This is a genomic window from Halomonas sp. SSL-5, assembly GCF_030708455.1.
Classification (GTDB): domain Bacteria; phylum Pseudomonadota; class Gammaproteobacteria; order Pseudomonadales; family Halomonadaceae; genus Halomonas.
Window position 1 is genome coordinate 56,502 of record NZ_JAUYWF010000013.1, and the last position, 46,117, is coordinate 102,618.

Genomic DNA, 46,117 nt, shown 5'->3' on the forward strand with positions numbered 1-46,117 from the left:
ATCGCGTCGGAGGTGGCAATCATTCCAGCGTCGGATAGCCCTCGACGAACACCCAGTCGGTCTGCTGCGCCGGTGTATGGCAGCCCTTGCAGGTGCCTTCAAAGCTCTCGGACGCATTCACGTCCGGCTCGTCGGCCGTGAAGAGCGCCCAGCCCCAGCCCTCTCCCCAGTGGGGGCCGTCGAAGCGCTCTTGTCCGTCCTTGACCATCACGAACCAGAGCTTCGGCTCACCGGCCCACAGCGCCGGCCCGGTGGTCTTCTCGCCGGCCTCGATGCCGCGGATCTCCTTGACGAGAACGGTGCCATCGGCGAACTCGCCGCTGTCCCGGTAAGCCTGGGCGGCCTCGGGCTGGGTGTAGACATCGTGAAAACCGGCCCCCGGGGCGTCGGCGTCATTGACCGCCCAGCTCCCCAGGTGTACCCAGCTGCGCCGGACATCCGCCGGTCGCGAGATGTTGCCCTCGCTATCCACATGGTCCTGGAAGGTCGTCGTCGCCAGGTCGGCGGCGAACACCGGGGCCATGGTCAATGTCAGCAGTGCCGCCAGGCCGACTGCGTTGGTCGTCGTCATGACCGCGCTCCTCTTTCTGGGTGGGGTACTGATGTAAGTTCGATCACCTCAGCTTGATAGTATAGGAGGCGCTCTAGACAATTGGGCTCCATGAGTCTCCAGGGAAACGCCAGGAGTCTCATCATGGACCGACTCGCCGCGCTGACGGAGGGGACATAAGCGCACGCCCCGGGCAGGCCGGGGCCGGCCGATTCGTAAGAAGGCCGGCACCCCAGGCCCAAGCCCAAGCCCAGGCCAGCAGCGTTTCACGCAATGCCCGCTAGGCGCCGGCCTCGCCCGCAGGCCAGGCGAATATGCCGCGGCGCCGGTGTAGCTCAGGAACGACGCCGTCCTGATCCTTCACGCCAGGCCGCAGCAGGCCTTGAACTTGCGCCCGCTGCCGCAGGGACAGGGCGCGTTGCGGCCGGGCTTGAGCCGGTGCAGGGCGGTTTCACCATCGACATAGAACCACTGCCCTGCCTCACGCACGAAGCGCGACGACTCCTCGAGCACCGCCCAGCGACGCCCCTCGCGGAAGGTGGCACGAAAATGCACCCTCCCCCGCTCACCCTCCTCCCCACTTTCGAGTATCTCGAGACGCTTCCAGACGGTCACAGGGTCCGAGTCGAGACCTTGCGGCCGGGTGCTCGGGTGCCAGGTCGCCATCAGGTAGTCGGTCAACCGCAGCGCGAAGGCGCTGTAGCGCGAGCACATCAGCGCCTCGGGGGTCGGCGCCGGCTCGCCGGCATGATAGCGCCCGCAGCAGTCGGCGAGCGGCCGGCCGCTGCCACAGGGACAGAAGGTGGAGCTCAGCATGCCTTGCCCACCTCCATGGCGGACTCGGGCGAGACGCCCTGGGCCAGGGCCGCCTCTCGCTCCACGGCCAGGGCACGCCGGAAGGCCGGGCGCCGCTGCAAACGCTCCCAGTAGGCGGCCACCGCGGGCCTGAAGCGCTCGCTCAGGCCGATGTGGCCGGCCAGCAGTAGCGCATAGCTCACCGAGACATCGGCGGCGGTGAAGCGCCCGGCACACAGGAAGGGCTCCCGTTCCAGGCGCGGCTCCAGGGTGCGCAGACGCGACAGGCACCAGCGGGCGTAGTCCTCCACCACCTGGGGCTGGCGCCGCTCCGGCGGCTCGAAGTGGCCGTAACGCAGCACCAGGGTCTGGGGGAAGGTCAGGGTCGCCTCGCCGAAGTGCAGGAAGTTGAGATAGTCGCCATAGGCCGGCTCGTCCGGCGCCACCTCCAGCCCCGCCTCGGGAAGCCGGGAGGCGAGGTACTGGCAGATGGCCGCGGACTCGGTCATGGCCACCTCACCGTCGAACAGCGCCGGCACCGTACCCAGCGGATTAATCTCGAGGAAGGCCTCGTCGTGCACCCGCGGCGGGAAGGGGTGCATCACCAGCTCATAGGGCAGTCCCAGTTCCTCCAGCAGCCACAAGGGACGGAAGGAACGCGCGCTGATGCAGTGGTGGAGACGGATCATGGCGGTATCTCGGCAACGGTCTTCCGGTCATGGTGCCCCGCACGCGCCGGTCGCGAAAGCCCTGTATGGCTTCAGCGGCCAGCGTCGGCACTCACTCGAGCCTTGTATTGCCCTCGGCATCGGTGGGAAAGCCCGGGTTGTGGGCCACCTCCCAGAGATGGCCATCGGGGTCGGCGAAATAGGGACCCTTACCCCACGGGATGGGAAACCCATTGCGTCAGCCGTACGTCCAGGGTCACGGTCAGCGACTCCAGCGCCGCCGCCCGCTCCCGGCCCTCGGCCTTGGCGCGATGAAGGTGAGGCGTCATGGCCAGCAGGTCGGCGATCGGCTCGGCGCCATCGAGGTCGATGGTGTCGCGCAGCACCTCCCGGGAGAGGGGCGTAAAGCCTGGCGGCAGCGTCTCGTCATCGGCCCGCGGCGGCTTGAGGGAGGGATAAATGATCTCGCGCAGCTCACGCAGATGATCGGGGCCGGCATCGACCCTCAGCAGCACGCCGCCCGGCTTCAGCACGCGGGCGAATTCGGGGTAAACGGGGAAGCCGAACAGACACAGCACGACGTCCAGGCTGCTGTCCTGTACCGGCAGGTGGGCATTGGTGCCCACCACCCAGGTGGCGGCCTCGTGACGCTTGGCGGCGGCGAGTACCGCCCACTTGGAGATATCCACGCCCAACAGGGTCAACGCCCGCTCGTCGTCGGCCCTAGCTTGCCAGTAGCGGGTCAGCTCACGCAGGTAGTAGCCCTCCCCACAGCCGGCGTCGAGGCAACGCAGGGTGGCACCGGCGGGCGCCTGCGCCAACACGATCCGGGAGACGGCCTCGGTGATCGGCCGGTAGTGGCCGGCCTCGAGAAAGCGGCGCCGCGCCGCCACCATGTCCTTGCTGTCGCCCGGATCACGGGAGCGCTTGTGCTGCACCGGCAGCAGGTTGACGTAGCCCTGGCGGGCAATATCGAAGCCGTGGCCGGCCGCGCAGCGCCAGGCACCGTCGCCCTGCCGCAACGGTTCGCCGTCCAGCGGACAGGCCAATGCCTCGAAGGGGGTGTTGCTCATCTCTCGCCTCGTCGTCCGCGTTGAGTGAGCGCCCCGCTCGAGGGCGCCCGAGCCTCGCAGTATACCCTCCCCGGCAAGGGACGCCCGCTACGACCGCATTCGACGTCGTCGACCACCATCAGCGCCTCTCGACAAGGTGACCGGTCGAGACATGGCGCTGCGGGAAGGTGATGACTCAGGCCAGATACGCGATAGTCATGCCTAATCAGCCACGTTCATGACAGCCAAGCCTGATGCATCTTTGAACCAATATTCGCCCGATCACTATGTTACGGTTGGTAATTACCAAAATATGCCATGATCGCGATGTTCCATCCCCGCTGGCAGAGCCCCGGAGCCACCTCCAAGCAGAAGCCATGACCTTGTTCCATAACGCTTCAACCACAGCCAGCCTTGGCGGCGACCCTCTTCTCGATCGGCTCCAGACCCCGATCTGGATCTTCGATATCGAACAGGAACGGATGCATTATGCCAATGCCGCAGCGGTGAGACTCTGGGAGGCCGACACGGCCCGGGAGCTGTATGCGCGGGATTTCTCCTCGACGATGAGCGAGACGACGCGCCGACGCCTGGCGGATTACCTGCAGCGTCTGGCGAGGGATGAGGTCATCGATGAACACTGGAGCTTCTATCCGGGGGGACAGGCCCTCTCGTTGCACTGTCGCTGCAGCCGTTTCGCCCTGGGCGATGGACGAACCGGCATGCTGGTGGAGGGACTCGAAAGCGCCATCTCCCTGGATGCCTCCAGCCTGCGCGCCCTGGAAGCCGTCAGGCACACGCCCATGATGGTCTCGGTGTTCAGCGGAGAGGGACGCCTGCTGATGCGCAATCCCGCCGCCCTCGAGGCCCGCCGGGGCCTGACCTCCTTCGAGGCCTGCTTCACGGAGCACCGCGTGGCCGAGCGACTCCTTCAGCAACTGGAGGACGAGCCGAGTTGCTCCCTCGAGCTCGTCATGCGGGTCAACGACGGCGAGCGCTGGCACCATGTCGACCTGTGCCGCGCCACGGACCCCAAGACGGGACTGCCGATGATCGTGATGGGCGAGTTCGACATCACAACGCGCAAGATGCTGGAAACCTCTCTGCTCGTCTCCAAGCACCAGCTCGAGGTGATCATCAAGGGCCTCGAGGTCGGGCTGCTTCTCGAGGACGAGAATCGCCGCCTCACCATGGCCAACCAGGCCTTCTGTGATCTCTTTGGCATCGAGGAGCCTCCCGAAAGCCTCGTGGGGATGGACTGCCGTGATGCAGCCCAGGCCAAGAAGGGGGACTTCAAGGAACCGGAAGACTTCGTGGCACGGATCGAGGAGCTCGTCATGGAGAGGCGCAAGCACAGCCGCGACCTGCTGGCCTTGGCAGACGGACGCTTCCTCGAGCGTGCCTACACGCCCCTCTTCATCGGCAACCAGTACCATGGCCATCTCTGGGTGTATCGCGATATCACCCGGCAAAGACGTAAAGAAGACTACTGGACCCACCAGGCCAATACTGACCCCCTGACCGGGCTGGCCAACCGCCGCTCATTCGACGAGGCCGCCAGAGCGGTCGCTTCGGGGGTCGAAAACGACGCGAAGGAAGCGGCCTTGTTGATGATCGATATCGACCATTTCAAGGCCATCAACGATACCCTGGGTCACGCCCAGGGCGACAATGGCCTGCAACTGCTGGCGGACACCCTACGACACCACCTTCGCCCAAGCGACTTGCCCTGTCGCACGGGCGGGGAAGAGTTCATGGTCATCATGCCAGGCATGTCACAGGAAAGAGCCAGTGCCGTCGCCTGGCGACTGCTGCGCCAGATCGCGGAGGCCTCCATCGAAGCAGAGCGGTTGCCCTTCCACTTCACGGTGAGCATCGGCGTCACCAGCTTCCATCCGACCGATGAGAACATCGAGGCCGTCACTCAGCGAGCCGATGCCGCCATGTACCAGGCCAAGAAGGAGGGCAGAAACCGCGTAGCGGTTCGCTGGTAGCCGTGCCCGGCCAGAGCAGTTGCCGGCATCGAGGCAACACCGACGCGCCGCCACCATCCTCTTGCTGTCGCACGAGCCGCAGGAGCGCTTGCGCTGCACCGGCAGCGGGTTCACGAAGCCCCCATGGACGAGGCGCCTTCCAGCCGGCCTAGCGCCCGGCCAGAGTAATTGTCGCTCTATAAACAGCCCACGCGACACGATTGCGGAAAAGCCGAACTCGGCCGCTGGGCAATAGCTGCTCCCTTTCTTCCTCCGCAAGCCGAAACTGATCAGCCAACACCGGGTGAGTTTCCTTCATCGAGCGCTCCTGAGCACCCGCCGCAAATTCGAGCACCGGACGCATCAGCGTCTGAAAATCCGGTATTGCCATACTGTCACCTCCCTGTGTGGACCGGATACACGAAGGGCCCGCCGATGGCGGGCCCTTCACAGACTACCGGACCGCCAATGCGATCACTCCCACTCGATGGTCGCCGGCGGCTTGCTCGAGACGTCATAGGTCACGCGGGAGACGCCGCTGATCTCGTTGATGATGCGGTTGGAGACCTTCTCCAGCAGATCAAAGGGCAGGTGCGCCCAGCGGGCGGTCATGAAGTCGATGGTCTCCACGGCGCGCAGGGCGATCACCCACTCGTAGCGGCGGGCGTCGCCGACCACGCCGACGGAGCGCACCGGCAGGAAGACGGCGAAGGCCTGGCTGGTCTTGTGGTACCAGCCGGCGTTGTGCAGTTCCTCGATGAAGATGGCGTCGGCCTCGCGCAGGATGTCGGCGTACGCCTTCTTCACCTCGCCGAGGATGCGCACGCCCAGGCCCGGCCCCGGGAAGGGGTGGCGGTAGACCATGTCGTAGGGCAGGCCGAGCTCGACGCCGAGCTTGCGCACCTCATCCTTGAACAGCTCACGCAGCGGCTCGACCAGCGTGAGCTTCATGGTCTCGGGCAGGCCCCCCACGTTGTGGTGCGACTTGATCACGTGGGCCTTGCCGGTCTTGGCGGCGGCGGACTCGATCACGTCCGGGTAGATGGTGCCCTGGGCCAGGAAGTCCACGCCCTCGATCTTGCTCGCCTCGTCATCGAAGACGTCGATGAAGGTGTTGCCGATGATCTTGCGCTTGGCCTCCGGGTCGGCCTCGCCCTTCAGCTTGTCGAGGAACAGGTCCTCGGCGTCGACGCGGATCACCTTGACGCCCATGTGACGGGCGAAGGTCTCCATCACCTGGTCGCCCTCGGCCTTGCGCAGCAGGCCGTTGTCGACGAACACGCAGGTCAGCTGGTCGCCGATGGCCTTGTGCAGCAGCGCCGCCACCACCGAGGAGTCGACGCCGCCGGAGAGGCCGAGCAGCACGTGGCGGTCGCCCACCTGCTCGCGCACGCGGGTGATCTGGTCCTCGATGATCTGGGCCGGGGTCCACAGGCGCTCGGCGCCGCAGATCTCCAGCACGAAGTGCTCGAGGATGCGCAGGCCCTGCAGGGTATGGGTCACCTCGGGGTGGAACTGCACGCCGAAGAAGCGCTTCTCCTCCCAGGCCATGGCGGCGATGGGGCAGCTGGGGGTGGAGGCGGTGACGGTGAAGGCGTCGGGCACCCGGGAGACCTTGTCGCCGTGGCTCATCCAGACGTCGAGCAGGTTCTTGCCGGTGTCGTGGTCGATGTGGTCCGAGATGTCGCGGAACAGCGCCGTCTCGGCGTCGAGGCGGATCTGGGCGTAGCCGAACTCGTGGACATGGGAGCCCTCCACGGCGCCGCCGAGCTGCTCGGCCATGGTCTGCATGCCGTAGCAGATGCCCAGCACCGGCAGGCCCATCTCGAACACGCACTGGGGCGCGCGGGGCGAGTCCAACTCGGTGACGGATTCCGGGCCGCCGGCGAGGATGATGCCGTTGGGGGCGTACTCGCGGATCTCGGCCTCGCTGATATCGAAGGCACGAACCTCGGAGTAGACGCCGATCTCGCGCACGCGGCGGGCGATCAGCTGGGTGTACTGGGAACCGAAGTCGAGGATCAGGATCTTGTGGGCGTGAATGTCGGTCATCAGGCCTTTCCTTTGAGAGGCGAACGGCCCGGAAACACGAAAGCTGGAAGCGGCGCGGCCACTTCCAGCTTCAGGCTTCCGGCGTCAAGCATGTATCAACCCGCGCGGTAGTTGGGGGCTTCCTTGGTAATCTGCACGTCGTGCACATGGGATTCGGCGAAGCCGGCGCCGGTGATCTGCACGAACTGTGGCTTGGTGCGCATCTCCTGGACGTCGCGGCAGCCGGTGTAGCCCATGGAGGCGCGCAGGCCGCCCATCAACTGGTGGACGATGGCGCCCATCATGCCCTTGTAGGGCACCCGGCCCTCGATGCCTTCCGGCACCAGCTTCTCGGCGCCGGCGTCCTTGTCCTGAAAGTAGCGGTCGGCGCTGCCCTGGGTCTGGGACATGGCGCCCATGGAGCCCATGCCGCGGTAGGCCTTGTAGGTGCGGCCCTGGTAGAGCTCGATCTCGCCCGGGGCCTCCTCAGTGCCGGCCAGCAGGCCGCCCACCATCACCGCGCTGGCCCCGGCCGCCACGGCCTTGGCCAGGTCACCGGAGAAGCGGATGCCGCCGTCGGCGATCAGCGGGATGTCGTAGGGCTCGAGGGCCGCGGCCACGTTGGAGACGGCGGTGATCTGCGGCACGCCGACACCGGCGACGATGCGCGTGGTGCAGATGGAGCCGGGGCCGATGCCCACCTTGACGGCGTCGGCGCCGGCCTCGGCGAGGTCCTTCGCCGCCTCGGCGGTGGCGATGTTGCCACCGATCACCTGGATCTGCGGGAAGTGCTCCTTGGCCCAGCGCACCCGCTCGATCACCCCCTTGGAGTGGCCGTGGGCGGTGTCGATCACCACCACGTCGACGCCGGCCTCGGCCAGGGCGGCGATGCGGTCCGGTGTCTCGGGGCCGGTGCCCACGGCGGCGCCGACCAGCAGGCGGCCATCGGCATCCTTGGCGGCGCTGGGGAAGGTGCGCGCCTTCTCGATGTCCTGGAAGGTGACCAGGCCCCGCAGGTGGAAGGCGTCGTCCACCACCAGCATCTTCTCGATGCGATGCTCCTGCATCTTGCCCTTGATCACGGAAAGCTCGGTGCCTACCGGCACGGTAACGAGCTTCTCGGCGGGGGTCATGATGTCGGCCACGCTGTCGCCATGGTTGGGCTGGAAGCGCATGTCACGCTCGGTGACGATGCCCACCAGGGTCTCGCCCTCCACCACCGGGAAGCCCGAGAAGCCGTGCTCCTGGGCCATGGCCAGCAGGTCCTCCAGCTTGGCCTTGGGACTCACCGTGACGGGGTCCTTGACGATCACGCTCTCGTGTTTCTTGACCTTGCGCACCTCGGCGGCCTGCTGCGCCATGGTCATGCTCTTGTGGATGATGCCGATGCCGCCTTCCTGGGCCATGGCGATGGCCAGGCGGGCTTCGGTCACGGTATCCATGGCGGCGGAGACCAGCGGGATATTGAGGTAGAGGTCGCGGGTCAGTCGGGTCCGCAGGTTGACGTCCTTGGGCAGGACATCGGAGTAACCGGGCACGAGGAGGACGTCATCGAACGTCAGGGCTTCTTGGGCCATACGTAGCATAGTGGCAACACCCAGTGAGCTGGTGGGAAGAGGCAGCTGAAGTTAATCCACCATTATAGCGGCCGAGGGCGGGTCACGTCACGGTCCAGTGAGACGCCATGCTACCCTGAGCCTCCGATATCCGCCGAGCCGCCGCCATGAATCACCCCGACACCCCGCCCCTCTCGGTCAGCGAGCTCAACCGCAGCGCCCGTCAGCTGCTGGAGGGGCGCTTCGGCGAGGTCTGGGTCGAGGGCGAGCTCTCCGGGGTGTCGCGACCGAGCTCCGGCCACGTCTACTTCACCCTCAAGGATGATCAGGCCCAGCTGCGCGGCGCCCTGTTCCGCAGCCGCGCGCGCTTCGTGGGCACGCCCATGCGCGACGGCGACCGGGTCAAGGTACGCGGGCGACTGTCGATCTTCGAGCCCAGGGGCGACTACCAGCTGATCGCGGAAGCGGTGCAAGCCGCCGGCGTGGGCGAGCTGCTGGCGGCGTTCGAGCGACTCAAGGCCCGTCTCGCCGACGAAGGCGTGTTCGCCAACGCCCGTCCCCTGCCCTGCCCGCCGCGCCACCTGCTGGTGGTCACCTCGCCCAGCGGCGCGGCGATCCGCGACGTGCTGGCGGTGCTCGCCGCACGCTGGCCCATGGTCAACGTGACGCTGATCCCGGTGGCGGTGCAGGGCCGCGAGGCGGTGCCGGCGATGATCTCGGCGCTGGGGCTGCTCAATCGCCAGTCGAGCCTGGAACCGCGCCGCGATGCGATCCTGCTCACCCGTGGTGGCGGCAGCCTGGAGGACCTGTGGGCCTTCAACGACGAGCACCTGGCCCGGGCGATCTTCCATTCACGGCTGCCGGTGATGTCGGCGGTGGGACACGAGGTGGACGTGACCCTCGCCGACTTTGCCGCCGACGCGCGCGCGCCCACCCCTTCCGCGGCCGCGGAGCGCCTGGTGCCGGATCGCCGCGAGCTCGCCCAGCGCCTCGAGACACTGGAGGCTCGCCTGAGGCGAGCGGTTCAGGCGAGCCTCGACGCCGAGGGCCAGCGGCTGGATCACCTGCGTGTGCGGCTGCGCCACCCCGGCGAGGGGCTGGCGCGTCAGCGCCAGGCACTGGCTCAGCTCTCCGGACGGCTGACGCGTGCCATCCAGGCACGCCTGGCCGAGGCGCATCGCGACCAGACCCAGCTGGCGCGCCGCCTGGCGGCACATCCTCCCGGCCGCCAGCTGGCGCTGGCCGACCGCCGGCTCGAGGCGGCCAGTCGGCGCCTGACCACCGCCGCGCCACGGGAGCTGGCGCGCCATCGCGAACGCCTGGCCGGACTGGTGCGGGAGCTGCAGGCGGTCAGCCCGCTGGCGGTCCTCGGCCGCGGCTATGCGATCCTCGAGGACGAGCAGGGACGCGTGGTGCGCCATGCCGACGACACCGCCCCCGGGGACCGCCTGGCCGCCCGCCTGGGCGATGGCCACCTGACCCTCCGGGTGCTGCGCCGCGACACCACACCGCAGGCCGGGGAGCAATCGAGCCGATAGATTATAGAATATAGTTATTCCATAAAATCCTATCTATGCTTAGTCACAAGAAATCTTGACGCGACCGGCCAGATGGCGTTTCGTCGATGATCCTCATCACGTTCCCGCCCCGGGCGGGACTTATCACCACGCAACAGGGAGTACCACCATGTCTCTGCGCATCAATGACGTCGTACCGGACTTCGAAGCCGATACCAGCCAGGGCCCGATCCGCTTCCACGAGTGGCTCGGCGACAGCTGGGCGATCCTGTTCTCCCATCCCAAGGACTTCACCCCGGTGTGCACCACCGAGTTCGGCGCGGTGGCCAAGCTCGGCGAGGAGTGGAAGAAGCGTGGCACCAAGGTGATCGGCATTTCGGTGGATGGTGTCGAGGAGCACAAGGGCTGGATCAAGGACATCGCCAGCTTCGCCAGCTGCGACGTCGGCTTCCCGATCATCGCCGACGAGGACCTCAAGGTCGCCAAGCTGTTCGACATGCTGCCCGCCGACGCCTACCTGCCGGACGGCCGCACCCCGGCTGACAGCGCGACCGTTCGCGCGGTCTTCATCATCGGTCCGGACAAGCAGCTCAAGCTCACCATGACCTACCCGATGAACGTCGGCCGCAACTTCGCCGAGGTGCTGCGCGCCCTGGACGCCCTGCAGACCGCCAACGGCGAGAATGTCGCCACCCCGGCCGACTGGAACCTGGGCCAGGACGTGATCATCCCCACCAGCGTCTCTGATGAAGACGCCAAGGCGAAGTATGGCGAGTTCGAGACCGTCTTCCCCTACCTGCGCCGCGCCAAGCTGCCGCAGAAGTAAGCGACCCGGCACCCGCCATCGCTCCCCGCCCCCGCCCCTCGGCGGGGGCCTTTGTTTGGGTGGGGCTCAGCGTCCCGGCTTGAAGCTTGCGGGCTCCAGGTCATGGCGCGCCAGCAGCTTGTAGAAGTCGGTACGGTTACGCCCGGCGATGCGCGCCGCCTGGGTGACGTTGCCCTCGGTCAGCTTGAGCACCTTGATCAGGTAGCGTCGCTCGAAGGCCGCCCGGGCGTCGTTGAAGGTGGGCAGGGCCTGCTCCTCGGCGGCCAGGGCCTGGGCCACCAGCGCCTCGGGGATGATGGCCGTGCCGGTCAGCGCCACACATTGCTCCACCACGTTGACCAGCTGGCGCACGTTACCCGGCCAGGCGCTGGCGGCGAGCAGCTTCAACGCCTCCGGCGAGAAGCCCTTGACGAAGGGCTTGTGGCGCTCGGCCGCCTGAGCCACCAGGTGCTTGGCCAGCAGCGGCACATCCTCGGCGCGCTCCTTGAGCGGGGGCAGGCGCAGGTTGACCACGTTGAGGCGGTAGTAGAGGTCCTCGCGGAACTCCCCCTCGCTCATGGCGCGGTCCAGATCACGGTGGGTGGCCGAGATGATGCGCACGTCGATGGGAATCGAGGCAGTGGAGCCCAGCGGGCGGATCTGGCGCTCCTGCAGGGCGCGCAGCAACTTGACCTGCAACGACAGCGGCATGTCGCCGATCTCGTCCAGGAACAGGGTGCCCCCGTCGGCGGCCTGAAACAGGCCCTGATGCTCGCTCACCGCCCCGGTGAAGGCGCCCCTGGCGTGCCCGAAGAGCTCGCTCTCGAGCAGCTGTTCCGGCAGCGCGCCGCAGTTGATCGCCACGAAGGGCTTGTCGGCGCGGCGGCTGGCGCGATGGATGGCCTTGGCCATCAGCTCCTTGCCGGAGCCGGAGGGGCCGGTGACCAGCACGCTGACATCGGAGGCCGCCACCATGCGCGCCTGCTCCAGCAACCGCTCCATCTCGGGGCTATGGGTGATGATCCCGGCGCGCCAGGCCTCGTCGCCCTCGGGGGTGGCCCCCGGCGCCTGGGCCAGGGCCTCCTCGATGGCCGCGAACAGCTCATCGCGGTCCACCGGCTTGGTCAGGAAGCTGAACACCCCCTCGCGGGTGGCGGCGACCGCGTCGGGAATCGAACCGTGGGCGGTGAGCAGGATCACCGGCAGCCCCGGCGCCTCGCGCTGCACCTCCCGGAACAACGCCAGGCCGTCCATCTCGTCCATGCGCAGGTCGGTCAGCACCAGGTCGGGGCGATCGACCTCCAGCGAGCGCAGCGCCTCGCGGCCGCTCTCGGCGGTGGTCAGCCGATAGCCACGACTCTCCAGACGCATGCCCAGCAGCTTGAGCAGGCTGACATCGTCATCCACCAGCAGGATATGCGCAGGCTGCCGACGCCCGGCACTCCCGGCGGCCGCCACCCGGGTCGATTCAGCGCGGGCTTGCAGGGGGGGCAGGTTCTTCACGTCGGGGTCTCCATCACTCTTCGGTCTGTTGTCGCAGGTTGATGCTGCGCTCGATGGCGGTCAGCGCCTCGAGCTTCTTCTCCAGTTCGGCCTTTTCCTCGTCCAGCGCGGCGCTGCGGGCCTCGCTCTGCGCCTGGGCCGACTGCGCGGCACTCAAGCGCCCGGCCATGCCACGCCGCCTCTCCAGCTCGTTGAGCCAGTAGCGCAGCAGCGGCTGCAGGGACACCGGCGCGGCGGAGAGGTCGGCCTTGTAGAGCTCCGAGGCCCGGTCCCACTGGCCCTGGCTGCCCCAGGAGAGCGCCACGGCGCGGGCCAGGCGACGCTCGGCGGACGTCCCTTCCAGGCGCGTGAGCATCGCCTCGCGCCAGGCACGATCACCGCGCTGGGACGCCAGCCCGAAGGCCACCCACTCCGGCAGCAGGCAGTCGTCGTCGGCGAAGCTCGGCCGCTCGGCATGGCAGCCACTGGCCGAGGCGGCCGCCCCGGAGGGAGTGCGGCTGGAGGGCAGCTCGAAGGGGGCCTGTGGCAGCAGCTCGCAACCGGCCAGCCAGACGGCCAGCATACCGGCCAGCAGAGGGCGAAGGGTCATGGCATCAATTCCTTGCATCCTGGCCTGCCATCCCGGCAGGCGTGCGGTCAGGGTCAGTCCGGGACGAAGCAGCCCGCGGCAGAGTGAGGCGGAAGCAGACCGCCAGGCGCGGGTCCTCCACCAGCGCCAGCTCTCCCTCCTGGAGGCGCGCGCAGTCCGCCGCCACCGAGAGGCCGATGCCCGAGCCCTTGAGCGGTCCCTTGCGTCGGGTGCGCCCCTGATAGAAGGCCTCGAACAGCCGCGGGCGATCGACCTCGGCGATGGGCTCACCGCTGTTGGCCACCTCCAGCTCCAGGCTGTCGCGGCGCTGGCGGGCACGAATCTCCAGCTCGCCGCCATCGGCACCGTAGGCGATGGCGTTGGACACCAGATTGTCGAGGATATGGCCGGTCGCGGTGCGGTCCAGCACCCACTTCACCGGGCCGTCGAAGCACTCGACCCGCATCCCCTTGTTGGAAAGCGCCAGGCGGTGCTTGGCCAGCACCTCGCGAACCAGGGTGGCAACGTCGAGCCGCTCGACCTCCACGCGCCGACTGTGCTGCAGCAGATTGTAGTCGAGCAGCTGCTCGATCAGCCGCTGCAGCTCGCGGCCGCTGTCATCGATCAGCTTGAGGATCTCCATCTGCTGCGGCGTCAGCTCCCCGACCACCCCGTCGGCGAGCAGCGCCGAACCTTCACGCACGCTGGCCAGCGGGGTCTTGAGTTCGTGGGACATGTGACGCAGGAACTGCTGCTTCTCGGCCTCCAGCTCGGCGAGCCGCGAGGCGAGCCAGTCGAGGCGCTCATCCAGCTTGATCATCTCCGCCGGCCCCTGCACCGGTTGCGGCGGCTCATCGCGGGCGCCGCTGCCGATCCTCAGGATGCGGCGCTCCAGCTGGCGCACCGGGCGGATGATCAGCCACGAGAACAGCAGCATCATCACCAGGCTGGCAGAGACCAGCGCACCGGTCTGCCACCACAGCCGCCCCTGGACGCCCTGGGCCCGCTCGCGGATCGAGTCGATGCGGGTGTCGATGCGCCGGTTGGTGGCCTGGCGGATCGCCTCGGTGCGCTGAGCGAAGGCGGGGAACTCGGCGAGCCTCTCCTCGAACGCCTCCATGGGCAGCCCCGGCAGCGCCGCCAGCTCGTCGAGCTGCCGCGCCAGCGCCGCCACGTCGGGGTCATCGGGGAGCAGCTCGCGCTGCAGCGCGAGCAGTTCGCGGTACTCTGCCAGGCGCTCGCCGTAGATCTCCAGCAGGCTCGACTGCTCGAGCACGGCGTACTGGCGGGCGCTGCGCTCCATCTCCAGCGCCAGGGCGCCCAGGGTCCGGGCGCGCCGAGTCTCTTCCACCGCCTGGCGGGCGCTGACGTCGGCCAGGCGGGAGAGCTCGGAGAGCGCCTGGGCGGCCTGGAACATCAGCACGGCCAGCGGCAGCATCACCACCAGGAAGGCGATCAGCACCAGCTGCAACAGGGAGCGGGGGCGCCAGCGACGGGCGACTCGAGTGGTCATGTCCAGCGTTCTTTGCAGGAGGCCGAGGGGCGGGACGGTGGATGGGGCTGCCATCATGTCGGACCTTCAGGATACCAGAGTTTGCTCGGGAGCCGTGCCCTTCGCCCGAGGCCGGGTGGGCGGCAAAAAAAAGGCCGGCAGGGCCGGCCCAAGTACGCAGGGAACTGAAGGGTCTGAAAGGATCACCGCTGGTGGCCTGATCCATCCAGCGCTCACCCTTCCAAACGGGCCGGGGAAGGCCCTCGAAGCCATGAGTCAGCCATCTGCCACCAGGGGCTGGCCTTCCTCATGCGGCCGATGCGCCAGGCGCATCGCCCTGCTTCGTGTCTGGCAGTGTCGTCGGACCTGACCACATCGGGTCGAGCCGTGACGCCACTGCGCGATTCGATCCCCCGCAAGGGGGAGAGGCATCCATGCCAGGGCATCCTTGCCCTTGGGGTACGCGTCCGTGACCGTGTCGGTACCCGTCTCATCGCAACCTAAGTCACACATCGCTAGGAGCAGACGCTGATCGCCGGGAGGCGAGGCACAGGGCAGTGTGGTTCCGCCCCCTGGACGATCGAAGCGGTTCGAGCCGTAATGAACCGCTTTCGTTGCTCACCAAGAGTATTGCGATCGCCGTGCCATAAAATGAAAAATCGTTTGTTTTTAATAACTTGAAAACATCACCCATCTAGCACGACGGCAGGAGGAAGATAACGGAGGGATTTCGGGCGACAATCCGTCGCCAGGAGGCGACGGCAAGCGAGAGGCTTTCGATAAACACTTTATTTTCAGCAACTTGGAGGGTCGCAATGCGGCGACAGTGGCGCCATGCATGGTGCCACGCGGCGACACCCCGGCTCAGCCCAGCGACTTGACCAGCACCTTGGACTTGCGGGCGTGGTTATAGGTGTCCCGGCGCAGCAGCGGCAGCGCCTCGAGGTCGGCCAGGCGAAAGCCGTGCTCGAAGAACCAATGCGTGGTGTGGGTGGTCAGCGCGAACAGCGCCGACAGCCCCTGGCGCCGGGCCCGGCGCTCGAGCTCGGCGAGCAGTAGCTCGCCCCGGGCGCCACCGCGATAGTCGTCATGAACCGCAACGCAGGCCAGCTCGCCCATCTCGGCATCGTCGAAACGGTGCAGGGCCGCACAGCCGATGATCATGCCATCGCGCTCGATCACCAGGTAATCGTCGATCTCGTGCTCGAGCCGCTCCCGGGAGCGTGGTACCAGCATGCCGCGCCGCTCCAGGGGCTCGAGCAGCTCCAGCAGGCCGCCGATATCCGCCAGCTCCGCCGAGCGCAGCTGTTCGTAGCGGTGCTGGGTGATCATGGTACCGACACCGTCGCGGGTGAAGAGCTCACCGAGCAGGGCATCGTGGTCATGCCAGGAGAGCAGGTGGGTACGCGCCACTCCGTGACGGGCCGCCTGGCAGGCGGCCTCCAGGTGGCGCGAAAGCTCGCTGCCGGGGGCCGCCTGGGCCAGCAGCGGCCCCGCGTCGGCGGGGGTCAGCTGGCGCTGCAGCTGGCCGCTGGCGTCGAACAGGCCGCTGGCCTCGCCGAGCAGGATCAGCTTGTCGGCCGACAGCGCCATGGCGGCATGCTGGGCCACATCGGAGGCGTCGAGGTCGAACACCTCGCCGGTGCTGGAGAAGCCCAGTGGCGGCAGCACCACCAGCGCCCCCTTCCCCAGCAGACCCTCGATGGCCTGGGTGCGCACCCGGCGCACCTCGCCGCTGTGATCGAAATCGACCCCCTCGCGGACCCCCAGCGGCTTGGCCATCACCAGGTTGCCGGAGACCGCGGTGAGCTCGACGCCGTGCATGGGCGTGTTGGGCAGCCCCAGCGAGAAGCGGGCCTCCAACCACAGCCGCTGCTCGGCGGCAACCCGCTCGATGCAGGCCATGACCTCACCGTCGGCGACCCAGCGCCCCTGGTGCTGCCCCGGCGTGATCCCCGCGGCATCCAGCGCCTGGCGTACCTGGGGGCGAATGCCGAACACCACCACCAACCGCACCCCGAGGGTGTGCAGCAGCGCCAGGTCCTGGACCAGCTGCTCGCCGCGACCGCGCGCCATCGCCTCGCCCTCGATCAGGATGACGAAGGTTCGCCCGCGGTGGGCGTTGATATAGGGCGAGGAGTTGCGAAACCAGTCGACGAAGGGGAAGCGTGTATCCAAGAGCCGCTCTCCGGCAGCGGGTGAACGAAAGGCGTTGGGGCTGCCACGCCTATGGTAGAACGACGACAACGGCGGCACCACCGCCGTGGTACCGCCGTTTCAAGCTTCGGGCTGGACGTTGCTCCCCGGCCCGGCTCGCCGCTCGTGGCCTGCGGCCGAAGCCGAACTAGCCGAACATGCCCTTGAAGGTGAAGAAGAACAGGATCGCCAGGCCCGCACCGGCGGGCAGGGTGATCAGCCATGACATGGCGATGGTGCCGATCACGCGCAGGTTCAGCGCCGCCATGCCGCGGGCCAGGCCCACGCCCAGCACGGCCCCCACCAGGGTATGGGTGGTGGAGATCGGCAGGCCCGTGCCCGAGGCCAGCACCACGGTGACAGCGGCGGCCAGGGTGGCGGCGAAGCCACGGCTGGGGGTGAGCTCGGTGATGCCGGTGCCCACGGTGGCGATCACCTTGCGACCGTAGGTGACCAGGCCGACGACGATGCCGCCGCCGCCCAGCACCAGCACCCACCAGGGCACCAGGGCCGCGGCCTCGATCTCGCCGCCGGTCTGCACCACGCTGATCACCGCCGCCAGCGGGCCCACGGCGTTGGCTACGTCGTTGGAGCCGTGGGCGAAGGCCATGGCGCAGGCGGTGAAGATCATCAGCACGCCGAATACCCGCTCGACCCCGCTGAAGCCGAACTGGTCGGTCTTGCGGTTGCTGGCCTGCACCCGCCGCTCCATGAAGCCGCCGAGTGCCGAGACCAGCAGGCCGGCGAAGATGGACAGCAGGAGGCTGGCACCGAAGCCGAGGTCCAGGCCGACGTGCTTGAGGCCTTTGGTCAGGGTCACCATGGTCACCGCGAAGCCGACCAGGAAGACGTACATGGGCACATAGCGCTTGGCCGCGGCGAAGGGGTCCCTGGCCTCGAAGATCAGGTGCTGCACCGACTTGAACAGGGTGAAGGCGATGGTACCGGCGAGCAGCGGTGAGACGATCCAGCTGGCGGCGATCTGGCCAACCGCCCCCCAGTCCACGGCAGCGGCACCCAGGCCCGCCACCGAGAAGCCGACGATGGCGCCGACGATGGAGTGGGTGGTGGAGACCGGCCAGCCCTTCATTGAGGCGATCAGCAGCCAGGTGGCGGCCGCCAGCAGCGCCGCCAGCATGCCGTAGACCAGCAGCTGCGGGTCGTCCTGGAGCATCTCGGGGTCGATGATCCCCTTGCGAATGGTGTTGGTGACCTCACCGCCGGCCAGCCAGGCACCGAGGAACTCGAAGATCACGGCGATGATGATCGCCTGCTTGATGGTGATGGCGCGAGAGCCTACCGAGGTGCCCATGGCGTTGGCCACGTCGTTGGCACCCACGCCCCAGGCCATGAAGAAGCCGAAGAGGCAGGCCAGGATGATGAAGATCTCGCCGTGCTGCGCAATGATCGACATGAGGATGTGTCCCCTCGTTGCGGTCGTTGGATGGCGTGCTGGTGGCGGCCCCGGGATCACCGGGGCCGTGGAATTCAGTTGGCCGTCATGATCTGCAGGCGGCTGCCCACGCGCTCGGCGCGATCGGAGAGCTCACCCACCCAGTCGATGATCTTGTAGAGGAACATCACATCTACCGGGGGCATGCGATCCTCGAGGCCGAACAGCTGGCGACGGATGGCGACCTGCTGGTCGTCGGCCTGCTGTTCCAGGCGGTGCAGCTCGCGGATCAGCTTCTGCATCACGTCGCTGACGTTGCGTCCGAAGCCGGACTCGAGCAGCTCCCGAAGCTCCTCCAGGGCGTGGCGTGCCTGGGCCACGCAGGCCACCGCGGTGCGCATGTAGTCGCGCATCGGCTGGGCCAGCTCCTCGGGCATCTGCATGCGCCTGCCGAGCATGATCCCGGTGATGTCGCGGACCTTGTTGGCGATCTTGTCCTGTACGCTGATCAGGTCGAGCAGGTCGGAGCGCGATACCGGCAGGAACAGGGTATTGGGAAGGTTGAGGCGCAGCTCGGTCTTGAGCTCATCGGCCTCATGCTCGAGGCGCGTGACCGACTCGCGGTGGGTCGCCGCCGCCTCCCAGTCGCCCACGAGGGTCGCCTCGAAGAACGGCAGCAGCTGGTCGGCGCACTCGCTCGTCTTGACGATATGGGTCAGCAGCGGCTGGAATGGCGAACGACCGAACATCGCGGAGAAGGGATTGGATGTCACCATGGGGCATCTCGAAACCTGGAAAATGGCGGCGACAGTATAGTGACCCCGGCCGCCATCGTCATGAATTATTCACCCAAGTGTCATCTGATCGAGGCTGCCGCCACATGAGTCAAGAGATCGAGCTGAAGCTCGCCCTGGGCCCCGAGGGTCCCGCCGCCCTGCGCCACCACCCACTGCTGGCCGACGCGCCGGGTGTCGCCTGCCTCGGCAACACCTACTTCGACACCCCCGCGGGGGAGCTGGAGGCGGCGCGCATGGCGCTGCGCCTGCGCCGACTCGACGGCCGCCTGCTGCAGACGGTGAAGACCCGCGGCGAGGGTGGCGGCGGGCTGTCTCGGCGCGGCGAGTGGGAGTGGCAGGTCCCGGGGCCCGGGCTCGACCTGGCCGGCCTCGCGGGGCTGCCGCCGGCCGCACTGGGCCGGGACGTGCTGGAACGCCTGGAGGCGCGCTTTACCACGGATTTTCGTCGCGAAACCTGGGAGCTTGCGCACCAGGGCGCGCGCATCGAGCTGGCCCTGGACGAGGGGGTGATCACGGCGGCGGATCGCCGCGTGACGATCCGCGAACTGGAGCTGGAGCTCAAGTCCGGCGAGCCGGCGGCGCTGTGGTCGCTGGCCGAGGCGCTGGCCGAGCGCGTGGCGCTGCGCCCCTCGGATACCAGCAAGGCGGCTCGCGGCGGCGCCCTGCTGGCGGGCGAGTGGCGACTCCCCGCCGCCGACTCGCCACCGGCCTGGCTGCACCGCGCCGTGGTGGCGCTGGACGCATACGCCGACAGCGGTGGGGCCGACTGGCGCGACGCGGCGCGCGAGGCCTTCCAGCGCCTGGCCACCCTGGGCGACACTGACGACCGTGACGACGCCCGCGCCGTGGCGGCGGCCCTCGGCGACGACGCCTGGCTGACGCCGCCTCTGGGCCGCCGCCTGCTGCAGCTGTCACGGCGCCTCTCTGGCGCCTCGCCCCTGGCCTGAGGTCCGCCCATCTCCACAAGGATGCCGCCCGTGAACCACCTGCCCAAACCCGCCGACGAAGGCCTGCGCACCCGGGTCTTCCAGATCATCTTCGAGTCCGACACTCGCTCGGCCAAGGGCTTCGATATCGCCCTGATCGTGGCGATACTGGCCAGCGTGCTGGTGGTGATGCTGGAGAGCATCGCGAGCCTGCGAGCCGACTACGGCCGCCTCTTCTTCTGGCTGGAGTGGGGATTCACCATCGCCTTCACCCTGGAGCTGGCGGCACGCCTCTACTGCCTGGAGCGGCCGCTGCAGTACCTCAAGAGCTTCTACGGCATGGTCGACCTGATCGCCATCCTGCCCACCTGGCTGGCGCTGATCGTGCCCGGCGCCCAGACCCTGGTGATGGTCCGCCTGCTGCGCACCCTGCGCATCTTCCGCGTGCTGCGGCTGATGGAGTTCGTCGGCGAGGGGCGGCTGCTGATCGGGGCGCTGAAGCGCAGCAGCCACCAGATCTTCCTGTTCCTGTTCACCGTGTTCATGCTGGTCTCGATCTTCGCCTCACTCGTCTACCTGATCGAGCCCGCCGAGGCCGGCTTCACCAGCATCCCCACGGCGATCTACTGGGCCATCGTCACCCTGACCACGGTGGGCTATGGCGACGTCGTGCCGGTGACCCCGCTGGGCCAGGCGATCTCGGTGATGGTGATGCTGATCGGCTACTCGATCATCGCCGTGCCCACCGGGGTGTTCTCCGCCGAGGTGATCCGCTCGATCCGCGCCGACCGCTACTCCGACGAGGCCTGCCCCGGCTGCGGCCACGACCGCCACGAGCAGCGCGCCAAGTACTGCCTGCTGTGCGGCACCTGGCTGGATGAGGACACCCCCGACCCGCAACTCTCCGAGCAGGAGCAGGAGGCCTGGTGGGAGGAACATGGCGGCAAGGGCAACGACAGCCCCGCGCCGCCGAAGGAGGGTTGAGGCCCCGCGGGCCTACTCCCGGAAGGGTTCGACGTCGCCGCGGCCCTCGCGCAGGATCACCGGCGGAAGATCACGCAGGTCCACCACGCTGGTGGGCTCCAGGTGGCAGGCGCCGCCGTCGATGATCAGGTCGAGGTGGACACCGAAGCGCTCGCGGATCTCCTCGGCATCGGTCATCGGCAGCTCCTCGCCCACCGGGATCAGGGTCACGCTCATCAGCGGCTCGCCGAGGGCCTCGAGCAGGGCATGGGTGATGGCGTGATCGGGCACGCGCACGCCGATGGAGCGCCGCTTGGGATGCAACAGCAGGCGCGGCACCTCGGTGGTGGCATTGAGGATGAAGGTGTAGGCGCCGGGGGTGTGGGCCTTGAGCAGGCGGAAGACGGCATTGTCCACCTTGGCATAGGTGCCGATCTCGGAGAGGTCGGAGCACACCAGGGTGAAGTTGTGCTTGTCGTCCAGGGAGCGCAGCCACTTGATCTTGTCGATGGCCTTCTTCTCGCCCAGGTGGCAGCCCAGGGCGTAGCCGGAGTCGGTGGGATAGGCCACCACACCGCCCGAACGGATGATCCCGATCGCCTGGTCGATCAGGCGCTTCTGGGGGTTATCGGGGTGGATCTGGAAGAACTGGCTCATGGTCACGCTCCTGAATTGAGTCGCGGCGCCAGCCGCGGGTGGGTCCATACCGGCAGCGTGGCGGTGCGTGGCACCGGGCTCATGCTGCCCGGCGCCAGGTGGCCGCCGGGAAAGTGGAAGTCGCTGCCCAGGGAGGCATAAAGCCCGCGCTCCTGCAGCTGGCGCGCCAGGTCGCGGGTCACATCGGCATTCTGGAAGCCGCTGACCAGCTCGGTGGCCTGGCCGCCGGCGGCGGTGAAGTCGTCGAGCAGCAGCCCGCGCTTGCGCCGCGTCAGGGAGTAGCGCAGCGGATGGGCCAGCACTGCCACGCCCCCGGCATCGAGAATCCAGCCCACCGCCTCGGCGATATCCGGCCACAGCGCCTTGACGTCACCGGGCTTGCCGTCGCCCAGGTGCTTCTTGAAGGCGGTCGCCACGTCGGGGACCAGCCCCGCCGCCACCAGCGCCCGGGCGAAGTCGGGGCGGCCCAGGGGGCGCTCGCTACCGGCCTGTTCCCGAGCGCGGGCCAGGGCATCCTCGAGGCCGACCTTCTCCATGCGTGAGGCGATGGTCCTGGCGCGCTTCTCGCGGGCCACGGCCTGGGCCGCCAGTCCCTCGACCAGCGGGCCCCGGACGCCTTCGGGCAGCAGCCCCACCACATGGATGCCGATGCCGCGCCACTGGGTGGAGAGCTCGGTGCCGGCAATCAGCACGAGCCCCTTCTCCTCGGCGGCGGCGGCCGCCTCGGCCACGCCGTCGACGGTGTCATGGTCGGTCAGCGCCATATGGGTCAGGCCCCGCGCGGCGCACGACGCCACCACCTCGGCGGGCCGCAGGGCGCCATCCGAGGCGGTGGAGTGCATGTGCAGATCGATGCGGAGGGGCTCGGGATCGCCCTCGAAGCGAACGGGAAGTGGAGGCATTGGCATGACGCCGACCGGCGACTTTGTCAGAATGGCCTACCATGGTGCGCGCCTGGCCCATGCCGGTCAATCCAGTGCAGGTCAATGGCGCCCGCCCCTCGGCATAGCCACCCCACAGGAGAAAGCCATCCCATGCTCTACGCCATCATCAGCGAGGATGTGAACAACAGCCTGGAGCGCCGCCTGGCCGCCCGCCCCGACCACCTGGCCCGCCTCGAGGCGCTGCGCGACGAGGGCCGCCTGGTACTGGTCGGCCCCCATCCCGCCATCGACAGCGAGGATCCGGGCGAGGCCGGCTTCACCGGCAGCCTGGTGGTCGCCGAATTCGACAGCCTCAAGGCCGCCCAGGCCTGGGCCGACGCCGACCCCTACATGATCGCCGGCGTCTACGCCGGGGTGACGGTGAAGCCCTTCAAGAAGGTGCTTCCCTGAGCGCGCCTGCCTGAAAAGGGCCGCTTATCAACAGCCGGTTTTGCACAGAGGCTGTGGATAACACTGTTGAAACGCCGCGGATGCCTGCCGGAAGCCCCCAGCCCCCGGCCCCGCGGCGCGATCGATCAAACTTTGCACGCTCCCGGAGCCCCCCTTGACCGCCGCCCCCGATGGCCTGCCGCCCCTCGCCGCCCTGGAAACCGCCCGCCTCGACTGGCGCAGCGATGCCAGCGGCGAGGCCGCCCCCCACTCCCCCGCCTTCGACGACGTCTACTTCTCCCGTCATGACGGCCGCGCCGAGACCGAGCATGTCTTCGTCGCCGGCAATCGCCTGGCGGAACGCTTCAGGGAGTGGCGGGAGCCGCGCCCCTTCGTGGTCGGCGAGACCGGCTTCGGCACCGGACTCAACATGCTCTGCGCCTGGGCCTGCTTCGACGCCCATGCCGCACCGGGGGCCCGGCTGCACCTGGTCTCGACCGAGAAGTTTCCGCTCGGCCGAGAGGACCTGGCCCGGGCGCTGGCCGCCTGGCCCGACCTGGCCGAGCGCGGCGAGCCGCTGGTGGCGCAGTGGCCCGAGCCGGTGGCCGGCGTACATCGACTGTGGCTCGACGCGCGGGTCACCCTGGACCTGCACCTGGGCGACGCCGCCGAACGCCTGGCGCTGCTCGAGGGCCGGGTCGATGCCTGGTTCCTGGACGGCTTCGCGCCGGCGAAGAACCTCGAGATGTGGCGGCCCGAACTGTTCGCGGCGATGGCGGCCCGCTCCAGGCCCGGCGCCACCCTCGCCACCTTCAGCTGCGCCGGCGTGGTCAAGCGCGGCCTGGCGGCGGCCGGCTTCAGCTGGCGCAAGGCCCCGGGCTTCGGACGCAAGCGCGAGATGCTGGTGGGTGAGATCGCCTCGCCGCCCACCGACGACCGCCGGCGACAGACGCCCTGGTTCACGCCGCCCGCGGCCCGGCCGCCCCGCCATGTGGCGGTGATCGGTGCCGGTATCGCCGGTGCCAGCGCCGCCGCCGCCCTGGCCCGGCGCGGTATCGCCGTTACCCTGATCGACCGCCAGGGGCCCGGCAGCGGCGGCTCCGGCAACGCCCAGGGGGCGCTCTACGTCAAGCTCGCCGCCGACACCAACCTCCAGAGCCGGACCTACCTAGCCGGCCTGCTGCACAGCCGCCGCTGGCTCGAGACCCTCGACCCTGACCGGGAACTCTGGTCGCCCTGCGGCGTGCTGCAGCTGGCCAGAAGCGAGAAGGAGCAGGCGCGACAGACACGCTTCCTGGCCCATCACGCACTGCCGGAGGGCGTGGTGCAGGGCGTCACGGCGGACGAGACCACTCGGCTGGCCGGGATAGCCATCGACCATGGCGGCCTGGCGTATCCCCAGGCGGGCTGGGTGCGGCCGGCGGCCCTCTGCGCGCGTCTCGCCGCGCTACCCGGCATCCGGCTTCGACGCGCGGAGGTGGTCGCCATGACGCCGGACGAGCAGGGATGGTCACTGGCGCTGGCCGACGGCGAGTGCCTTTCGGCCGATCAGGTGGTGGTCGCCAATGCGACGCTGGCCAACCGCTTCACCCAGACCTCGCGGCTCCCGCTGCAGCCGGTACGCGGGCAGGTCAGCAGGCTGGCACTGCCCGAGGGGGCGCCGAAGCTCGAACGGGTGATCTGCGCCACGGGCTATGTGTCACCGGCACTGGACGGCAAGCTCACCTTCGGCGCCACCTTCACGCCACACGCGACGGATACCGGACTTCGCGAGGCCGACCACGCCGCCAACCTGGCCGAACTCGAGGCTACCCTGCCGGCCCTAGTGGCCGCGTTGAGAGATGCCGGCGCCCGGCTCGAGCCGAGTCAGTTGACGGGGCGGGCCGCGGTGCGCGCCGCCAGCCCCGACAAGTCGCCCTATTGCGGCCCGTTGCCCGATGCCGAGGCCTGGCAGGACGACTTCGCCGACCTGGCGAAGGGCGCGACGCGCATCCCCGAGACGCCCGGACGCCACCATGCGGGCCTCTGGATCAGCGCCGCCCACGGCTCACGTGGCCTGGCCAGCGCCCCGCTATGCGCCGAGCTGCTGGCCTCACGCATCTGCGACGAGCCGCTGCCGCTGGAGCAGCCGCTGGTCGATCACCTGCACCCGGGGCGAAGGCTGATTCGCGACCTGATCCAGGGGAAGTAGCCTCAGCGAGAGGCGTCGGGAACGGCTCGTAGAGGGGGCCTACCCCTCTTCCTCATCGTCGGCCAGGTCCCGCCCGAAGGCGCGCCACTGGGCCAGGGTCATCACCTCGGTGGTCTCGGTACGCAGGTCATGGGCGATGATCAGCTCGCTGCGCTCCAGCTGGCGCCTGAGCTCGGCCACCCAGCCGGGCATGCCCTCCCCGGTATCGGTGGTGTCGTAACCCTGGCGGGTGACGAAGGCCTCGAGCAGGGCATCCAGGGTCTCCCCCGGCAGCATGCGGTGGGGCACCTCGATAAAGCGATCGCCGCTCATCCCTCGTCCTCCTCTTCCTGTTCGTTGCCCTCGCCGGATTCCCAGGCGCCCAGGCGCGCGAGGAAGGCCGCCTCGTCCAGCACCGGCACCCCCAGCTGCAGGGCCTTGTCGAGCTTGCTGCCGGCGGCCTCGCCGGCCACCAGGCCGGCGCTCTTCTTCGATACGCTGCCGGCCACCTTGGCCCCCAGGGCCTGCAGGCGGGCCTTGCCCTGATCGCGGGTCATGCTCTCCAGGGTACCGGTGAGCACCCAGGTCTGGCCGGCCAGGGGCTGGGGCCGCTCGGCAATGCTTTCCTCCTGCCAGCGCAGCCCACAGGCGATCAGGTCGTCGATGGTCGTGCGGTTGTGGGCCTGACGGAAGAAGGTGTGGACATGGGCGGCGACCACCGGCCCCACGTCCTCCACCGCCTCGAGCGCTTCGATATCGGCCGCCATCAACGCCTCCAGGGAGCCGAAGTGTCGCGCCAGGTTGGCCGCGGTGGCCTCCCCCACCTCGCGAATCCCCAGGGCGTAGATGAAGCGCGCAAGCGTGGTATGCCTGGCCTTCTCGAGCGAGGCCACCAGGTTCTCGGAGGACTTGCGACCCATGCGCGGAAGCGTCGCCAGTCGCTCGGCCTGCAGGCGAAAGAGATCCGCCGGGGTGGAGACCCAGTCGCGCTCGACCAGGGCATCGATCAGCTTCTCTCCGAGGCCATCGATATCCAGCGCCCGGCGCGAGGCGAAGTGCTTGAGAGCCTCCTTGCGCTGGGCCGGGCAGTAGAGGCCTCCCGAGCAGCGAGCCACCACTTCGCCCTCCAGGCGCTCGATCTGCGAGCCACACACCGGGCAGCGCTCGGGGAAGACGATCTCACGCGCGTCTGCGGGTCGCTCCCCGTCGATCACCCGCGCCACCTGGGGGATGACATCACCGGCACGGCGGATGACGACGGCATCACCGATCATCACCCCGAGCCGCGCGATCTCGTCGGCGTTGTGCAGGGTGGCGTTGGAGACGGTGACCCCCGCCACCGAGACCGGTTCCAGGCGCGCCACCGGCGTGATCGCACCGGTGCGGCCCACCTGGAACTCCACGTCGTTAAGACGGGTAGTCTCCTCTTGGGCGGGGAACTTGAAGGCGATGGCCCAGCGCGGGGCGCGAGCCACGAAGCCCAGCTCGCGCTGCAGGCGCAGGTCGTCGACCTTGATCACCACGCCATCGATATCGTAGCCGAGTGAATCGCGCTTCTCGCCGAGACGCCGACAGTAGTCGATCACGCCGGCCGCGCCGGTTACCACCTCGAGCTCGTCGCTGGTGCGAAAGCCGAAGTCGCCCAGGTGGGCCATCAGGGCGCTGTGGGTGGCATCGCCCGGATCCGGCTCGACGCGCGCCACCTGATAGGCATTGAACGCCAGGGGCCGGGTAGCGGTGACCCGGGGATCGAGCTGGCGCAGGCTGCCGGCGGCGGCATTGCGCGGGTTGGCGAAGACCTTGCTCTCCACGGCCCGGGCGCGCTCGTTCATCGCCTCGAAGCCGGCGTGATTCATGATCACCTCCCCGCGCACCTCGAGCAGTGCGGGCACGCTGCTGCCGCGCAGCTTGAGCGGCACGGAGCGCAGGGTTCGCAGGTTGGTGGTGATGCCCTCCCCGGTGCGGCCGTCGCCGCGAGTCGCGCCGCTGACCAGCGCCCCCGCCTCGTAGACCAGCGATACCGCGGCGCCATCGAGCTTGGGCTCGCAGCAGAAGGCGATCGCCTCCCCGTCGCGCTCGAGGCGCTCGGCCACGCGACTGACGAAGGCCTCGAGCTCCTCCTCGTCGAAGGCGTTGTCCAGCGACAGCATGGGCACCGCATGTTCGACCTCGGGAAAGCCCGCCTCCGGGGGGGCGCCGACGCGCTGGGTCGGCGAATCCGCCGTCACCCATTCGGGATGCTCGGCCTCGAGCGCCTGGAGCCGCCGCAGGCGGCGATCGTAGTCGGCATCGGTAAGGACCGGATCGTCGAGGACGTAGTAGCGGTAGTTGGCATCGTCTAGCTCGGCGCGCAGGCGCTCGAGCTCGTCGCGGAACTTCGAGTCGGGCTGGGTCATGGAAATCCGTGTCACGGTCTGTCGCGTGGGCCTCGAGGCGCGAGGCGAGATAATCGACTAGCTTACCAAAGCAACAACCCCCGTGGGGCCAGCTCACGGGGGTTGTCTTCAAGGGTCAAGCTTACAGCTTACCGCTAATTCACCTGATAGCGATGCAGGCGATTGCGGCGCACGAACTCCTGCACGCGCTGCCGGGCGAACTCGACCGTCTGGGCGGTCATCACGCTCTGGTGCTCGTCCTTCAGCTCGCCGCCCATGTGCCGCACGATGACCATGGCGGTCTCGACCATCGCCTCGAAGGCGGCGCCGCAGTCCTCGGCGCCCGGCAGCGGCATCAGCAGGGTGATCCCCGGCGTGCGGAAGTCGTCGATCGCCTCGATGGGGAAGGTGCCGGGCTTGACCCCGTTGACCATGGAGAACTGCAGACGGCTCTCGGGGTCCTCGGTCTCGAAGCGGTGGAAGACGCCCATCTCGCGATCATAGCGCAGGCCGCAGGCCAGCATCAGGTCGAGCAGGGCGGTGCCGGAGAAGCCGTCGTCATCCCGGGCCATGACCGAGATGACGATGATCTCCTCGGCCTGACTGAGGGTCAGTCGGGCATGCTCCGCGCTCACGTCGTGACGCAGTGCCTTCTCGAGCACCGGATGAATCCGTACCTTGTCGCTGTGACGGGATGCCTCGACGGCCTCCTCCTCGGCGACCGCCATGGCATCGTTCGCCTCATCGGCCTGCCGGCGCGGCGCGAAGAGCGGATCGTCGCCATCCTCGGCGGCCGCGGCTTCGGACTCCAGGCGCCGACGCTCGGCGTCGCGGGCGAGCTGGGCAGACTCCGCCTCGGCCCTGGCCTGAGCCTGACGCTTGCGCTCCGTCTCCTCGGCCAACCGACGCGCCTTCTCTTCCTCGCGACGCGCCTTCTCCAGGCGCTTCTGTTCTCGACGCTCGGCCAGGCTCTTCTGCAGCGAGGCCCCGAAGCGATGCACCGAGGCGCCCATGCGCTTCGAACCGCTCTTCAGGGAGTCACCGACGCCATCGAAATCGACCAGGCGGTAGCGCTCGTCGTCGTCAGCCTCCTCGTGATCCCGGGGATCGGCGGCCAGGGGCTCGGCGCCGGTATCGGCCATCGGCTCAGCGGATGCGGGTGGCGGGGTCTCGTCGAGGGCGGCAAGAGTCGGCTCGCGACGCGCTTCCGCCTGGCTATCGTCATGCTGCCGGGCACCCCGCACCTCGGCGTAGCCAGCCTCGGCTGCCGCGCGCGGTTCGAGCACAGACTCGCGCTCAGCCGTGGCTCGCCGGCTGTCGCGTGACACCGCCTCCGACCGGTCGGCCGACGACACGGGATTCGCCGCACCGGCATCGGCAACTCGGGACGCCGCCTGCTCGGCGGCCAGCGACTCATGCGCGTCCTGCCGGGGGGCAGAGGCCCGCCAGCTGGACAGCACACGCGACGGGCCGGGATGCTCCTGACGCTGCAGCTTGGGTTTGGGTTGCACACGGCTGTAATCGGCGGGCCTGACGACTCGCGCCCCTCCGTTGGGCAGTTCCCAGTTGAGTTCGGCCTTGCGGGCCTCTTCGTCGGGGTCGGTGCCGTGGGCGTCTTCCGCCACCTCATCGAGGCGGGGAATACGACGTTGACGCTGCAGGCGACGCACTCCATCCACCACGATGAGTGTCACCAGCGCCAACCCCAGGATGATCAGCCACTCTCTAAGTTCCATGGGTCGTCAGCCTTTCGCTAGGGCGCCATGCCAGATGGTTGTCCGTCACCAGCATAGCGCGATTGCCGAAAAAAGGGCCACTTTTTTTGTTTGTCAAGCATCGGCGATTTTCCACGCCAAGCCGAACTTGCCCTTCGCAATCGCCCTTCGATGATCCCCCTGCTTCCATGCAATGCAACATGTGATGCTTCCTTGTTACCCCTTTTCGGGCTGTCGTTCAAGCGTTCAGGCCTCGGCGAGGGCCGCGGCCTCCTCGACATCCACCGCCACGAGGCGTGATACCCCCGGCTCCTGCATCGTCACCCCCATCAACCTCTCGCCGGCCTCCATGGCGATCTTGTTGTGGGTAATGTAGATGAACTGGACGCTCTCGGACATCTCCTTCACCAGCCTGGCATAGCGTCCCACATTGGCATCATCCAGGGGAGCGTCCACCTCGTCGAGCATGCAGAAGGGGGCCGGGTTGAGCTGGAAGATGGCGAATACCAGCGACAGGGCAGTCAGTGCCTTTTCGCCCCCCGACAGCAGATGAATGGTGCTGTTCTTCTTGCCCGGCGGTCGCGCCATGATGGCCACCCCGGTCTCCAGCAAATCGTCGCCGGTCAGCGTCAACCACGCGGTTCCGCCGCCGAAGACTCGCGGGAAAAGCGTCTGCAGTCCGGTATTGACTCGCTCGAAGGTGTCACGGAATCGGCTGCGGGTTTCCTGATCGATGCGCCGGATGGCCCGGTCGAGGGTCTCCAACGCCTCGCTCAACTCGGCATGCTGGGCCTCCAGATAGTCGCGGCGCTCGGCCTGCTGGTCATACTCCTCGATGGCCGCCAGGTTGATGGCCCCCAGGCGCCGGATGCGCTCGCCGAGTTCCTCCAGGCGGGTCTGCCAGGCGGATTCGGTGGCAGCGGGATCCAGCGACTCGGCCAGCTGGCGTTCATCATGGCCCAGCTCACCCAGCTGTTCATCCTGCCCCTCGGCCTTGAGGCGCAGCGCCTGGACCTGCAGGCGCGACTCCTGCAGACGCTCGCGGATACCCTCCAGCGCTCGCTCGTGGGCCTGGCGCGCCTGTTCGTCCTCGCGAAGTCGCTCGACCAGCTCGGCGGCCCGGGCACGCACCGCATTGAGGCTGCGCTCCTCGCGCTCGCGCCGATCGAGCAGCTCCTCGAGTCGCTCGCGGCGCTCCTCCTCCGGTTCGCGCAGCAGCTCGCGCTCCTCCTCCAGCTCCGCAAGGCGCCCCTGCAGACGCTCACGGGCCTCCCCCGCACGCCCCTGCTGTTCGGCGAGGCCGGCCCGTTCGGCGGCCAGGCGCTCCTGTTCGAGGGCCAGGCGCTGCAGCTGATCGGCCAGCGGGCGCTGCTGGCCGCGCAGGCTGGCGAGCCGTTCGCGAGCCGCCTGACGCTGCCTCTCCAGGCGCTCACGGCGCTCGGCGCCCTCCTCCAGGCGTAGCATGGCGGCCTGCCACTGCTCACGCAGCTCATCGATGGCCAGGCACGCCTCCTCGCGGGACTCGCCGAGGCCGGCGAGCTCCTCGCTCAGTTCGGTGGCGCGGCCCTGCAGATGCTCCAGCCGACTGGCCAGGCCACTGTCCTGGACGGCGAGCTGCTGATGGCGACGATCGAGGTCGCGCTCCGCCTGGCGGCACACCTCGAGGTCCGTGTCGGCACGCTCCGTGGCCTCCTGGGCCGCAGCCAGGCTCGCCTCATGCCCTGCCAGGCGAGCCTCGACGCCATCGAGCCGTTCGCGCACCTCGGCCTGGCGACGCCGGCTGACCAGCAGCGCATCCGGCCCCTCGCCGCTGCCACGCCGGCGCGCCCAGCCATGGCCCAGCCACAGGCCATCGGCGGTGATCAGGCTCTCGCCGGGGGCCAGCTCATGGCGACCCGACCAGGCGTCATCGCGACTCTCCACGCAGCGCACCGCCGCCAGCCACTGGCCGGCGGCACCGGCGCCCGCCACCCGGGCGGCCAGGCTATCGGGGGGCGCCGCGGCCTCGCTCGCCGCGACCAATCCCAGCTCGCCCGGCGAGGCCGCCAGGGCCTCGAGGCGACCGTCGAGGGGCACCACCCGGGCACGCAGCCAGGGGGCCAGCACCCAGGAGACGACCTCCTCCCAGCCGGGGGTCACCGCGAGGCATTCGCCGAGACGCGGGGCCTCGGCGAGCCCATGCTCGGCGAGATGGGCGTCCAGGGCCTCATCGTGGTCGGCCAGTCCCGCCTCGATCAGCGCCTCCAGCGACGCCAGCTCACCGGCCAGTTCGCTGCGCGCCTGGCGCTCGACCTCGCGCCCGGCCTCGGCGGTTCGCGACGCCTCCCGGGCCGCCTCTCGGGCCTGGGCCAGGGCATCGCGACGATCCTCGAGCGCCTCGCGCTCGAGCTCGATGTCGGCGAGCCGTTCGGCGAGCTCGTCGCGCTGGGCAGTCAATGCCTGCAGGTCGGGCAGCTCCTGTTGCTGCTGGCGGCGGCGCGCGAGGTCGACCTCGAGTCGCTCCAGGCGCGACTCCAGCTCGCGCAGGCGGTCCTGGCTGCGCTCGGCCTCACGGCTGGTCTCGCGCCAATGTTCGCTGAACGCCTCCCAGGCGGCATCGGCCTCTTCCGCCTCGGGCTCGGCCTCCTCCAGGGCGGCCTCCAGCTCCTCGAGGCGCTCGGCGAGCTCCTCACGCTCGGGCACCAGGGTCGCCAGGCGCTCGTCGAGGCCGACCAGGCGCTCGCCGTCGTCCTCGCCGAGGCGCTCGAGGTCGGCGAGCTCGCGGCGCGCCGCCTCGAGGTCCCGGGCCAGCTGGGCATCGCGGGAACGGCCATGCTCCAGGTCCTGCTCCAGGCGGGCGATGGCGGTGGTGGTCTCGAAGAAGCGCGACTGCTCGCCGTCGAGCTCGGCGGCCAGCCGGTCATGGTCGGCTCGGGCCTCCTCCAGGCGAGTCTCGCACTGGCGCAGGCCGAGCACCTCGCGCTCCACGGCGGTCTCGAGCTCGGCAACGCGGCTCTCCTCCTCGCCCTGGCTGGCACGCAGCGCACGGGCCCGCAGCAGGGCCAGCTCGCCCTTGACGCGGTGCTCATCGTTCTTGAGCTGCTGATAGCGGCGCGCCGCCTCCGCCTGGCGTCTCAGTCGCTCGAGCTGCTTGTCGAGTTCCTCGCGAATGTCCTCCAGGCGCTCCAGGTTCTCCTGGGTGCGGCGCATGCGGTTCTCGGTCTCGCGGCGCCGCTCCTTGTACTTGGAGATCCCCGCGGCCTCCTCGAGGGTCGCACGCAGCTCGTCGGGGCGCGCCTCGATCAGCCGCGAGATCATGCCCTGGCCGATGATGGCGTAGGAACGGGGCCCCAGGCCGGTGCCCAGGAAGAGGTCGGCGATATCGCGGCGACGGCACTTCTGGCCGTTGAAGAAATAGCTGGACTGCCCCTCGCGGGTGACCTGGCGCTTGACCGCGATCTCGGCGTACTGGGCATACAGGCCACCCATGGCACCGTCGCGGTTGTCGAAGCGCAGCTCGATGGCGGCCTGCCCCACCGGCTTGCGCCCGGTGGAGCCGTTGAAGATGACGTCGGCCATGGACTCGCCACGCAGGGTCTTGGCCGACGACTCCCCCATCACCCAGCGCACGGCGTCGATGATATTGGACTTGCCGCAGCCATTGGGCCCGACGATGGCGGTCATGTTGCTGTCGAAGGGTACCGTCACCGGGTCGACGAAGGACTTGAAGCCTACCAGGCGGATCGAGGTCAGGCGCATCGCGGGGTATCCACTGTGCTCACTCGACGACGCTGTCGATCACGACCTCGACCGGTTCGCCGTCGGTATCCCCCACGGCCACGCCGCCGCGCTGGCCGTACATGTCGCCTGGCTGGGGCTGGGCCTGCCCGCTGGACGAGGCCCGCACCACCAGGCGCGCCTGTTCCACCTGGGCGAGGCTGGCCTGGGGCGACATGGCGTGGCGGCCGTCGAGCACCAGCTCGACGGGCAGGTCGCCCACGGTCAGGCGTGCCACCGCCAGGGGCGGCAGTTCGCCAGCCATGTCCCGGGCGACCACGAACACCGCGGTAGCGTCGTCGAGACGTCCGGCGAGCTCCTCGTCCAGGCTGACCCGGGCGCGGATACCGGGCCCCTGGGGCGCCTCCTCCACCGCCACATCGCCCTCGGGCGCCTGGCCCAGGCGCTGCTGGGCGATACGGATGCCCTCGCGCAGGGCCTCGCCGGACGCGGGGTCGTTCATGCCGGCGATGGCTCGCCGCCAGTTGGCGATGGCCGCCTGGTAGTCACCGCGATCGAAGGCCTCGATGCCCAGCAGGCCGAGCACCGTGGGCTCGCTGGAGTTCTTCTCCAGGGTCTCGTCGACCAGCGACTGCACGCGGTCGGTCAGCCGGCGACCGGCCACGAAGAACTCGATCTGGGCCAGCTGCGCCAGCAGCGCGGGCTGGCGGCCCTCGAGCTCGATCAGCCGCTCCAGGGCATCGATGGCCTCGCGCCCCTGGCCGCCGTCACGATAGAGGGGAAACAGCATGCCCCAGACGTTGGGGTTGTCGGGCTGGCGGGCGGCCTGCGCTTCCAGGCGCTCCACCAGCATCTGCGCCGATCCCTCCGGATGGGTCATGACCTCCTGCTGCACGGCGAGCAGGGCCAGGTCGCCCTCGGCACCCTCGTGCTGGTACCAGAGCACGCTGGCCGCCACCAGCGCCAGCATCACCAGCGGCACGGCCAGGCGCCCGGAGGCGGAGGGCTTGAGCGGGGCACGCTGGAGACGCTCGGTGTCCTCGAGCAGGCTGCGCTCGAGCGCCAGGCGGTCCTCCTCGAAACTGGCCTGATCGATATCGCCACGCTCGAAGGCGGCCTCCAGGGAGGCCAGGCGGCGCTGGTAGATGGCCACGTTCTGGCCCGCGGAACGGTCGTTGGTCTCATGATCGCGCTGGGCGTCGTGCACCGCGCGGGCGCGCTTGAGCGGCGCCACCAGCAGCCACAGGGCCGGCAGCAGCAGTAGGGCGAAGGCGATCCACAGCAGGGTCATTCGGTTCTCTCGCGGTTGATCAGGGCATCCAGGCGAGCACGCTCCTCGGCGGAGAGCTCCCTGTTGGAAGCATTGCGACGGGCGCGCACCAGCAGGCCCACCAGCACCAGGCCAAGCAGGCCCAGTACCGCGGGCAGCCCCCACAGCAGGAAGGTGCGACCCTCGAGGCGCGGGTTATAGAGCACGTAGTCGCCGAAGCGCTCCACCATGAAGTCGAGGATCTCCTTGTCCGAGCGCCCGTCCTGGAGCAGCGCATAGACGCGGTCGCGCATGTCGCCGGCGATGGGGGAGTCGGAGTCATCGATGGCCTGGTTCTGGCACTTGGGGCAGCGCAGGATCGAGGTCAGGTCATCATAGCGGCGCTCCATGACCGGGCCATCGAACTCGCGAACCTCGATGCCGCCAGCCAACGCCAACCCCGGCAGCAGCAGTAGCAGCAGCAAGGCGGTTGGTATCAATCGCGCCATTTTTCCACCTCCGGGAGAATCACTTCGGTCACATCCTGCGGCTTGATGTAGCCGGTATGGTGATAGCGAATCACCCCGTCGGCGTCGACCAGGAAGGTTTCCGGCGCGCCATACACGCCGAGATCGAAGCCCAGGTCGCCGTCGGGGTCGAAGATATTGACCTCGAAGGGGTCGCCGAACTCCTCGAGGAAGCCCATTCCCTTCTCCCGAGTGTCCTTGTAGTCGACCCCCACCAGGCGGACGCCACGCTCGGCGAGGTCGAGCAACTGCGGCATCTCCTGCTTGCAGGTAGGACACCATTCGCCCCAGACGTTGACCAGGGTGACGTCCCCCTGAAGCAGGGACTCATCGACCGTGCGGGAGGGATCCTCGAGGGTCGTCAGCTCGAAGGCGGGAAAGGTCTCCGCCATCAGCGCCGAGTCACGCTGGAAGGGGTTCAGCGACAGCCCCTGGTAGAAGAACACCGCCAGCACCAAAAAGAGGACCAGCGGCAGCAGCAGGATCAGCCGACGATTCATGCGCTGGCCTCCCGCCCCGTCGCGGGGGCCGCCCGGGTCTCGGGGTCAGGCGCGGTGGCCAGGCGCCGGTAGCGCTTGTCGGCCACCGCCAGCACACCGCCGAAGGCCATCAGCAGGCCACCCAGCCACAGCCAGCGCACGAAGGGCTTGTACTGCACCCGCAGCGCCCAGCTGCCGTCACCCAGGTCCTCGCCCATGGCCACGTAGAGGTCGCGCAGGAAGCCGGGACGCAGCGCCACCTGGGACATCGGCATGCGCGTCGCCAGGTAGAGGCGCTTCTCGGGGTTCATGGCGAAGCTGCGGCGGCTGTCGCCGTGTTGTACCGAGATGTTCGCCCGATCGGCCAGGAAGTTGGCCCCCTGACGACGGGAGAGCTCGTTCATGGTGAAGGTGTAGCCCGCCACCTCGACGCTGTCGCCCGGCGCCATGCGCACGTTCTGCTCGATGCTGTAGTTGGAGACCACCGCCACGCCGACGATGGTCACCGCCACGCCCAGGTGACCGAGCTGCATGCCCCAGTAGGCCAGCGAAAGCTTCTTGAGTCCGGCGCCCACGGAGCGGGCGCTACGGGTCTTCTCGAACAGGTCACGCAGCATCGGCAGCACGATCCACAGCGCCGCGATCAGGCCCAGCGCCACCGCCGGGCTCCAGCGCTCGGCGAACAGCAGCGGCAGCACCGCACCCAGCACCACGGCCCCCACGGCGGCCAGCCACAAGCGGCTGACCAGCAGCCTCAGCGGTGTCTGCTTCCAGCGCGACACCTGGCCGAGCCCCATGAACAGGGCAAGAAGCAGCGTCAGCGGCACGAAGAGCGCGTTGAAGTAGGGAGGGCCAACGCTGATCTTGCCCAGGTCCAGGGCATCGAGCAGCAGCGGGTAGACGGTGCCCATCAGCACGGTGATCGTCATGATCACCAGCAGGATGTTGTTGATCAGCAGCAGGGCATCGCGGGACAGCCAGGTGAAGCCGACCTTATGGCCGACCCTGGGCGCGCGCAGAGCGAACACCAGCAGCGACAGGCCCACGGTAATGCCCAGCAGCATCAGGATGAACTGGCCGCGGGAGGGGTCGTTGGCGAAGGCATGCACCGAGGTGAGCACGCCGGAGCGCACCAGGAAGGTGCCCAGCAGCGACAGCGAGAAGGTGAAGATCGCCAGCAGCAGGGTCCAGCTCTTGAAGGCACCGCGCTTCTCGGTCACCGCCAGGGAGTGCATCAGCGCCGTGCCGGTCAGCCACGGCAGCAGCGAGGCGTTCTCGACGGGATCCCAGAACCACCAGCCCCCCCAGCCCAGCTCGTAGTAGGCCCACCAGCTGCCCAGGGCGATGCCCACGGTGAGGAAGGCCCAGGCCAGGTTGGTCCAGGGGCGCGCCCAGCGTGCCCAGGCGGCGTCGAGTCGACCACCCAGCAGGGCGGCGATGGCGAAGGCGAACACCACCGAGAAGCCCACGTAGCCCATGTAGAGCATCGGCGGGTGCATGATCAGGCCGATGTCCTGGAGCAGCGGGTTGAGGTCGGCACCGTCGCCCGGCACATTGGGCAGCAGGCGCTCGAAGGGGTTGGAGGTGATCAGCACGAAGGCCAGGAAGCCCATGCCGACCAGCCCCAGCACGCCCAGCACCCGGGCCACCATATCGCGGGGCAGCTCCCGGGAGAAGCGCGCGGCGAAGTAGCCCCAGGCGGCCAGCAGCAGGCTCCACAGCAGCACCGAGCCCTCGTGGTTGCCCCACACGGCACTGAGCTTGTAGTACCAGGGCAGCATGGAGTTGGAGTTGTTGGCCACGTTGGCCACGCTGAAGTCATCCAGCATGTAGCTGGCCGTCAGGCAGGCGTAGGCGATGGCCACGAACAGCAGCTGCCCGGCCGCCATGGGCCGGGCGTAGGCCATCCACAGCGGGCGCCGTGTGGCCGCACCGGCCAGTGGCAACACGCCCTGCACGGCGGCCATCAGCATGGCGATCACCAGGGCGTAGTGGCCGATCTCGGGGATCATCAGGATCTGCATGGAGTCTCCGCTCGTTACTGGCTGGTGCCTTGCTGCTGGGCTTCCATCCGCTCAGCCACCTCGGCGGCCTTGGCCTGATAGTCCTCCGGCGCGTAGCCGGCCTCCTCCAGGGCCTGGGCCACCTCGGGGGGCATGTAGTTCTCGTCGTGGCGGGCCAGCACCTGGTCGGCCCGCAGCCAGCCCTCGGACTGCAGCTCGCCCACCACCACCACGCCCTGCCCCTCGCGGAACAGGTCGGGGAGGATGCCGCTGTAGCGCACCTCGAGATCGTCGACATAGTCGGTGACCACGAAGGCCACGTCGAGGCTCTCCGGATCACGGGCCACGGTGCCCTCCTTGACCATGCCCCCGGCACGGATCTGACGCTCGATCGGGGCATCGCCGGCGGCGATCTGTACCGGGCTGAAGAACAGGTTGATGTTACTGCGCAGGGCGTAGAGGGTCAGCCCCACGGCGATCGCGGCCAGGGCGACGAGCCCCAGGATCACGAAGAGCCTCTGCTTGCGCTTCGGTGTCAGGCTAAGTGTCATGACGAATTACCACCCGATTGATGTGAAACTTTCGTTGCCTCGTCCTGATCGACTCCCAGGCGCTGCTCGCGGCGGGCGCGACGCTGCAGGTTGCGCAGCAGCTGGCGGCGCTCGGCGCGGGCGTGGAGGACGATGGCGACGAGCAACGCGGCGGTCGCCGCCCAGGCCGCCCAGACATAGGGGGCATGCCCCCCCATGGCGATGAATTCGTTGAAGGAGTCGAAGGCCATCAGCGCTCCCCTCCGGCCAGGTCACGCACCCAGCGCTTGTTGGATTCGCGGCGCAGGATCTCGCTGCGGGTGCGCATCAGGGTCACCGCAATGAAGAAGCTGTAGAACCCCAGCACCATGATCAGCAGCGGGACCCACATCTCCATAGGCATGCCGACACGGCCGGTAACAGTAAAGGTGGCGGGCTGGTGCAGGGTGTACCACCAGTCCACCGAGTACTTGATGATCGGGATATTGATCACCCCGACCATGGCCAGCACGGAGGCGGCCCGGGAGGCGCTGTCACGGCTGGAGAAGGCGCCACGCAGGGCGATCACGCCCAGATAGAGAAAGAATAGGATCAGCATCGAGGTCAGCCGCGCATCCCACATCCACCAGGTGCCCCAGGTGGGCACGCCCCACACTGCCCCGGAGAACAGCGAGATGAAGGTCATGGCGGCCCCCAGCGGGGCCATCATCGCCGCGACCATGTCGGCCACCTTGATCTTCCAGACCATGTAGACCAGGCCACACACCGCCATGCTGACGAAGATCGACTGGGCCAGGAAGGCCGCCGGCACGTGCACGTAGATGATGCGGAAGCTGTTGCCCTGCTGATAGTCCGCCGGGGCGAAGGCCAGCCCCCAGACGCTGCCCACCAGGATCAGCGCAGCCGCGGCCACCCAGAACCACGGCAGCAGCCGTTCGCTGATGGCGTAGAACCACTTGGGGGAACGCAACTTGTTAATGAAGGACCACATGCCTCTTCCACCTCTCAACCGTTGATGCTGATGCGCAATGACGCCGCGATCGCCCAGGGGGCCAGCATCAGTGACAGGGCCAGCAGGGCCCCCAGGATCGCCAGGTGCGCCGCGGCACCATCGCCCATGATCGCCGCCTGCACCGCACCGGCGCCGAAGATCAGCACCGGGATATAGAGCGGCAGCACCAGCAGCGACAGCAGCACCCCGCCGCGTGACAGCCCCACGGTGAGCGCCGCCCCGATGGCCCCGATCAGGCTCAGGCTGGCGGTGCCCAGCGCCAGGGAGAAGGCCAGGATCAGGTAGCTGCCCGCCGGCAGCGCCAGCATGATGCCCAGCACCGGCGCCATCAGCGCCAGCGGCAGGCCGGTCAGCAACCAGTGCACCGCCACCTTGGCGAGGCCCAGCATGGGCAGTGGCTGCGGGGTCAGCAGCAGTTGCTCCAGGGAGCCGTCCTCGTAGTCACCGCGAAACAGGCTGTCCAGGGAGAGCAGCGCCGCCAGCAGCGCGGCCACCCACAGCAGCCCGGGGGCGATGGTGGCCAGCAGCTTCGGGTCCGGCGAGATGCCGATCGGAAACAGGGTGATCACCAGGGCAAAGAACACCAGGGGATTGAGCACCTCGCTGCGCCGACGCATCAGCAGCGTCAGGTCGCGCTTCAGCGTCGCCCAGACTGCGACCGCCAGGCCGCCGCGGGGTTCCCCGGCGGCCTGGCGGTCACCGCTGTCGCTCATGCGCGTGTCAACGCTCGGCATCGTGCCCTCCCCGGCCGAGACGGATATGCCGCAGCTCTTCCGACGCCTTGAGTTCGTGGTGGGTCGTCACCAGCACACAGCCCCCCGCACGGGCATGGGCCACCAGGCGATCCTCCAGCGCGGCGACCCCGTGGCGGTCGATGGCGGTAAAGGGTTCGTCGAGCACCCAGAGCGGCCGCGGCGTCAGCTCCAGGCGGGCCAACGCCACCCGGCGCTGCTGCCCGGCCGAGAGCTGCCCTGCCGGCACGTCCTCGAAGCCCGCCAGCCCCACCGACTCCAGCGCTGCCAGGCGCGGGGCCTCATGGACGGCTTCACCAGCCAGCGCCTGGTACCAGGTCAGGTTCTCCAGCGGCGTCAGGGCCGCCTTCACTCCCGGGGAGTGACCCAGGTAGAGCAGGTTCTCGAGGAAGGCCTGGCGAGCCTGGCGCATCGGCTGCTCGTTCCAGAACAGCTCGCCGTGGTAGTCGGCGAGCTGGCCGGAGAGGATCTTGAGCAGGGTGGTCTTGCCGCTGCCGTTGGGGCCCTCCACGCGCACGATCTCGCCACCGCGGATATCCAGATCGAGATCCTCGAACAGCCACCGATCATCCCGTTCACAGGCCAGCTTCCGGGCTTGCAGGCGCAGGGTCAAGGCACACTCCGGCATGGGGGTAATTTGGCTCGAGACTCTACACGGAAAGGCCTTCTCCTGCCAGAGAGGTGCACCGCGTCAGGGGGTCGCGGTTGACGTGTATCAAGCGCATCGTCGATTGGTCGCCTTGCCAGATCCGGCGCCCCTGCTATGCTTCCATGGCACTGTATGTTTCAACAGGAGATACGCCATGCTCGAGGCCACCACGCGGTTCATGATCCGTCGCCCCAATCGGCGCCTCGCCGAGGCCTGGGCGCCCTGCCCCATGCCCGGCGATGCGCAGGACATGATCGAGGTTCCGCTGCTGGGCAGCGTCTCGGCGGGAATGCCCATCGAGGCCTGCCCCAACGTCAGCCATATCCGCGTCCCGCGACGCATGGTGCGTCGCAACACCTACGCCCTGCGCGTGCGTGGCGACTCCATGATCGATTGCAACATCTTCGACGGGGATGTGATCATCATCGAACAGTGCGAGAGCGCCGAGAACGGCGAGACCGCGGTGGTGATGATCAACAACCGGGAGGTCACCCTGAAGAAGCTCTACATCGAGAAGTCCGGCGTACGCCTGCAGCCCGCCAACCAGCAGATGGCGCCCATCTTCCTCAAGAACAGCGACATCCAGGTGCTGGGCATGGTGATGGGCGTGGTGCGCCAGGGCGAGCTGGCCGCCTGATGCGCTACCCGGTACCCGACCTGCCGCCGGGAGAGTGGCGGGAAACCGAGATCGACGTCGAACGCAGCCGCTTTATCGCCTGGCTCTGCCATGCCCCCGCGGTGGCCGCCTTCGAAGCGCTGCTCGCGGCCGCACGCGAGCGCCACCCCGGGGCCAGCCACCACTGCAGTGCCTTCATCGCCGGGCCGCCCGGCGAGCAGTCCGCCATCGGCTTCTCCGACGACGGCGAGCCCGGCGGCACCGCCGGTCGCCCCATGTTCCAGGTCCTGGAGGGCTCGGGGCTCGGCCAGGTGGGCTGCGTGGTGACCCGCTACTTCGGCGGCACCAAGCTGGGCACCGGCGGCCTGGCCCGCGCCTACGCCCAGGCCGTCTCCCAGGCGCTGGAGACCCTCCCGCGGCGCGAGGTCATCGAGCGCACCCCGCTGCGCCTGCGGGTCGACTTCTCTGGCGAGGCCGAGGCCCGTGCCTGGCTGGGCGAGCGCCATGTCCCGGTGCAGGAGGCCGATTACGCCGCCGACGGCGTGCGGCTGACCGTCGGCTGGCCAAGCGACGTCGAGGTCGACCTGAGCGCACTGGCGTCGCGGCTGCGCGGCAACCTCGAGCTACTCGAGGCCTGAACCCTACAGTTTCATCACAACACCCCCAACACGACGAGAGGCGCCCGTGGGCGCCTCTCGTGTGCAGGACTGGTGGCAGACTCGCCGCGGCGCTCATCCCAGGTACTTGATCATCACCCCCGCGGCCACCGCCGAGCCGATCACCCCGGCCACGTTGGGCCCCATGGCGTGCATCAGCAGGAAGTTATGCGGGTTGGCCTCCAGGCCCACCTTGTTGGAGACCCGGGCCGCCATGGGCACCGCCGAGACGCCCGCCGAGCCGATCAGCGGATTGATCGGAATCTTGCTCATCATGTTCATCAGCTTGGCCATCAGCACGCCGGCAGAGGTGCCGATACCGAAGGCCACGATGCCCAGCGCCAGGATCCCCAGGGTCTCCACGGCCAGGAAGCTCTCGGCCATCAGCTTGGAGCCCACCGAGAGCCCCAGGATGATGGTGACGATGTTGATCAGGGCGTTCTGCGCCGTGTCGGAGAGGCGCTCCACCACCCCGCACTCGCGCATCAGGTTGCCGAAGCAGAACATCCCCAGCAGCGGCGCCGCATCCGGCAGGAAGAACGCCACCAGCAGCAGGATGGCGATGGGGAAGACGATCTTCTCGCGCTTCGACACCGGCCGCAGCTGGGTCATGGTGATCTCGCGCTCCTTCTGCGTGGTCAGCAGCTTCATGATCGGCGGCTGGATCAGCGGCACCAGGGCCATGTAGGCGTAGGCGGCCACGGCGATCGCCCCCAGCAGCTCGGGTGCCAGCACGCTCGACACATAGATCGAGGTGGGGCCGTCCGCGCCGCCGATGATGCCGATGGCGGCGGCCTGGTTGAGCGAGAAGTCCATCACCCCCAGCGCGGAGAGCCCCACCGCACCGAACAGGGTGGCGAAGATGCCGAACTGGGCCGCCGCGCCCAGGAACAGGGTGCGCGGATTGGCCAGTAGCGGGCCGAAGTCGGTCATCGCACCCACGCCCATGAAGATGATCAGCGGGGCGATGCCGGAGGCGATGGCGACCCTGTAGAAGCTGTAGAGCATGCCGTCGCCATAGCCGACGCCCACCGCGATATCGCGCGCGGCGCGCAGCGCGTCCGGCGCGGCGCCGTCGTGGGCCACGCCCTTGAGCGCCTCACGCCACGCCTCGGCGTTCGCCAGGGGGTCGAGGGTCACGCCCAGCGCCGTCGCAAGTTGCTGCAGCACCGCCGGCTTGGCCACCTCGATGGCCTGGTCCAGCGCCGACAGCGCCAGGCCCGCCTCGGGGATGTTGGCCAGGATGCCGCCGAAGCCGATGGGCACCAGCAGCAGCGGCTCGAACTTCTTGGCGATGGCCAGGTAGAGCAGCAGCATGCCGACCAGGATCATCACGGCCTGCCCCGGCGTCAGGTTATAGACCCCCGAGCCGTGCCAGAGTGTCAGTAGTTTCTCCATGTCGGGGCCCTTAGAGCTCGATCAGCACGTCACCGACGGCGACGCTGTCGCCCTCGCCGACCTTGACGGAAGAGACGGTACCGGCGCTCGCGGCCCGCACCTCGGTCTCCATCTTCATCGCCTCGAGGATGATCACCACATCCCCCTCCTCGACGCTGTCCCCCTCGCGCACGTTGACCTTGAAGATGTTACCGGCCAGGGGTGCGGTGATCGCCTCGCCGCTGGGGGCGGCAGGGGCGCCGGCGGCGGGCTGGGCGGCCGCGGCCTGCTCCTGGACGGCACCGACCTCGCCGCCCTCGGCGACCTCGACCACATACTGCTTGCCGTTGACCTTGACGGTGTAGGTCTCGGGGCCGGCCGGGGCGCCGCCCTGGGTCGCGGGTGCCTTGGCCTCTGCTTTCGCGGGCAGGCTGGCGCCGGCCTCGGGGGCCTGGGGCGCCGGCTCGAAGGCGTCGGGGTTGTCGCGGTTGCTGAGGAACTTCAGGCCGATCTGCGGGAAGAGCGCATAGGTGAGCACGTCGTCGATCTCGCGCTCGCCCTCGGCCAGGCGGATGCCGTCGGCCTTGGCCTTCTCCTTGAGCTCGGCGGCCAGCTTGTCCATCTCGGGGCTGAGGTTGTCGGCCGGGCGGCAGGTGATCGGCTCGCCTCCCTCCAGCACGCGCGCCTGCAGCTCCTTGTTGAACGGCGCCGGGGCGGCACCGTACTCGCCCTTGAGCAGCGCCTGGACCTCCTTGGAGATCGACTTGTAGCGCTCCCCCATCATCACGTTCATCACCGCCTGGGTGCCGACGATCTGGGAGGTGGGGGTGACCAGCGGAATGAAGCCCAGGTCCTCGCGTACCCTGGGGATCTCCTTGAGCACGTCGTCGAGCTTGTCACCGGCGCCCTGCTCCTTGAGCTGGCCTTCCATGTTGGTGAGCATGCCGCCCGGCACCTGGGCGATCAGGATGCGCGAGTCGATGCCCTTGAGCGAGCCCTCGAAGGCGGCATACTTCTTGCGCACCTCGCGGAAGTAGGCGGCGATCTCCTCGAGCAGCTCGAGGTCCAGGCCGGTGTCGCGCTCGGTGCCCTGGAGGATCGCCACCACCGACTCGGTGGGGCTGTGGCCATAGGTCATGGACATCGAGGAGATGGCGGTATCGACGTTGTCGATGCCCGCCTCGGCGGCCTTGAGGGCGGTGGCGGTGGACATGCCGGTGGTGGCGTGGCACTGCATGTGGATGGGGATATCCACCGCCTTCTTGAGCTTGGAGACCAGCTCATAGGCGTCGTAGGGCTTGAGCAGGCCGGCCATGTCCTTGATGCACAGCGAATCGGCGCCCATGGCGGCGATGGTCTTGCCGAGCTCGACCCAGCCGTCCAGGGTGTGCACCGGGCTCACCGTGTAGGAGAGCGTGCCCTGGGCGTGACCCTCGACCTTGCGGACGGCCTGGATGGCGCGCTCCAGGTTGCGCGGATCGTTCATGGCATCGAAGACGCGGAACACGTCGACACCGTTGGTCCTGGCCCGCTCGACGAACTTGTCCACCACGTCATCGGCGTAGTGGCGATAGCCGAGCAGGTTCTGGCCGCGCAGCAGCATCTGCTGGGGGGTGTTGGGCATGGCCGCCTTCAACGCCCGTATCCGCTCCCACGGATCCTCGCCGAGGTAGCGGATACAGGCGTCGAAGGTGGCCCCGCCCCAGGACTCCAGCGACCAGAAGCCGACGCGGTCGAGCTTCTCGGCGATGGGCAGCATGTCATCGAGGCGCATGCGGGTGGCGAACAGCGACTGGTGGGCGTCGCGCAGGACGACATCGGTGATGCCCAGCGGGCGAGCGTTGTCAGTCATGGGAGTGACCTTGAGGTAGTGGATGTAGGGAGAAGGGAGGCAGGCGGGAATCAGCGGTGGTGGCGGCGACGATAGCGGTGCACCGCGGCGGTGATGGCCACCATGACGTCATCGTCCTGCCCCCGGGGGGCGGCACCACGGCCGCGGACCGGGACCGCAGGCGCCACGGGCTCCGGGAAGAAGCGGCCGATGACCTTGGACATCAGGGTGGTGACGATCACTAGCAAGGTAAGAAAAACAAAAACGAAGCCCATGCCCAGGGCCATGAGGGAGAGTCCCTCTTCCAGCAGCTGCATGTCCTGCATCGCGCGCCTCTCCTGTTGAACATGTACCTCCATGCGCCTCAACGGTGCGAGACATGGCGGCTTGCGCAAAAATTTCGATGCTATAACCTGCCACACTCTGATCAGATTGCAATGGTGTTGTGGTGGAAGTCGGCGTTGTTAATTTACTACAAGATGGGCCGGGCAGGGTCGGCCTGGCCCCCATGGAAGGCGTCATCGACGCCCACACCCGGGACCTGCTGACCCGCCGGCCGGGCTTCGACTGGGCGGTCACCGAGTTCGTCCGCGTGGTGGACGCCCGCCTGCCGCCAAGAGTCTTCCATAAGCACTGCCCCGAACTGCAGCATGCCCGCCTGACGACCCCCGCCGGCGTACCGGTCCAGCTGCAGCTGCTCGGCTCCGACCCCGAGGCCCTGGCGGCCAACGCCGCCCAGGCGCTGCGCCTCGGCGCCACCGGTGTCGACCTCAATTTCGGCTGTCCGGCCAAGCTGGTCAATCGTCATGACGGCGGGGCCTCGCTGCTGCGCGACCCCCGACGCGTGCATGCCGTGGTCGCCGCCGTGCACGATGCGGTAGGGCGCCACATTCCGGTGACCGCCAAGATTCGCCTGGGCTTCGCCGACCGGCGCCTGGCGCTGGCCTGCGGACGTGCCGCCCAGGCGGGTGGCGCCCGACACCTGGTGGTGCACGGCCGCACCCGGGAAGAGGGCTACCGTCCGCCGGCCCACTGGGAGTGGATCGGCCGCATCCGGCGGGACCTGAGCATCCCGGTGATCGCCAACGGCGACATCTGGACCCTCGAGGACTACTGGAAGGCACGCACCCTCTCCGGCTGCCGGCACGTGATGCTCGGCCGAGGCGCCCTGGCCGACCCCTGGCTGGCGCCCCGCATCCGCCATTGGCAGCAGACCGGTGAGCGGCTGCCGCCCACACCCTGGGCGGCGCGGGCGGCGATCCTCGAGGAATTCGCTACCCTGCAGCGCCGGGCGCTTCCCGAGCGCGTCGTCACCTCCCTGGTCAAGCAGTGGCTCAACCATATGCGCCTGGCAGACGCCGAGGCGGCCCGACGCTTCCAGCGCCTCAAGCGCCTCACCGGGCTGGATGACCTGCTGGCAGGCCTTGCGGCCGACACACCGGCGTCACCCGACCTCCACCAGGCGGCAAGCGCGGCGGCGATATAAAAAAGAGGCGCACGTCGCAATGGCGACGGCGCCTCAAACGATCGCAGGGGCGCCCGGAGAAGCGCCCCGGCTAGCAGAAACCGGGTGGACAGGACGTCCCATGAAAGAAGACCCGCCCTCGCATGGAGGGCGGGTCGAGATCTGGCGCGCCCGGGAGGATTCGAACCTCCGACCCCCTGATTCGTAGTCAGGTACTCTATCCAGCTGAGCTACGGGCG

General features: G+C 68.6%; 41 protein-coding genes. 10 read left to right on the forward strand and 31 right to left on the reverse strand.

Going from position 1 to position 46,117, the window contains the following annotated elements; all coding sequences use genetic code 11:
* Positions 1 to 19 precede the first annotated feature (19 nt).
* The 4 genes from RAN53_RS14990 to RAN53_RS15005 all read right to left on the reverse strand — a co-directional run bounded on the left by RAN53_RS14990 (position 20) and on the right by RAN53_RS15005 (position 3,086).
* Entirely contained in the window at positions 20 to 571 is a 552-nt protein-coding gene (locus RAN53_RS14990) for a cytochrome P460 family protein (protein ID WP_305797601.1), read from the reverse strand.
* Between the two features lie 339 nt (positions 572 to 910).
* Positions 911 to 1,366: a YchJ family protein gene (locus RAN53_RS14995; RefSeq protein ID WP_305797602.1), complete on the reverse strand. Its 456-nt coding sequence runs from the start codon at positions 1,364 to 1,366 to the stop codon at positions 911 to 913.
* A complete protein-coding gene (locus RAN53_RS15000) occupies positions 1,360 to 2,034 on the reverse strand; it encodes a glutathione S-transferase family protein (protein WP_305797603.1) in 675 nt (224 codons plus the stop codon). The genes RAN53_RS14995 and RAN53_RS15000 overlap by 7 nt, the downstream gene beginning before the upstream one ends.
* 188 nt (positions 2,035 to 2,222) lie before the next feature.
* Positions 2,223 to 3,086, reverse strand: coding sequence for a putative RNA methyltransferase (locus RAN53_RS15005; protein ID WP_305797604.1), 864 nt, complete (start codon positions 3,084 to 3,086; stop codon positions 2,223 to 2,225).
* Positions 3,087 to 3,352: 266 nt separating this feature from the next.
* Here RAN53_RS15005 and RAN53_RS15010 point away from each other — a divergent pair, with 266 nt between their 5' ends.
* Positions 3,353 to 5,059, forward strand: coding sequence for a sensor domain-containing diguanylate cyclase (locus tag RAN53_RS15010; protein ID WP_305797605.1), 1,707 nt, complete (start codon positions 3,353 to 3,355; stop codon positions 5,057 to 5,059).
* Between the two features lie 148 nt (positions 5,060 to 5,207).
* Here RAN53_RS15010 and RAN53_RS15015 read toward each other — a convergent pair whose 3' ends face one another.
* The 3 genes from RAN53_RS15015 to guaB form a co-directional block, all read right to left on the reverse strand.
* Positions 5,208 to 5,429 carry a winged helix-turn-helix domain-containing protein gene (locus RAN53_RS15015; RefSeq protein ID WP_305797606.1) on the reverse strand — a complete coding sequence of 74 codons (222 nt, stop codon included), beginning with the start codon at positions 5,427 to 5,429 and terminating at the stop codon, positions 5,208 to 5,210.
* An 83-nt stretch (positions 5,430 to 5,512) separates the two neighbouring features.
* A complete protein-coding gene (gene guaA / locus RAN53_RS15020; protein ID WP_305797607.1) occupies positions 5,513 to 7,090 on the reverse strand; it encodes a glutamine-hydrolyzing GMP synthase in 1,578 nt (525 codons plus the stop codon).
* Positions 7,091 to 7,185: 95 nt separating this feature from the next.
* Positions 7,186 to 8,655 carry an IMP dehydrogenase gene (gene guaB / locus RAN53_RS15025; protein ID WP_305797608.1) on the reverse strand — a complete coding sequence of 490 codons (1,470 nt, stop codon included), beginning with the start codon at positions 8,653 to 8,655 and terminating at the stop codon, positions 7,186 to 7,188.
* A 137-nt stretch (positions 8,656 to 8,792) separates the two neighbouring features.
* Between guaB and xseA the strand changes: the two genes are divergently transcribed.
* Positions 8,793 to 10,163, forward strand: a complete 1,371-nt coding sequence (gene xseA, locus RAN53_RS15030) for an exodeoxyribonuclease VII large subunit (protein WP_305797609.1) — start codon at positions 8,793 to 8,795, stop codon at positions 10,161 to 10,163.
* A 148-nt stretch (positions 10,164 to 10,311) separates the two neighbouring features.
* Entirely contained in the window at positions 10,312 to 10,968 is a 657-nt protein-coding gene (locus tag RAN53_RS15035) for a peroxiredoxin (protein WP_305797610.1), read from the forward strand.
* 66 nt (positions 10,969 to 11,034) lie between these two features.
* Here RAN53_RS15035 and glrR read toward each other — a convergent pair whose 3' ends face one another.
* The 6 genes from glrR to RAN53_RS15065 all read right to left on the reverse strand — a co-directional run bounded on the left by glrR (position 11,035) and on the right by RAN53_RS15065 (position 18,875).
* The gene (glrR, locus tag RAN53_RS15040) at positions 11,035 to 12,318 is read right to left on the reverse strand and encodes a two-component system response regulator GlrR (protein WP_414842991.1); all 1,284 of its coding nucleotides are present in this window, start codon (positions 12,316 to 12,318) and stop codon (positions 11,035 to 11,037) included.
* Between the two features lie 145 nt (positions 12,319 to 12,463).
* A complete protein-coding gene (locus tag RAN53_RS15045) occupies positions 12,464 to 13,039 on the reverse strand; it encodes a hypothetical protein (RefSeq protein WP_305797611.1) in 576 nt (191 codons plus the stop codon).
* Positions 13,040 to 13,043: 4 nt separating this feature from the next.
* Positions 13,044 to 14,531: a sensor histidine kinase gene (locus RAN53_RS15050; RefSeq protein ID WP_305797612.1), complete on the reverse strand. Its 1,488-nt coding sequence runs from the start codon at positions 14,529 to 14,531 to the stop codon at positions 13,044 to 13,046.
* Between the two features lie 843 nt (positions 14,532 to 15,374).
* Positions 15,375 to 16,688 (reverse strand): amino-acid N-acetyltransferase, encoded by a 1,314-nt coding sequence (argA, locus tag RAN53_RS15055; protein ID WP_305797613.1) that lies wholly within the window; start codon positions 16,686 to 16,688, stop codon positions 15,375 to 15,377.
* Positions 16,689 to 16,854: 166 nt separating this feature from the next.
* Positions 16,855 to 18,120 carry an inorganic phosphate transporter gene (locus RAN53_RS15060; protein ID WP_305797614.1) on the reverse strand — a complete coding sequence of 422 codons (1,266 nt, stop codon included), beginning with the start codon at positions 18,118 to 18,120 and terminating at the stop codon, positions 16,855 to 16,857.
* A gap of 74 nt (positions 18,121 to 18,194) precedes the next feature.
* The gene (locus RAN53_RS15065) at positions 18,195 to 18,875 is read right to left on the reverse strand and encodes a TIGR00153 family protein (protein WP_305797615.1); all 681 of its coding nucleotides are present in this window, start codon (positions 18,873 to 18,875) and stop codon (positions 18,195 to 18,197) included.
* Positions 18,876 to 18,979: 104 nt separating this feature from the next.
* On the opposite strand from RAN53_RS15065, the gene RAN53_RS15070 reads away from it, so the two are divergent.
* Positions 18,980 to 19,843 carry a CYTH domain-containing protein gene (locus RAN53_RS15070; protein WP_305797616.1) on the forward strand — a complete coding sequence of 288 codons (864 nt, stop codon included), beginning with the start codon at positions 18,980 to 18,982 and terminating at the stop codon, positions 19,841 to 19,843.
* Positions 19,844 to 19,873: 30 nt separating this feature from the next.
* Positions 19,874 to 20,806 (forward strand): ion transporter, encoded by a 933-nt coding sequence (locus tag RAN53_RS15075; RefSeq protein WP_305797617.1) that lies wholly within the window; start codon positions 19,874 to 19,876, stop codon positions 20,804 to 20,806.
* A 12-nt stretch (positions 20,807 to 20,818) separates the two neighbouring features.
* Here RAN53_RS15075 and RAN53_RS15080 read toward each other — a convergent pair whose 3' ends face one another.
* On the reverse strand, positions 20,819 to 21,442 hold the full coding sequence (locus RAN53_RS15080; RefSeq protein WP_305797618.1) for an L-threonylcarbamoyladenylate synthase: 624 nt from the start codon (positions 21,440 to 21,442) through the stop codon (positions 20,819 to 20,821).
* A 2-nt stretch (positions 21,443 to 21,444) separates the two neighbouring features.
* Positions 21,445 to 22,350: a PHP domain-containing protein gene (locus tag RAN53_RS15085; protein WP_305797619.1), complete on the reverse strand. Its 906-nt coding sequence runs from the start codon at positions 22,348 to 22,350 to the stop codon at positions 21,445 to 21,447.
* 126 nt (positions 22,351 to 22,476) lie between these two features.
* Between RAN53_RS15085 and RAN53_RS15090 the strand changes: the two genes are divergently transcribed.
* A complete protein-coding gene (locus RAN53_RS15090; RefSeq protein WP_305797620.1) occupies positions 22,477 to 22,776 on the forward strand; it encodes a YciI family protein in 300 nt (99 codons plus the stop codon).
* Between the two features lie 154 nt (positions 22,777 to 22,930).
* Entirely contained in the window at positions 22,931 to 24,946 is a 2,016-nt protein-coding gene (mnmC, locus tag RAN53_RS15095; RefSeq protein ID WP_305797621.1) for a bifunctional tRNA (5-methylaminomethyl-2-thiouridine)(34)-methyltransferase MnmD/FAD-dependent 5-carboxymethylaminomethyl-2-thiouridine(34) oxidoreductase MnmC, read from the forward strand.
* Positions 24,947 to 24,985: 39 nt separating this feature from the next.
* Here the strand turns inward: mnmC and RAN53_RS15100 are convergent, their stop codons facing one another.
* The 13 genes from RAN53_RS15100 to ccmA all read right to left on the reverse strand — a co-directional run bounded on the left by RAN53_RS15100 (position 24,986) and on the right by ccmA (position 39,897).
* Complete coding sequence (locus tag RAN53_RS15100) at positions 24,986 to 25,258, reverse strand: YheU family protein (protein ID WP_305797622.1); 273 nt, start codon at positions 25,256 to 25,258, stop codon at positions 24,986 to 24,988.
* Positions 25,255 to 27,321, reverse strand: a complete 2,067-nt coding sequence (ligA, locus tag RAN53_RS15105) for an NAD-dependent DNA ligase LigA (RefSeq protein ID WP_305797623.1) — start codon at positions 27,319 to 27,321, stop codon at positions 25,255 to 25,257. Before ligA ends, RAN53_RS15100 begins: the two co-directional genes overlap by 4 nt.
* Before the next feature lie 134 nt (positions 27,322 to 27,455).
* Positions 27,456 to 29,036, reverse strand: coding sequence for a cell division protein ZipA (gene zipA / locus RAN53_RS15110; protein ID WP_305797624.1), 1,581 nt, complete (start codon positions 29,034 to 29,036; stop codon positions 27,456 to 27,458).
* Positions 29,037 to 29,261: 225 nt separating this feature from the next.
* The gene (smc, locus tag RAN53_RS15115) at positions 29,262 to 32,753 is read right to left on the reverse strand and encodes a chromosome segregation protein SMC (protein WP_305797625.1); all 3,492 of its coding nucleotides are present in this window, start codon (positions 32,751 to 32,753) and stop codon (positions 29,262 to 29,264) included.
* Between the two features lie 19 nt (positions 32,754 to 32,772).
* Positions 32,773 to 34,023, reverse strand: coding sequence for a c-type cytochrome biogenesis protein CcmI (gene ccmI / locus RAN53_RS15120; RefSeq protein ID WP_305797626.1), 1,251 nt, complete (start codon positions 34,021 to 34,023; stop codon positions 32,773 to 32,775).
* A complete protein-coding gene (locus tag RAN53_RS15125; protein ID WP_305797627.1) occupies positions 34,020 to 34,490 on the reverse strand; it encodes a cytochrome c-type biogenesis protein in 471 nt (156 codons plus the stop codon). Before RAN53_RS15125 ends, ccmI begins: the two co-directional genes overlap by 4 nt.
* Entirely contained in the window at positions 34,478 to 35,008 is a 531-nt protein-coding gene (locus RAN53_RS15130; protein ID WP_305797628.1) for a DsbE family thiol:disulfide interchange protein, read from the reverse strand. Before RAN53_RS15130 ends, RAN53_RS15125 begins: the two co-directional genes overlap by 13 nt.
* A complete protein-coding gene (locus RAN53_RS15135; protein ID WP_414842992.1) occupies positions 35,005 to 36,999 on the reverse strand; it encodes a heme lyase CcmF/NrfE family subunit in 1,995 nt (664 codons plus the stop codon). The genes RAN53_RS15130 and RAN53_RS15135 overlap by 4 nt, the downstream gene beginning before the upstream one ends.
* A gap of 26 nt (positions 37,000 to 37,025) precedes the next feature.
* A complete protein-coding gene (gene ccmE, locus RAN53_RS15140; RefSeq protein ID WP_305797643.1) occupies positions 37,026 to 37,529 on the reverse strand; it encodes a cytochrome c maturation protein CcmE in 504 nt (167 codons plus the stop codon).
* A gap of 8 nt (positions 37,530 to 37,537) precedes the next feature.
* Entirely contained in the window at positions 37,538 to 37,771 is a 234-nt protein-coding gene (gene ccmD, locus RAN53_RS15145) for a heme exporter protein CcmD (RefSeq protein ID WP_305797630.1), read from the reverse strand.
* The gene (locus RAN53_RS15150) at positions 37,771 to 38,511 is read right to left on the reverse strand and encodes a heme ABC transporter permease (RefSeq protein ID WP_305797631.1); all 741 of its coding nucleotides are present in this window, start codon (positions 38,509 to 38,511) and stop codon (positions 37,771 to 37,773) included. The genes ccmD and RAN53_RS15150 overlap by 1 nt, the downstream gene beginning before the upstream one ends.
* Before the next feature lie 14 nt (positions 38,512 to 38,525).
* Positions 38,526 to 39,266 carry a heme exporter protein CcmB gene (ccmB, locus tag RAN53_RS15155; protein ID WP_414842990.1) on the reverse strand — a complete coding sequence of 247 codons (741 nt, stop codon included), beginning with the start codon at positions 39,264 to 39,266 and terminating at the stop codon, positions 38,526 to 38,528.
* Complete coding sequence (gene ccmA / locus RAN53_RS15160) at positions 39,253 to 39,897, reverse strand: cytochrome c biogenesis heme-transporting ATPase CcmA (protein ID WP_305797632.1); 645 nt, start codon at positions 39,895 to 39,897, stop codon at positions 39,253 to 39,255. The genes ccmB and ccmA overlap by 14 nt, the downstream gene beginning before the upstream one ends.
* A gap of 190 nt (positions 39,898 to 40,087) precedes the next feature.
* On the opposite strand from ccmA, the gene lexA reads away from it, so the two are divergent.
* On the forward strand, positions 40,088 to 40,570 hold the full coding sequence (lexA, locus tag RAN53_RS15165; RefSeq protein WP_305797633.1) for a transcriptional repressor LexA: 483 nt from the start codon (positions 40,088 to 40,090) through the stop codon (positions 40,568 to 40,570).
* Positions 40,570 to 41,187, forward strand: a complete 618-nt coding sequence (locus RAN53_RS15170) for an IMPACT family protein (protein ID WP_305797634.1) — start codon at positions 40,570 to 40,572, stop codon at positions 41,185 to 41,187. The genes lexA and RAN53_RS15170 overlap by 1 nt, the downstream gene beginning before the upstream one ends.
* A 93-nt stretch (positions 41,188 to 41,280) precedes the next feature.
* On the opposite strand, the gene RAN53_RS15175 is transcribed toward RAN53_RS15170, so the two are convergent.
* From RAN53_RS15175 to RAN53_RS15185, 3 genes are read right to left on the reverse strand one after another with little or no spacing between them, the layout of a single operon-like run.
* Positions 41,281 to 42,603, reverse strand: a complete 1,323-nt coding sequence (locus RAN53_RS15175; protein WP_305797635.1) for a sodium ion-translocating decarboxylase subunit beta — start codon at positions 42,601 to 42,603, stop codon at positions 41,281 to 41,283.
* Positions 42,604 to 42,613: 10 nt separating this feature from the next.
* Positions 42,614 to 44,434: a sodium-extruding oxaloacetate decarboxylase subunit alpha gene (oadA, locus tag RAN53_RS15180; RefSeq protein WP_305797636.1), complete on the reverse strand. Its 1,821-nt coding sequence runs from the start codon at positions 44,432 to 44,434 to the stop codon at positions 42,614 to 42,616.
* 50 nt (positions 44,435 to 44,484) lie between these two features.
* Positions 44,485 to 44,739 carry an OadG family protein gene (locus RAN53_RS15185; protein WP_305797637.1) on the reverse strand — a complete coding sequence of 85 codons (255 nt, stop codon included), beginning with the start codon at positions 44,737 to 44,739 and terminating at the stop codon, positions 44,485 to 44,487.
* Positions 44,740 to 44,921: 182 nt separating this feature from the next.
* Here RAN53_RS15185 and RAN53_RS15190 point away from each other — a divergent pair, with 182 nt between their 5' ends.
* A complete protein-coding gene (locus tag RAN53_RS15190) occupies positions 44,922 to 45,899 on the forward strand; it encodes a tRNA dihydrouridine synthase (RefSeq protein ID WP_305797638.1) in 978 nt (325 codons plus the stop codon).
* Positions 45,900 to 46,117: the final 218 nt, after the last annotated feature.

Coding starts and splice junctions, on each gene's coding strand:
- RAN53_RS15065 (WP_305797615.1), bottom strand. CDS start 18,875: ATGGTGACATCCAATCCCTTCTCCGCGATGTTCGGTCGTTCGCCATTC.
- RAN53_RS15170 (WP_305797634.1), top strand. CDS start 40,570: ATGCGCTACCCGGTACCCGACCTGCCGCCGGGAGAGTGGCGGGAAACC.
- xseA (WP_305797609.1), top strand. CDS start 8,793: ATGAATCACCCCGACACCCCGCCCCTCTCGGTCAGCGAGCTCAACCGC.
- RAN53_RS15090 (WP_305797620.1), top strand. CDS start 22,477: ATGCTCTACGCCATCATCAGCGAGGATGTGAACAACAGCCTGGAGCGC.
- ccmD (WP_305797630.1), bottom strand. CDS start 37,771: ATGGCCTTCGACTCCTTCAACGAATTCATCGCCATGGGGGGGCATGCC.
- guaB (WP_305797608.1), bottom strand. CDS start 8,655: ATGCTACGTATGGCCCAAGAAGCCCTGACGTTCGATGACGTCCTCCTC.
- RAN53_RS15150 (WP_305797631.1), bottom strand. CDS start 38,511: ATGTGGTCCTTCATTAACAAGTTGCGTTCCCCCAAGTGGTTCTACGCC.
- ccmB (WP_414842990.1), bottom strand. CDS start 39,266: ATGCCGAGCGTTGACACGCGCATGAGCGACAGCGGTGACCGCCAGGCC.
- ccmI (WP_305797626.1), bottom strand. CDS start 34,023: ATGACCCTGCTGTGGATCGCCTTCGCCCTACTGCTGCTGCCGGCCCTG.
- RAN53_RS15005 (WP_305797604.1), bottom strand. CDS start 3,086: ATGAGCAACACCCCCTTCGAGGCATTGGCCTGTCCGCTGGACGGCGAA.
- RAN53_RS15015 (WP_305797606.1), bottom strand. CDS start 5,429: ATGGCAATACCGGATTTTCAGACGCTGATGCGTCCGGTGCTCGAATTT.
- RAN53_RS15010 (WP_305797605.1), top strand. CDS start 3,353: ATGTTACGGTTGGTAATTACCAAAATATGCCATGATCGCGATGTTCCA.
- glrR (WP_414842991.1), bottom strand. CDS start 12,318: ATGCGTCTGGAGAGTCGTGGCTATCGGCTGACCACCGCCGAGAGCGGC.
- guaA (WP_305797607.1), bottom strand. CDS start 7,090: ATGACCGACATTCACGCCCACAAGATCCTGATCCTCGACTTCGGTTCC.
- RAN53_RS15050 (WP_305797612.1), bottom strand. CDS start 14,531: ATGACCACTCGAGTCGCCCGTCGCTGGCGCCCCCGCTCCCTGTTGCAG.
- RAN53_RS15100 (WP_305797622.1), bottom strand. CDS start 25,258: ATGAGCGGCGATCGCTTTATCGAGGTGCCCCACCGCATGCTGCCGGGG.
- RAN53_RS15000 (WP_305797603.1), bottom strand. CDS start 2,034: ATGATCCGTCTCCACCACTGCATCAGCGCGCGTTCCTTCCGTCCCTTG.
- RAN53_RS15130 (WP_305797628.1), bottom strand. CDS start 35,008: ATGAATCGTCGGCTGATCCTGCTGCTGCCGCTGGTCCTCTTTTTGGTG.
- zipA (WP_305797624.1), bottom strand. CDS start 29,036: ATGGAACTTAGAGAGTGGCTGATCATCCTGGGGTTGGCGCTGGTGACA.
- RAN53_RS15045 (WP_305797611.1), bottom strand. CDS start 13,039: ATGACCCTTCGCCCTCTGCTGGCCGGTATGCTGGCCGTCTGGCTGGCC.
- oadA (WP_305797636.1), bottom strand. CDS start 44,434: ATGACTGACAACGCTCGCCCGCTGGGCATCACCGATGTCGTCCTGCGC.
- RAN53_RS15070 (WP_305797616.1), top strand. CDS start 18,980: ATGAGTCAAGAGATCGAGCTGAAGCTCGCCCTGGGCCCCGAGGGTCCC.
- RAN53_RS14995 (WP_305797602.1), bottom strand. CDS start 1,366: ATGCTGAGCTCCACCTTCTGTCCCTGTGGCAGCGGCCGGCCGCTCGCC.
- RAN53_RS15175 (WP_305797635.1), bottom strand. CDS start 42,603: ATGGAGAAACTACTGACACTCTGGCACGGCTCGGGGGTCTATAACCTG.
- RAN53_RS15085 (WP_305797619.1), bottom strand. CDS start 22,350: ATGCCAATGCCTCCACTTCCCGTTCGCTTCGAGGGCGATCCCGAGCCC.
- lexA (WP_305797633.1), top strand. CDS start 40,088: ATGCTCGAGGCCACCACGCGGTTCATGATCCGTCGCCCCAATCGGCGC.
- RAN53_RS15080 (WP_305797618.1), bottom strand. CDS start 21,442: ATGAGCCAGTTCTTCCAGATCCACCCCGATAACCCCCAGAAGCGCCTG.
- RAN53_RS15035 (WP_305797610.1), top strand. CDS start 10,312: ATGTCTCTGCGCATCAATGACGTCGTACCGGACTTCGAAGCCGATACC.
- RAN53_RS14990 (WP_305797601.1), bottom strand. CDS start 571: ATGACGACGACCAACGCAGTCGGCCTGGCGGCACTGCTGACATTGACC.
- ligA (WP_305797623.1), bottom strand. CDS start 27,321: ATGACCCAGCCCGACTCGAAGTTCCGCGACGAGCTCGAGCGCCTGCGC.
- RAN53_RS15125 (WP_305797627.1), bottom strand. CDS start 34,490: ATGGCGCGATTGATACCAACCGCCTTGCTGCTGCTACTGCTGCTGCCG.
- RAN53_RS15060 (WP_305797614.1), bottom strand. CDS start 18,120: ATGTCGATCATTGCGCAGCACGGCGAGATCTTCATCATCCTGGCCTGC.
- RAN53_RS15135 (WP_414842992.1), bottom strand. CDS start 36,999: ATGATCCCCGAGATCGGCCACTACGCCCTGGTGATCGCCATGCTGATG.
- RAN53_RS15190 (WP_305797638.1), top strand. CDS start 44,922: ATGGAAGGCGTCATCGACGCCCACACCCGGGACCTGCTGACCCGCCGG.
- RAN53_RS15185 (WP_305797637.1), bottom strand. CDS start 44,739: ATGCAGGACATGCAGCTGCTGGAAGAGGGACTCTCCCTCATGGCCCTG.
- smc (WP_305797625.1), bottom strand. CDS start 32,753: ATGCGCCTGACCTCGATCCGCCTGGTAGGCTTCAAGTCCTTCGTCGAC.